Raw genomic sequence first — 53,355 nt, 5'->3', positions numbered from 1 at the left:
GTGAGTCTTATTTTTGTGCTGCGGCGCGCCACTCTTTGATGTAATCCAGACGCTTTTTCTGTTGCAGATATTCGAGCAGGGTTTCATCGACCGGGATGGGCTTGAGCGCATTGCCTAACAGTTTGGTCAGGCCGTCGATGTCGTTTTTACCTTCGATATCGTTGCGGATTGACGGAATGTCGGCCTGATTTGCCAGAATGGTTTGCCCTTTTTCAGACAGCACGTAGTCCAGCCACAGTTTGGCGGCGTTGTCATTTTTGGCCTGCTGGCTGATGAAGGAGACGCGCGAAAGCACCAGGGTGTAATCCTTCGGATAGGATATGCCGAGCGACGGATCCGTTTTAGCGCGGGCTTCGGCGTAGGAGCCGAGGATGTTAAAACCAATCAGGTTTTCGCCCGAGGATACCCTTTCCATCATGGTGCCGGTGGAAGACTGCACCGCTAAACCGCCTTTGGCGACGTCAGCCAGCGTTTTGAAATAGTTCGGATCGGCTTTGAAATCTTGGACGGAAAGCATGAAGCCGAGGCCGGATTTCTCGATATCGTAAGTGGTGACTTTTTTGTTGAATTTCTCCGTCTGGCTGGCGATCAGTTTTGCCAGCGCGGCGTGGGAATCCGGTACATCACCGGCCGGGATCAGGCGTTTGTTATAAATAAACACCACAGGTTCGTAGGTCGTGCCGTAGGCTTTGTCTTTCCACACCGCCCATTTCGGCAACTGGCCCTGTTCAGGCGATTTGTATTCCTGCGCGTAATCGGTCGCCAGTTTCAGCGCGGTGTCCATCGAAGAGCTCCAGACCACATCGCCGCTGGTGCCGCCCGCCGCCTGTTCACTGATATAACGGTTGTACAGCTCAGTGCTGTTCATGTCGTTATATTCTACTATGATGCCCGGATACGTGGCCTCGAACCCCTGAATCAGCGGGCCTGCGGCTTTGGTGTCGGTGGTCGAATACACCACCACTTTGCCTTCTTTGATCCCGGCATCGACGACTTTTTGGTAATCAGCAGGATAGCCCTGTGGAAGGGCAGACATTGCAGAGGAAGAGATCAGTACAGAAGCAGCAATCAGAGACAGACGTAATTTTTTAGACATTATTGTTAACCTCTAGTTACATTTGGGAAACTAAAAATCAACATAACGCATAACGTCAGACAGGCAATGCGGGATTGTTTTTATCTTCCCGATTTGTGAGTCGGGGCGTTTTTTAGGCAATTAACACCATTAAAACCACGGTACGACGGGGATTTTCAGCCCGGCGTTTTAACGCACACCGGGCTGCTCGCCACGGCAATACGGGCAGAAAGATGAAACGATTTTTGAAGAGGCATCGCGTCCCTAAGGTTTTCTTAATCTTGGATGTGGCATAAAGCGGGGCTGAAAGATGATGAGATGTTTTTACATAATTAAATACGAATCAATTTCAGTATAGTTTGCAGTTTGGTACTTTTACATTGCCATGTGTTGCTCATGTCATGACGTCGTTATCTTCTTCTTTTTTCTTTTTAAGGGATTTCTTATGAAGTTACGTTTTTCCTCATTCGGGCCAGTCGCTTTACTCGCTTCCTCACTGATGCTGGCTTTCACTGCCCGCGCCGCGGATGAAGGCATCGTCATCTATAACGCTCAGCACGAAAATCTGGTGCAATCCTGGGTCGACGGATTCACCAAAGACACGGGTATCAAAGTTACGCTGCGAAACGGCAGTGACAGCGAACTCGGCAACCAGTTGGTGCAGGAAGGCAGCGCCTCTCCGGCCGACGTTTTTCTGACTGAAAACTCACCGGCTATGGTGCTGGTGGATAACGCCAAACTTTTCGCCCCGCTCGATTCCGCCACTCAGCAACAGGTTGCTCCGGCTTACCGCCCTGAGCATGGCCGCTGGATTGGTATCGCCGCCCGCACAACGGTTTTTGTGTATAACCCGGAAAAAATCAGTGAAGCACAATTACCCAAATCACTGATGGATCTGGCGAAATCAGAATGGAAAGGCCGCTGGGCGGCATCACCTTCCGGTGCCGATTTCCAGGCTATCGTCAGCGCCTTGCTGGAGCTGAAAGGCGAAAAAGCTACCCTGGAATGGCTGAAAGCAATGAAAACCAATTTCACCGCCTACAAAGGCAACAGCACCGTAATGAAAGCCGTGAATGCCGGGCAAATCGACGGCGGGGTCATCTATCACTACTACCGCTTTGTCGATCAGGCCAAAACCGGTGAAAACAGCAAAAATACCCAACTGTATTACTTCAAACATAAAGATCCGGGCGCGTTTGTCAGCATCTCCGGCGGCGGCGTTCTGGCGTCCAGCAAACATCAGAAAGAAGCACAGGAATTTGTTAAGTGGATCACCGGCAAACAAGGGCAGGAAATTCTGCGCACCAACGATGCGTTTGAATACGCGGTGGGCGTGAATGCAGCGTCAAATCCGAAACTGGTTCCGCTCAAAGATCTGGACGCACCGAAAGTAGATGCCTCTAAGCTGAACAGCAAAAAAGTGGTCGATTTAATGACTGAAGCCGGTCTGCTGTAATAGCAGCGATTTTCACGAGCAGCGTGCCTTATCCATTATGTCGAATATGAGTATCGAAGGTGTCCGCGCCAGATGGCGTAACCGCCGTGACGGTTCGTCCCGCCGGGCCGGAACCGGTATTATCCTGGCGGCAGTGTTGTTGTCCCTGCTGTCTTTGCTTCCGCTGGGATTTGTTCTCGGCATTACCCTCGATACCGGCTGGCAAACGGTTAAGGCACTGGTTTTTCGCCCGCGCGTGGGCGAATTACTGACCAATACCGTGCTGCTCGTGGTCATCACGCTGCCGCTTTGCGCCGTCACCGGCATTGCGCTGGCGTGGCTGACCGAAAGAACCCGCCTGCCCGGCCGCAGGATCTGGTCTTTGCTGGCGACCGCCCCGCTGGCGGTGCCGGCATTTGTGCAAAGTTACGCATGGATTAGCCTGGTTCCGTCGATGCACGGGCTGGGTGCGGGCGTCTTTATCTCCCTGATTGCCTATTTCCCTTTTATCTATCTGCCCGCTGCCGCCGTTTTGCGACGCCTTGATCCCGGTCTGGAAGATGCGGCAGCGTCATCAGGTTCGCCGCCGGTCTCGGTCTTCTTCCGTGTGATCCTCCCGCAGCTCAAACTGGCCGTCTGGGGCGGATCACTGCTGATTGCCCTGCACCTGCTGGCGGAATACGGCCTTTACGCGATGATTCGCTTTGATACCTTTACGACCGCGATCTTCGATCAGTTTCAGTCCACGTTTAACGGCCCCGCCGCCAATATGCTGGCGGGCATACTGGCGCTGTGTTGCCTCGCCGTTTTGCTGCTGGAATCCGCCAGCCGGGGGAAAGCGCGCTATGCCCGTGTTGGCTCCGGCAGCGCCAGACGCCAGACTTTGCGCCCGATGAGCAACGGCCTGACCGCACTGAGTTTATGTTTACCCATCCTGCTGACCGCCCTGTCGCTGGGCGTTCCGTTTATCACGCTGGCGCGCTGGCTCTATCTCGGTGGCACCGATGTCTGGCTCAGCCCGCAACTGCTGCCCGCGCTGAAACAAACGCTGTTGTACGCGCTGGCCGGTGCGGCGATAACCACCGTTTGCGCGGTGCCGATGGCCTGGATTTCAGTGCGTTATCCGGGGCGGTTATACCGGTTTCTGGAAGGCTGCAATTACATCACCAGTTCCCTGCCCGGTATTGTTGTCGCGCTGGCGCTGGTCACCATTACCATCCGTGTCGCGCGCCCGCTTTATCAGACAGAAATCACCATTCTGTTCGCCTATCTGCTGATGTTTATGCCGCGTGCGCTGATCAACCTGCGGGCGGGGATCGCACAAGCACCGGTTGAACTGGAAAACGCTGCCCGAAGTCTGGGACGTTCCCCTTTTCAGGCATTGTGGAGTACGACGATGCGCCTGGCCGCACCCGGTGCTGCTGCCGGCGCCGCGCTGGTTTTCCTGGCGGTCACCAATGAACTGACGGCGACATTATTACTGGCACCCAACGGCACGCGCACGCTGGCGACCGCGTTCTGGGCGCTGACCAGTGAAATTGATTATGTTGCCGCGTCCCCCTATGCGCTGCTGATCGTTTTGCTGTCGCTGCCGCTGACCTGGATCCTTTATTCACAATCTCAACGTAAGGCCGGACTATGAGTACGCTCGAACTGCGTGGAATCAGTAAATCCTATCCGGCCGTGAAAGTGCTGGAGAATATCGACCTGCGCGTCAGTGCGGGCAGCCGGACGGCGATTGTCGGCCCTTCCGGATCGGGGAAAACCACGCTGCTGCGCATTATTGCCGGGTTCGAAAGCCCTGATCACGGAAAAATATTTTTGCAGGGAAACCTGCTGCACGGCACCGGATTGCACATTCCTGCGCATAAAAGAGGCATCGGATTTGTTCCTCAGGATGGCGCGCTGTTTCCGCATTTCACGGTTGCCGGCAATATTGCCTACGGGCTGACGGGCGGAAAGCGTGAGAAACAAACCCGCGTTGATGAGCTGATGGACATGGTGGCGCTGGACCGGCGTCTGGCCGCGCTCTGGCCGCACGAACTGTCTGGCGGTCAGCAACAACGTGTGGCACTGGCTCGGGCATTAGCGCAAAAACCGGTACTGATGTTACTCGATGAACCGTTTTCGGCACTCGATACTGCCCTGCGCGCATCGACCCGAAAAGCGGTGGCAGAATTGCTGGCGGAAACGCGCATCGCCTCGGTGCTGGTAACGCATGATCAAACCGAAGCGCTGTCTTTTGCCGATCAGGTTGCCGTCATGCGAAATGGCAAACTGGCACATGTCGGCGCGCCACAGGAATTATATCTGCGTCCGGCGGACGAACTGACCGCGACATTTTTAGGGGAAACGTTGCTGCTGGATGCGCATCTTGAACGTGGCCGTGCGCACTGTGCACTGGGAAATATTGCGGTGGATAATGCTTTCTACGCAGGCAATGCACGCATCATGCTGCGCCCGGAACAAATCCGCATTACGCCCGTTGAAAGTCTGCCAGCAGGCGCGGCGCAATGTCTGGCAAAAGTCGTCAGCGTTGATTTCGCGGGGTTTATCTCGACGCTGAGCCTTGAACTTGCCGGCAGCGAACAAGTGCTCGATATCAGGATGGTCAGCCAGAGGGATATTGCTGTGGGATCGGCAGTCGGGATCCAAATAGAAGGCAACGCGCACGTTTTTCAGCCGTAGTTTTCGGTCTCTTTCTTGTGTCACTGCGGGCAGTTTCGTGCCCGCGCAACAGCACGTTTTCGCAGATACTGCCGAATTACAGGCACAAAAAAAGCCGCTAATTGCTTAGCAGCTTTAATGTGTTGTTTATGGCGGAGGAGGAGAGATTCGAACTCTCGAATGGTTTCCCATCGCCGGTTTTCAAGACCGGTGCCTTCAGCCGCTCGGCCACCCCTCCGTAAACAACAAGCACTTAGCGACATCAGTCGTTCAGTACGGGGCGTAGTATACAAGACGGGAAAAAAGATGCAAATATTATTTTCAGTCTATTTTGTTGATTTTATGAGCATTTGCATCAGCTTCATAAACTTCAGATACAAAAAAAGCCGCTAATTTCTTAGCAGCTTTCTTGTGTTGTTTATGGCGGAGGAGGAGAGATTCGAACTCTCGAATGGTTTCCCATCGCCGGTTTTCAAGACCGGTGCCTTCAGCCGCTCGGCCACCCCTCCGCAACGAAGCGAACTATAAACATAGCCAATCGGGTTGTAAAGCCTGATTGCATTCAATTGCCTGAAAAACAGGCATTCGGTTCTCAAGCGCCGATTTATGCATCATTACGGCGATTTTGGCATCACACCCCCGCCCTGCGCTGTTTGGGCAGGTAAAGAAGGGTAAAACGTCTTTAATGACGCCACGCAACTATTTACACTTCAATCTGTTTGTATTTTCACCGACTTCAACTTTTTGTTTAAAGTGAGAATTTTATTATGGATCGTATCGTTGCCTCTTCGTCATCACGCGCAGGCTCGTTGTTAAGCACACACCGGGTGTTGCGCAATACTTATTTCCTGTTAGCCCTGACGCTCGGTGTTTCAGCGATTACTGCAACAGCGAGTACGGTTCTCCGCTTACCTGCACCGGGCTTCCTGCTGACTATCGTCGGCTTTTACGGCCTGATGTTCCTGACTTACCGCACGGCAAACAGCCCGGCGGGTATTTTGTCCGCCTTCGCGCTGACCGGTTTCATGGGCTATACGCTCGGACCGTTGCTGAGTTCCCTGCTTTCCGTGGGGGCCGGTGACATTATTATGCTGGCGCTTGGCGGTACGGCGCTGGTCTTCTTCTGCTGTTCAGCTTATGTGCTGACCACTCGAAAAGACATGTCGTTCCTGTCGGGCATGATGATGGCGGGCTTTGTTGTTTTGCTGGTCGCGGTGATCGCGAACCTGTTCCTGCAAATTCCGGCACTGTCACTGGCAATAAGCTGCCTGTTTATTCTGTTCTCGGCGGGTGCGATCCTGTGGGAGACCAGTAATATTATTCACGGCGGCGAAACCAACTATATTCGCGCCACGGTCAGCCTGTATGTGTCGCTCTACAACGTGTTTGTCAGCCTGCTGAGCATTCTCGGGATGTCATCACGTAACTGATACCGCGAATAAGACGTTCGGGCCCCGCCACCGCGCGGGGCTTTTTATTTTGTCAGACGGGGCTTTTTGCTAAACTGTCCGCTGCATTTTTTACAGGTCAGAGGTTGTATGCTGGAGTTTGACGGTCAGGTGATTGAAACCGACGCTCAGGGTTACCTGAAAAACAGTAATGACTGGCAGGAAGGCCTGGCGCCGCTGCTGGCAGAAGAAGAAGGTATTCAGCTTACCGATGCGCACTGGGAAGTGGTGCGCTTCGTGCGCGAGTTTTATCTCGAATTCAACACATCACCGGCTGTGCGCATGCTGGTGAAAGCGATGGCACAGAAATACGGTGAAGAGAAAGGCAACAGCCGCTATCTGTTCAGGCTGTTCCCGAAAGGCCCGGCCAAACAGGCGACCAAAATCGCAGGCCTGCCAAAACCGGTAAAATGCCTGTAATGCTTCAATATTTGATTTTGAAATCGGTGTAATGACCGGGCGCGGCGGGCTCACTCAGCACGCGATCAACCCGCGCATGTTTTGGGCCGCCCTGTTTCAGCCAGGCTAACAGCTGATCCACTTTCTCCTGTTCGCCACACGCCACCACTTCGACGCTGCCGTCATCAAGATTTTTTGCATAACCGGTCAGCCCTAAGCCGGTGGCCTGATGTAGTGTCGAAAAACGAAAACCGACACCCTGCACCCTGCCGTAGACATAGGCGGCTATACTGACTTTTGCCATAATATTTCTCTCCGTTAGCGGTATGGTTCGTTGCAATTTCACCTGCATGACCGGACAATGTCGCTCTTTTTTGTCTCCGAACCGACAGAACCTAATTTTATGACTGCACGTTTAATTCTGGCCAAAGGCCGCGAAAAATCACTTTTACGCCGCCACCCGTGGGTGTTTTCCGGCGCCGTTCAGCGCGTCGAAGGTAAAGCCAATTCCGGCGACACTATTGATATTGTAGACAGTCAGGGAAAATGGCTGGCGCGCGGTGCGTATTCGCCGTCATCCCAGATCCGCGCCCGTGTCTGGACTTTCAAGCAAGATGAAGAAATCGATATCGATTTCTTCGTCCGCCGTTTACAGCAGGCGCAAAGCTGGCGTGATTATATCGCCAGACGTGACGGTCTGGACGGCTACCGTCTGATTGCCGGTGAATCCGACTGTTTGCCGGGCATCACCATCGACCGTTTCCAGAATTTCCTGGTGCTGCAATTGCTGTCCGCCGGTGCGGAATACCAGCGCGCGCCGCTGATTGCTGCGTTGCAACACTGCTATCCGGAATGCGCCATCTGGGATCGTTCCGACGTTGCCGTGCGTAAAAAAGAAGGTCTGGAACTGGTTCAGGGCCATGTCGTGGGTGAAGAACCGCCTGCCCTGTTGCCGATTCAGGAACACGGCATGAGCCTGCTGGTGGATATTAAAGAAGGCCACAAAACCGGTTTCTATCTTGATCAGCGTGACAGTCGCTTAGCCGCGCGCCGCTATGCCGCTGGCCGCAATGTGCTGAACTGCTTCTCTTACACCGGTGCGTTCGCCGTGTCCGCGCTGATGGGCGGTTGCACCAAAGTCACCAACGTGGATACCTCTCAGGCCGCGCTGGACGTTGCGCGTCAGAACGTTGAACTTAACAAACTGGATCTGTCAAAAGCCGAATTCGTCCGTGAAGACGTCTTCCAGCTGCTGCGTAAATACCGCACGGAAGGCCAGCAGTTCGACATGATTGTGATGGATCCGCCGAAATTTGTTGAGAACAAAAACCAGCTGGCGAGCGCCTGCCGTGGCTACAAAGATATTAATATGCTGGCGATTCAACTGCTCCGTCCGGGCGGTATTTTGCTGAGCTTCTCCTGCTCCGGCCTGCTGCCAACCGATTTGTTCCAGAAAATCCTTGCTGACGCCGCACTGGATGCCGGTCGCGAAATTCAGTTCGTTGAGCAATTCCGTCAGGCGGCCGATCACCCGGTGACCGGCGCTTATCCTGAAGGTTTGTACCTGAAAGGCTTCGCTTGTCTGGTGATGAATTAATCCCATGATCACGACGTGCTGTTCCGGCAGCGCGTCACAGAATTTTTAGCAGATTAAGCGGTCAAAACTTGAAATAGCACATTTTATCTCCATATAGAGATGAATGGATAATTTTGGGAGATGACTATGATTGCCAGCAAATACGGTATCGGCCAGCAAGTTCGTCACAGACTGTTAGGCTATTTAGGCGTGGTAATTGACGTTGACGCTGAATATTCACTCGAAAAGCCCGGCGTTGATGATGTTGCCGCTGACGATTCGATGCGCGCCGCACCCTGGTATCATGTGGTGATGGAAGATGAAGAAGGCCAGCCGGTTCATACCTATCTGGCAGAAATTCAGATTGACCATGAAGCCGCGCGTTCACATCCGGAGCACACCTCCCTGGATGATCTGGCCGCGTCAATCCGCAGTCAGTTGCAGGCACCGCGACTGCGCAACTGATCCCGCGCACACTTAATGAAAAACCGGCTATTTTGGCTAATGCCGATCAGTTAAGGATCAGTTGAACGATCCAGTGGCTGTGTAAAAATCCAGAAACGTTCTTCGTTTCTGGATTTTTTTTATGCGCATTGCTCAGGCTCTTGAGCTCGTTTCCTGCTACGACTCTACCCGTAACCCTCTGACTTCTCTCGGTGATGTTCTGGATCCCGACCTTGTCTCCCGCTGTCTGGCCGAGTCAGGTTCCGTCACGCTGCGTAAACGCCGTCTCCCGTTGGAAATGATGGTCTGGTGCATCATTGGCATGGCGCTCGAACGCGAAGAACCCCTCCACCAAATCGTGAACCGGCTGGATATTATGCTCCCCGGCAACCGGCCCTTCGTTGCCCCAAGCGCCGTTATCCAGGCCCGCCAGCGCCTGGGAAGTGATGCCGTTCGCCGCGTGTTTACCCAAACGGCACAGGTGTGGCACAACTCCGTCACCCATCCACACTGGTGTGGTCTGACATTACTGGCGGTGGACGGTGTCGTCTGGCGAACCCAGGATACACCAGAAAATGATGTGGCTTTCCCGCGACAGACCTATGCCGGGCAACCGGGGCTTTATCCGCAGGTGAAAATGGTCTGCCAGATGGAACTGACCAGCCACCTGCTTACGGCTGCCGCCTTCGGTACGATGAAAGAAAGCGAATATACGCTGGCAGAAAAACTGATAGAACAAACAGGCGATAACACACTGACTTTACTCGATAAAGGTTATTATTCTCTGGGGCTGCTGAATGCCTGGCATCAGGCGGGAGAGAGCCGTCACTGGATGATCCCGTTGAAAAAAGGAGCGCAGTACGAAGAGGTGCGAAAACTCGGTAAAGGCGATCATCTGATAAGGATGAAAACCAGTCCTCAGGCCCGGAAAAAGTGGCCTGATCTGGGGGAGGAAATGACGGCTCGCCTTCTGACGTTTACCCGTAAAGGCAAAGTCTGCCATCTGCTGACCTCAATGACAGATGCCATGCGGTACCCGGGGGGGAAATGGCCGATCTCTACGGCCACCGTTGGGAAATCGAACTGGGTTATCGTGAAATTAAGCAGACGATGTTACTGAGTCGGTTAACGCTGAGAAGTAAAAAACCAGAACTTGTCGAGCAGGAGTTATGGGGGTATTACTAGCCTATAATCTTGTTCGTTATCAGATGATTAAGATGTCTAAAACCCTAAAGGGTTACTGGCCGAATCAGCTAAGCTTCTCAGACTCGTGCAGTCTGGTGATGAGGATGTTAATGACGCTTCAGGGCGCATCTCCGGGCCGGATCCCCGAACTGTTGCGTAATCTGGAGAGTATGGCGCAGATGGTGAAGCTGCCGATAAGAAGAGAAAGGGCCTTTCCGAGAGTGGTGAAGGAAAGACCCCGGAAGTATCCAAAAGCACAGGAAAAAAGCCAGTCAGTTGCTTAACTGACTGGCATTAGCTATTTTGGCCGGTTTTTTTCGTCTGAAAACTCAACCTGCTTCCGTTACTTTTCCATTCCCAGGCGCGGGATTTCAATTTTCGGACAACGATCCATCACCACTTTCAGTCCGGCATCTTTTGCCAGCACGGCGGCCTGTTCGTTGATCACGCCCAGTTGCAGCCACAGCACTTTTGCTTTAATTGCGATGGCTTCCTGCGCCACGCCGTAGGCGGCTTCTGCGTTACGGAAAACATCGACCATATCCACCGGTTCTGCGATTTCAGCCAGCGTTCCCACCGCTTTTTGCCCAAGCAACGCCTGCCCTGCCAGTTTCGGGCTGACCGGAATGACCTTATATCCCTGAGAAAGCAGATAGGCCATCACGCCATAACTCGGGCGGCCAGGATTGTCGCTAGCACCTACCAGAGCGATCGTTTTTACGTCCTCAAGAATTTTGCGAATATCATTGTCTTGCACGGGGTTATCTCCTTTTGACCTGTCTCCGCTAAGTGTAACGCAGCCTGACCGTTTCGACAGTGCCCGGCACAAAAAGGATCGGCGTGCAGAATGGCCTGATGTGAAATTAAAACATTTTGTAAAACTTTGACACACAATCGCCATTACTGAATAATGGAGGATGAACAATAGTGTGTCTGAGGAGAGATGAATGAAAGTCTGTCGTGCGCTGGTCGCATTTGCGAGCTTCAGCCTGATGGCGTCAGCTTCTGCGACCTCACTCAAACTGTCTGCTGATGTGGATGTGCTGGTTATTGACGGCAAACAGATGTCCGGTGCCATTCTCAAAGGCGCTGACAGCCTCGAGCTGGATGGCGGCCAACATCAGATTCTGTTTCAGGTCAGCAAAAATCTGCACCCCGCCGCCGCGCAAAACGCGCTGATTTATCACTCTCCGGCGCTTATCGTCACGTTCAATGCCAAAGGAAGCCGCGCCGTTTCCTTCGTACTGCCTCAGCTTAGCAATGAAAAAGACACCGCCCAGTTCAGCCAGCAAATGAATTATCAACTGGTGGATGATCAGGGAAATACGTTGGCGACCCAACGCGATGTTCTGAACTTGTTTAATCCGGGCAATACGGCGGGCGCTGAAAAGCTCATGATGACGTACAACTTATCCGGCGGACGTGCTGCTGTGCCTTCTTTCGCCAGAGGCAATACCGATAAGAAATCGGCGCTGGCGCGTGAAGTTCCTTCGCAAATATCCATCGCTTATCTTCACCCACTCTGGACCCGGTTGGCGGCAAATGCGGGCATTGAACAATTGTTGCTCTGGTTTAAACTGCCGGAAAAACAGGAACGCGCCTCGTAATTTAATCTGCATCACGCATTCTCTCTCTTAACGCCGAATTGTTGCCCCCGCGCTATGCAGTAAAACGGAGTTTCAGTATTCTGTGATCCACTCTTACTTTCGCGTTGAAGGGAATTTGATGGAATACACGACCCGCACGATCGCCAAACAAAAACATATTGCCCTGGTCGCGCATGACCACTGCAAAAACACCCTGATGAAATGGGTGGATAAAAACGTGGCTGAACTGTCACAGCACATTCTTTACGCCACCGGCACTACCGGGAATCTGGTTCAGCGCAGCACCGGGATTACGGTTAAAAGCATGCTGAGCGGCCCGATGGGTGGTGACCAGCAGGTTGGCGCGCTGATTGCCGAAGGGAAAATTGATCTGCTGATTTTCCTCTGGGATCCGCTCAATGCCGTTCCTCACGACCCGGATGTAAAAGCCCTGCTGCGTCTGGCAACCGTTTGGAATATTCCGGTGGCAACCAATGTGGCGACGGCGGATTTCCTGATTGCTTCCCCGTTATTCCAGTCAGAAGTGGATATTGTTATTCCTGATTATCAGCGTTATTTGTGGGCACGTCTGAAAGAGTGATGGACGAGGCTTTGCATTCGCAGAGTATGCATAAACAAATCGCCCGGCATTTACCGGGCGATTTGTGATCAGGGTTTTCGTTGCGCCGGAACGCCAATATCTTCGAGCTGTTCCACAAAAACCGAAGGACGCGCTTTATCCTGCATTAACCAGACCTGATGCTTCGCGCGGGTCATCGCCACATACAGTAACCGCCGTTCCTCGGCATCCATAAAGTTTTCCGGTTCAGGCAATAATACCTGCTCCAGCACAGATTCACGCGCCGGTGCCGGAAAGCCGTCGCTCCCTTCGTGCAGCCCGACAATAATGACATATTCCGCCTGCTGGCCTTTACTGGCATGAATCGTCATAAATTCAAGATTCAGCGTCGGCCAGCGGGTGGCGGCTTTTTCCAGAATATGTGGCCGTAAATGGTGATATCGCGACAGCATCAGAATTTTTTCATCGGCGGTGACATAACCACTGAGTTTATCCAGCAGTTTTTCCAGTTGATCGTCAGGCAAGATCACCACATTTTTCTTATTGCCCCTGGTCAGGCTGTTCAGCGGTTTCTTGAGCTGATAAGGGTTCTGCTGAACAAATTTATTAGCAACTTCACCGATGCGATCGTTGAACCGGTAGGTGGTGTCGAGCGCGCACTGTGCGCCTTCGCCAAAGTTCGCCGCAAAAGCGGTAGTCAGAGAAAGCTCTGCACCGCTGAAACGATAAATGGACTGCCAGTCATCGCCCACCGCAAACAGGCTGGTGCGTTTGTTCAGTTTGCGCAATGCAGACAGTAACAGCGCACGCTGCGGGGAAATGTCCTGAAATTCGTCGACCAGAATATGTTTCCACGGGCTGACGAAACGGCCTTTTTCCAGAATATTGACGGCCTGATGAATAAGCCCGGAGAAATCCACCGCACCCTCCTCCTTGAGCGCCGTTTTCCAGGCTTTCAGTAACGGAGCCATCAGACGGATGCGCTTTGAGAACAGATCTTTCACGTCTTCCGGCGCGCTTTCAATCATTTCGGCCTGACTGCCGCCGTGCATGCGCATCAGGCTCAGCCAGCGTTCAAGGCGGCTACCCAGACGTTCGGCCAGTGATTTATTTTTCCAGTAATCCCCTTCCGGCACATCCCATTCGAGCTCATCGGTCATCCACTGCCGCCACCCGCTGGCCTGCACTTTTTTGCCGGCGCATTGCTCCTGCCAGGTTTTGATCAGCAGATTACGACGGGCTTTGGCGTCCGTTTCGAGTTTGCTGATTTTTGGCGCTTTCTTGCTGCCTTCCTGAATAATCTGCAACGCCAGCGCATGAAATGTTTTGGCTTTGATTCCGTCGGTATGCAGGCGTTCTTTTATTCGCGTGTTCATTTCATCGGCTGCCTGACGGCCGAGTGCCAGCAGCAGAATTTGCTCCGGCACGGCTTCCTGACGACGCAACAGCCAGCCTGCGCGGGCTACCAGCACAGAGGTTTTACCACTGCCCGCGCCCGCCAGAACCAGAACGGCATCTTCGCCATTCACGATCGCACGACACTGACTTTCGTTGAGCGGAGAAACCTCGACGTTATCGAAAAAATCCTGATTTTCGGCAATCACCCGGTCAGTCCAGGTCAGATTGCGTTTATCGACGCTGCGTTTACCCTGCTCAAGCCAGCGCAAACAGGTGTGATAATCTTCGCGACAATTATCGAAACCATTGAGCCGCTCGACAGGAACAGGAATGGCGGAAAAAGCCTCAGTGATGTCTTTCTGGACATCAGCCAGTTCAACGCTTTTGAACCATTTATCCTGTTCTTCGATGCGCGTAATTTTTTCAATTTGACCGTGCAGCACGCCCGCACTGATGCCGCTCATCTCCTCACTCCAGGCCTGCCAGATTTTGAGAAGATGCTGATAAAAGCGCTGGGTTTCCTGCCATTCCGTGCCGTGCAGACGGACAACTTTGGCCTCGGGCAATTCAAATTCAAGCTCACCCCAGACAATGCCCCGCTTGCAGCGGATCTGGATAAGCTGATTAAACGGGATCAGGTAGTGGTGTTTGTCGCCGCTGACTTCTACGCCCGCATTGAGCAGACGCACCCGGTTATAGGGATGCTGCGCCAGATGTTTCCCGAAAGAGGTCGATTTCAATTCCATATCATCACACCGTTTTCTCTCTTTAATTCCTGACGGAAAAGTAATATTTGTTATTTGATTATAAAGCCGAAGTGTAATTCATTGTTATATATAATAAATAAAATACACCGCATTTTATATACCGTCTTAGGTACCGTTTCGGGAACAACTTAACCCGGCTTTGCGGTGGCGCGACAGGAATCAACAGCAGCTTTAAGCTCTTTCTCGTAACCAATGCGCTGATGGCGTTCAGCGCGTAGAGCCCGCATCTGTTTGTCGATGGAAGAACCGATCGGCAACCGGTCAACAGCGAAGGCTGGCGCGTCGATTGCACCAGGATCACATGGTACCTGCACCGGGACTTTCACTTCAACATAAACAGGTTCTGGAACAGCAGCGCGTCCAGCGCAACCGGCCAAGCCAATCACCATGATAATCATCAGCCATTTCATTTTGCACGCTCCCGCGCCAGCTCGGCGTCGAACGCTGAAGAAGCAGCAGCGCAAACGTCAGGACTGTCCACCCGCTCAGCTAGCACATCATTGGCTTTTCCGTAGTCATCTTTGGCTGATGCGCGGGCGGCCGCCACGGCATCCTTCGCTGCCTTATCCCTGTCCGCCCCAGCCTGCTGGAGCGCGGTGATTGCTGTATTCTGAGAATGAATTGTAGCATCTGCCTGGCGCTTGAGATTGCCGCAAGTTGTCAGCTTGCTGTTCAGGTTATCGATGGTAGGTTGGTAATGTCGCCCGGCCAGCCATGCACCAAGGCCAACAACAGCACTCAGCGCCAGCAGGACGAGGATGATATAGACAATGCCTTTTACGGGGTTAGACATAATGCCTTCTCCTTATTACGCCGGGTGACCAGACCGGGCAACACCTTGCCGTCGGCGTGTACCCAGCGCGGTAGTTGATTACACCCATCGGTGATCCGGCCCTGCCTGAACATCCAGAACATCGTGGACTTCTGCATCGCCGGACAACCCATGTTAAACGTCACGCTAACGGCAGCATCAAACGCCCCCTGCTTCAGCTTATCGCCGTCCGCATAACGGTTAACGCACTTCTCCGCATCAAGGATGTTCCTTTCCCAGTCAGCGGCGATCTGCGCATCATTCTTGCGGATACCTGGCTTAACACCGTGAGTGTTTCCCACACCATCAGTCCAGACATCTGCCGGGCATTTGTACGGGTCACGCTGGCAGGACTCCGCATTGCCGATCAGTTCCAGCCCTTGTTCGCTGGTTCTTACCTGCCCGCTGGCGATCACCATTGCGATGATTGCAGCGACAGAACAGACGGCACCGGCTTTACCGGCCTTCCTGATGGCGCTCATGCGTCATTGCTCGCACGTTTCAGTGCTTCGTGGACTATCTCAATTGCGGCGGGAGGTTTCGCGGGGTCATAATTTCTGAGGAATTCGGCATACAAATCTGTACGCCTTTGCATATCTGCAATGGACGCCAGCTTTTCAGCCCGGTTAACACGAAAGGTTCTGATAGTGAAGATTGCGCCGACAACGGTACCGATGATGAAGGTGTAATCCTGAAGTGAGAGAAGTGCGGTACCAGCGGTAACAGTAGCCCAGAGATAGGTTATCCAGCTACCGATGGTATTTAATGCGTTTTGTATCCAGTTTTGAACTTGGTTCATGATGCAACCCCTTTGAAGTAGGTTGCCCCATGATACACAATAATTCACATACGGATAAAAATTACCATCAGTTTAAAATATACCATTCGTTTGAAGACTGATCAGATAACGCAGGCGACCAGCCTTGTAACTGCCCATTTTCGCTATGCAGTGTCATGTCACTTTCTGAACCTGTTGATAATTCAACGTATGCGCCATCACCAAGCCTGGAGGCAGATATTTTAGCGCCTGATTTTATTGCGATTAACGCTTCATCCCATGTCATATGATGCCCTTAGTAGTCACGAACTGCTGCTGAAGTACCAATCCCTGCCGTGTAAACCAGGTCACCTCGCTTAGTAGAGGTAGGCGTGATTAACTCAAACTCTTGGCGCACATCATACCAAGTCGATGCATAACTCAAATTATCTGTGATGGAATTAGGCCAGACGACTCCGAGGTTGTTTTTACCTTTCACCGTACCCTTAGGATACAGCGTTGCTGAACCAAGTATTTCTGTTGTCCAGCTTGAATTAAAGAACTGGTAATCTCTCACATCAAATCTAAGCGATATCCCAACATTAGCACCAACATTTGCAAGGCCAAGATCGTGATCAACGCCTGTTGATAATGTTCCACCACCAATAACATCAATGTTTGTCGTCTTGCTTGTGCTCACATTAAGGATCCATGTGGCATATGATGGAGATGGTAGCGTTATCTCAGACGAGAACCAGTTATCCTTACATAAGGATTTTGCAGACGAACCTGCACCAATCCCGGTTAAACCACCATGAAATCCACCAACGCCTAACATGGCATAAACACCATAAGTGTTATAATTATTAGACGGAACAACATCAAATGAAAACTGGTTTCCTGACACCTCTATATAACCGTTATTATTCGCTATAAATAAAACCATAACGTTAACCAGAGAGTTACCTTTAAATATTAAATTGTGTGCTGCTCCGTTCTGGTTAATGAGAGATACGAAACCTATTGATTTAAACCTACAACCTTCGATTAATATATCTCTGGCGTTATTGTTCTGGCCTGAGTTATTGAATCTAGCATGGCGTCCCAAGGCGTTATCTACAACAGTGTCGCAGTTAATAAATGAAACTTGTGAATTATAAAAGAAAGTTGCCAGACAGCCATTAGGGAAGTTCTTGGCATAACAACCATATGCTCTGCTGTTAGTGCACCCTTCGAAATCAATCCCTACATCGCTATGTGAAGGATCGATAGCGGTTACAGAACAGTTCTCAATTGTAATGTTGTGGCCCATTGAACCCCAAACACCAGCCCATACGACGCTTGCAACAACATTTTTGAAGGTAATCCCTGTGCACTTGCGCTCATTACCCATGGCTCCATCTATAGAGAAATTAGAGTCTCCACCCCAGAACATGCCTGCATAATAATAGCCATAGGCATTTACATCAGAAACAACCCCACCATCAGTGAACCTAATGCAAATGAATGCCCCAGTAGATGAACGGGTCACAACCTGACCTGTAATAAAGCGAACGTTTATATTTTTAGATCTTGTTGATGAGGTGCTGCTTCCATATACACCAGTACCATCTTGCACATTAAGAAGTCGCGGACCTATAACGCGCATGTATTCAATCATTACATTGCTTGTTGCACTCTGGACAGCCACCAGCACAATAGTGTCATTTGCATAGTTATGGGTGCCGCCGGAAATGACAATATTATTGACGCCAGTGCACTTAAAACACCATGCTTCCTGTGAACTTCCGCTCGATCCTGAGTTATTTACCCAATTAATAACTGCGGCTGAGTCGAACAATAGCTGAGTATTGCTCGGCAAATTAATAGTATTACAGATGAAAGAGTAATTACCTGCTGGGATTCTAACAGTTTTACCGGTGGCTATTGCTCTCGTCAAAGCTGTTGTATCAGTACCAAAGTCCAATAAACTAACTGAGTCCCTCATCTTATCCTGGAACGTACGATACACCGCACCAGAGCCAGCCTGAATAAACCAGCCAAAACCACCAATCACTCCTGAAATAGCCCGATCTACATAGCTTTTCATGTAGCGGTTGTTTACTGCGTCTTGTTCGCTTGCAGGGTCTGCAAGATTGGCTATGCGGTATTGTTTGGCGTCATAGAAATTTGACTTGATCGTCGGGCGACGTAGTGCCAAGCCAATCCAACTGGTAACCTGCTGAACGAGCATGGTCAGGTAATCGAATGCATCTTCGTGAACCTCGGCAAAGAAGGTGCCCTGATTGCGCAGGTCAGTATCCTGTATCGCCGCCAGGTCACGCTCAATAACCAAAGAATAACCACTCGGAAGTGCCTGAGGCAGGACAACAGACCCACCATTGTATGAGCCAGCACCGGTCACAGTGTAGTCAGTGCCAAGGGTAAGAACAGTCTCAACTTCCAGAAGGTCAATCCGTGTAACAGTTAAGTTTGCTGAATTCAATATGCGAAATGTGTAAGGAAAAACGGTGGTAACGCCGTTCCCAGTGTAGGCGGCTTGGTTAACCTCAGTTGAAACAGTCATGGCGCGGCTCCGCGTTGGTGGTTATCCGCTCATCTTACCGCCTATTTATTCTTATATGAATTTTAATTACCCACTGAAATGGTTTTAGTTACCTAATTGGTGATTTATAAATTTACCTACATTTACCCCCCTTACGTAAAAAAGGAATTATGATATATGTATAAACATACAGTAGTTTATTTGGAGGTGAAAAATTATGCGAGCTGGGGAAGAAAACGAATATCACTATCCGTGCACGGATGACTATTCAGAACAGGTACATACGCCCAATGGCGTGGCCGCGCTTAAGACAGGATCCAACATTGAGAGACTGCTGGTACAGCTATATGAGGAAGGCTACGACATCTCAGGTGCAATGACCGAGTTGAAAGCCCTGCTGAACTATGTCACCAGTAATCAGGAAACGTTGCGTGATATTGAGACGCACCTCACCTATTTGCTTCAAAAGGCGCGCAGCGAGTTCTGATCGTTACCGGGCCCGCGCCGTTGTGCAGGCGGCGTTCTTATCCTACGACGGTAAACATTTCGCATTTAGATTGTGCAAAAGTTACCAATTTGGTAAGTTTACACGCCGCAAATAATGCGCCATAGTGTTTATGCACCAGCAAAATCTGGTGCCGGGATTGGCGTTCCGAAACTATAAAGGCGCACATACACGCGCATCAGCGTGTTTTTTTATTTGTGCGGCACAGCCTCATCTCAATGGTGGGCTGGGCAGGGCAACCTTCGGGTTGGCCGGGTTCCTTTGTAGCCGGTACGCCAACCTTGTTCAGCTCACCACCAGGCAGTTGGCGTTGCCAGTGGTGATTTCCAAACTACGAAGGAAACTCATCATGAACACATCTCTATCAACCGTTATTCCTGAAGTTACTATCCACGGCAATCGCGCCGTCACTACCTCATTAGCTGTTTCTGATTTCTTCCAGAAGCGACATGACAACGTCCTGCGTTCCTTGGCAAACCTGGAATGCTCACCGAAGTTTAACGCCCTCAATTTTGAGGCGGTTGAATACATCGATGCAAAATGCGAAAAACGACCAGCCTACGAAATGACCAAAGACGGCTTTGTATTTTTGGCTATGGGCTTCACTGGCAAAAAAGCGGCAGCGTTCAAAGAGTCCTACATCGAAGAGTTCAATCGCATGGAAAACGAGCTTGTAACTCAGCGTTATGGAAGCAGTACTCTCGGCGATCTGGTGGGTACCGGAACAGCCAACCTTTCTGCACTGGTCGACAAGCTGCAGCGCATTATCCATGAAGGTGAATTCATCCCGGCAGGGAAGAAAGAGATCCAGTCTCAAGCCAAACGCTATTGCTACCCTATCAAGTCTGGGTTTATGGAACACTTCCATACTCCAACCGGCGCGGCATCCTTGGCGCAAAAATCGCAGTTAATGGATTTGCTTCAGGAGCTTCACCGCGATGGCCATGATGTCAGCAGACCCCTATCTGAGTTAACTTGCCTGTCCAACTACGTAGTGGGATTAAAACAAGACGTCAATGATATCGTCACCCATGCAGCGTACATCCAGCAGGCGATCGCTAAGATTCAGTAAGCGACAAAGGCGTCGGGATCCCGACGCCTGATTTACCCACATCCAGCACATCATGAATCACCATAAATAATTCTGGACGCATTGCATATTCATCAAATTTGAGTAATCTTACCGATATGGTAACAACGGTTATGTCAATAAGGAGGGTCATCATGCTGCGTTCAACCAAGAAGTATCTGCGCATTGCGGGGAGTGTTCTCGACATTATGCCATCCACCGACTACTCAAGAATTGTTGGTCGTAAATCTGACGCTGAAAACATTGCTTCTGACTTCATCGCAGTTGGTAATGACATTAGAGTGAGTATTGATGGTTATGGAAAGGCATCCGGAAGAAGAGATTCGAAACTCTCACCTGCAAGAAGCTGAAGAGGCAGAAGCAGAAGCAGAGGCAGAAGCGACTGAGTTAGTCAGTAAAATTGAGTCAGAGCTGGTAGAAAACCCCATACTTGTAGAGCGTCTTCTCGATCGCCCCAAAGTAATGGCTATAGTCAGTAGAACGGCTTTCCGTGGTCCGCTCCCTCCGCCAGCCATGCTAAGGGAATATAACGATATTATTCCAAACGGCGCTGAACGCATCATGGCTATGAGCGAGAAGGAGCAAGGGCACCGGCATACTGTAACAAAAACGGCTGTAGGTGGGTCAGTTCAAAAAGATAAACGTGGTCAGTGGATGGCTTACTCCATCACATTGATCATACTTGCCATAGCCACATATTTTGCTGGGAAGGGTCAGACTGTTTTTGCGGGAACGCTGATAACGATTGATCTAATAGGTCTTGCTTCTGTATTCGCAATAGGCAGAATCACAAAAACCAACTCAGATGAAGAAGCCCCATAAGGGGCTTTTTTGTGTCTGTCGATAACCAACTGAATCCAATTATTCACTGGTAAAATTTAACTTAAGAGAATACTTTTGTTGAGCCACATTTGTGGCCATAACTACACGCAGGTATTACATGAAAAAGATATTCGCAATGCTTCTGGTAACCCTTTCTTTGGGCGCATCCGCTCAGGCTTTCGCTGGTAGCTGTCAGCATGATGGTGACACCGCATCAGATGGTTCGCGATGTGGTGGAAGGTCTGAGGACTCTCGCCCAGGCGGAAAAGGCGTCCGCTGATAGGTAAGCCCCAAGGATGGGGCTATTTAGCATCGCAAGGATATGCAATTCTCCAAGCCTTTCTTAGTAATAGTGGGGTTGGTATAGATCTATCTTCCGGGTGATCTATTATATATTTCGCAGCGATAACACTAAGATTTCCAACGCTTTTTGTTGGGGGACAGTACATTTCCTCTTCTCCTTCATATGCGAACCTTACTGCATCATCATCTATGATTGCAGAAACATAATTCATAAAAAATAAGTTGTTTAGGCTATCGGTTGGGCTAACTGCGTCGCCTTTTTTATCATGCTCGATTACTGATCTAGCAAGGACTAAAGGCTGATTCCCTTGATACATTATGGTTACCAATTTATTTTGAGCGCAGGATCCATTAAGTGAAACTGGTAGCAAAAACATAGCAAAAATAATAGTTAACTTATTCATTATTCACCAATCTATTTAAGTTGTTCTTCTACGCGGTTGAGCAGCGGAGAAATGTAAAATAGGTTTTGATATGGTAGCAACTTCCTGACGGCATGTGTCTGTTTGTCGTCAAATTCTCCATTCAACACGCCATTGGCGATCGTCGCACCATCGCCAGCCATATCAAACGTCGGCCCCATTAAAGCACCGATCGCATTACGGCTCTGGAAGCGCGATACCGGCGGCGCACCGAACATGGCACCCAAACCGAAACGCCCACCGCTCATGTTCTCGACGGTGTTCACCGGCTCAGACAACCAGCCCAACATCCCAGATCTGTCGAGCCCCTCTTTGACCAGGTTGTTCGGACGATAATCTACCTCACGCCCAGACAGGTTTTGCTTCATCGTGTAAACCATAGCCCCCAGCGCGATTGAGCCGAGCGCTCCCAGATAGAACGAAGCATCACCCTGCTGTATTCCTGACGCCAGTACACGGTTATGAGAGGCGAAAATAAAGGTCTTGAACTGCATGATTATTTTCCCGGCTTCAGTGCTCATCATTAGCGGCGTATCCCCCGCCCCGGCGTGACGATAGTCGAGTCAACATCCTTTAACACGGCAGCCTGAAATGCTTCACGCACAACGCGATCATCCCATAGATGGCTATGACCGGTAAGGAGGCCGTCCATGTCTTCGCCATGCTTTGAATATTGCTCAGCGATACGCCCAAGCATGGTCTGATCGATGCCGAGCTGAGCCAGTTTCCGGATCTCCTTCTGTGGCAATTCCTTACCTGCTGAAAGCAACTGAGCATTATCAAGTATGCGAGACTGCACAATCAGGCCAGACCACGACTTAAGGGTCGAGTTCCACTGGTTCATAAGCGACCAGTTACCAAACTTCTGTGTACCCCAGTTAAGCCCCCTCTCCAGTGCAGAGCGACGACTGTACGGATCGGTAAGGTCTGCAATTGCCTTTGTTCGGGTAGACAGCACGTAATCCAATCCTACGGCCATTTCTCGGAGGTCTTTCGTGGCCGCTTTTATGGCAGACATGTTGCGGAGCATCACGCCAAGCGGTTGCAACGATTTAGCCAGGCCGTGTTGCATCATTGGGCGTGCAAGGTCAGGCAGTGCAGATATTGTCATGCCGCCGAGTAGGCGAAGGAAATTCACATTACGAGCCACGCGCCCTGCTCGCACAAAGAAGCTCCTCGGATCCCTCGGCGCACCGTAGGTCCCTATCAGGCGATCGCGCATCCCTTCGATATCACGCAGGTCTGCACTGCGTTGTTTCTCCAGCTTAGCGCGTTCTTTAGGCGTTTTGGCATCACGGATAAGCTGAGTGTACTCCTCAGAAACCTGCCTGATTTGCTCACCCATATCTTTGCTACCGAACCGGGCGGTAAGCTCAATCTCTGGCCCTATCTGTCGCAGGTAACTTTCCATGACATGATTGATGTCCGACTCTAAAAAGTCCTCGATACGCTCATCAGGAATGAGAAGGCTACGGCTCTTGGTAAATCCAGCACGTCCAATGATCTTTTCAGGAATGACATCAGCAGGAACAAATCCAGACGGCGCACCGATAATTTTATTTACGATCTCGTCGGCAGCATCCTCCGCTTCTTCGCGGCTTAGTGGCTCTGAGTTTTTGATATTCCTGTCGCGACTTGCGTTGAGCCTATCTGTTGATTTCACCTTTTTGTTCAGCGCGCGCAGCTCAGACTGGTACTTCTTGGTGTTCTCCAGAATATCGCTGTGGCGGGCGAAGGCATCACGCTCGGCTTTTGCAGCAGTCACCGCTGCTGCATCATCGCTTTCTTTGATGATTTTATCCCGGGCAGCAATTTCAGTTTTTAATTCAGCCTCTCTGCCTGCCCATGCTTTAGAGGCGGTGATGTCATCGGCCAATGCCTTTGCCTTGGGCGCAGCATCTGCGGCATCATTCAGCCCAGCGTTTATTTTCTCCAGACGTGCAGTAGCCTTTTCAGCCACGCCATAGCTGATGCCTCGCAGCCATGTCGCTATACGCCCACGAAACTCTGTGCGGTCAGAGAGGATTTTGTCAAACTTGTATACGCGAGGGAGATAACTTTGAGCGGTTGAAACACTGACGTCTTCAGGCAAAATACCCAACTCCTGCATGCGAACTTTTGTCGCTTCAAAAATTGGCCTGATGGATGCTGCTGCTTGGGCAACCTCTGGAGTTTCACTATGATCACCACGCCGCATAGCCGCACCAACAGCCTCGTTAAAATCTACGAAGTTCATGCGTTTACCACCGGTGGTGCGGATGTTCTTGCTGTATGTCTGATATGCGTCTTTCGTATTTTCCATCTGCTTATACAGCATGGTGTCGTACTGTTTTATCTTTGTCTCAGCCGCGGTAAATGTCGCAAGACCCTCGTCATTTTTGGCAAAGAAATAGTTGTTCTCGGCCAACTGCTGATTGATGGCGCGTGATGATCTCGCTGGTGACTGAGCCAGGCGACCACCGGGATTGATGCTTAGGGTCTTATTGAACAGCCCCAGTCCTGCAAGCTGCTCCTGATCGAGAGTGGTGTTAAATACCTGTGCCGCACCAATACTCTGCGGCGCGTCGGTGCCGCGTAAGTTGGCAGATACCGAGGCATTCACCGCTTCGCGAGCGCCAGCGCCAGCAAGCACCTGAGCACCAGCACCGAGGATCCCGCCCACCATTGCATCAACAACCACATTCATGGCGCTCTGCCCAAGGGTGCGAGTCTCCTGCGTTTCGTTTAACGACAACTCGGAGGCCACCCCAGCACCAGCATTGGCAGCCGCAAAGCGAGCGGCTGTGCTGATTGCAGATCCGCCACGCTCAACAGCACCCAGAGGGACAAAAACTGAGGCTACGTTAATCGGGTCGACAAGTCCCATAGCCATGCTTGAGATGATGCCAGCACCGCCAGCCTCAGATAAAAACGCCCGGTCCTGCATTTGTGTATCGATCCGATGTTTTATCGCCAGAGTTTCTTCAGGAGAACCGGCATCTATAAACGAATCAGCATAGTCTTCATAGCCTGTAAGATCGGCGGCGTTGTTATCAAATGGGTTATACCCGTCGACTTTATCAAACTGGCTAAACGGCGCGCTGGCAATAAAGCTGCCCAGAGAGTTATCTAGGCGAAATGCCGCGTCGCGGGAACGCTGCACCTGCTGATCCTGAGTAAATGGGTTAAGAGCAGAAAGCAATGACGGTGTTTGCTGATAAAAGCTATTGTCTTCTGGCTGCGGGATCTGGCTGACATCAGCAGACAAAAGTTCATCAGTTTTTTGCTCGTAAGTCGGCATCATTTGCCCCCGGCTGTAATGTTTGATGGCAACTGGTTCATACCGGAACCGAATGGTTTAGTAAAATCTGGTGGCTGATAACCTGTGTCATTGGTGAACCCAGACGATGTCGATGTTTCATTTTGCTGACGCTGCTCTTTGGCTGCCTCTACACGCTGCTGCTGGAAGCCCATTGTTGCTTTGTACATTGGCGATGTTTTTTGGTCTGGCTTGAATCGAACAGGCATGCCAGTTTCACCATAATATGGCCTGACATCATCATAGCCCTCGGCGTTTTTCTGGCGCACCATCACGCTGTAGCTTTGGTCGCGTGGCGTTATTGCATCTGGTACCAGAACCAAGCGGGTGTCGTCACGCTGACCACCAAAGGATTTATCGAGCAACTCACGCTTTTCAGTTTCCCATTGCCCCTGAATCCAATTGCCTGAACCATTATTAACGCCATAAACAGCCTCCGGTGCGTACTTCATGATCTCCGGGGTGCCATTTACTGATGACACGCCCCACGTATTTCGGATCATAGCGTTTGTCATGGCTTCCGCCTGACCGGCATCCCCGCCAGTTTGCGCAAAGTTGGCATCATAAATAGTCTGGTAGTCACGCTGATATTGAAGGTTCGAGCGTGACGGGTCACTTGATGATGGAGTTAAAGACGTCGCCGATGTCAGCGCGCTGATATTACTTTGTGCCGCAGATTCCCGCCCTTTCAGATAATCTTTATCACGCTGCTTCGTGCTGATCATTTGCTTAGTGCGCTCGTCCTGCTGGTACACCTGGCTGTAGGACATATCAACCGCTTTATCTGCCGGAACGCCAGCGCGGTCATAGGCATAAACCTTCTGGTAGAAAGCCATTGCGCCTTTATCAAGATTGGTAACGGCAGCAGGGTTGTTGTCAAAAATCTGTCCGTACATCCTTGCCATCGGCACAACAACAGATGGGTCTTTCGATGTTGCCCCAGCAGTGAGCATTGTTTTGATCTGTGTGGGCAGAATTCCTGACTTTGTTGTGATGTTCGCAACTTGATTAAGGCTATCATCACTTTTCAAATTAAAGTCAGGAGCAACGTTCTGATCAAAGTAGTGATCAGCGGCGGCCTGATTGTTTTTGTCGTTAGGATCCAATGGGAAATTATTTTGAAGAGATGATGTAAAACGGTTTACACCCTGACCTTTTTCCCACTCTGCATCAAGCTGCTTGAATTTAGACTGCATTTTGTCCCAGCGCTGCTGGTTAGCTGCAAAGTTAGGTTCATTCGGGTCGTTCGGTCGCAGGCGCTCGAGTACATCCTGACGGCCAGACGGTGACATGTCTTTGGCTGCGCCAATAACAGCGCCATACTTCACCTGGTCCTGCATATCCTGCCATTGTTTCGCGCCCTTTAGCGGGCCATAGGCTTGAAGGAAATCATTCTGTGTAGGCATCTGGCTTGGTCTGAAACCCTCATCAAGTGCCGAATACGCATCTTTCACAGATGAGCCAATTTGCTGGGCGTAAAGTGCACGCTGCTCATTCTGCATGGCCTGCGCCTGCCGAAGGAAGGCACCTTGTGCTGATGGGCTGGCAGCATCAAACGCAGCATTGCCAGTACGACGCTTCGATGAATTCAGTGCGGACAAGCCCAGAGCCGCGCTGACACCGGTATTGATCTGGTCTTCTGTATAAGGCTGGTTACCATTTTCATGGCTGACAATTCCAGCGCAGAGCGCCGCCAAAGTACGCGGGTTGGTCATATCCAACTGATCATTTGCACCAACGCCAAGGGTTTTACACAACGCACTGATATAGCTATTTGTGTCATTCCCGTCTGATGCTGGCGCCCAACGGTTTACAACATCTGTGACGGTGTCTACCCCTGACGTTGGTATGAGAGAAGATTTTTACCCAACGCACGGATCCCGTGCTCTGGCGTTTCGAACTTAGCGAATCGCCCATCACTACCTATCTGCCCTTCCCATGGGTTTGCGTCGCTTGCTTCAATGTTTCCCGGGTTATTGTTTCTCAGCCCGCGCGCTGGCGAAGAATTGCCATGTGAGGTGAAGCGGGTGACGCCGCCAAGATCAGAAGGTTCGCCATTTTTCTGAATGAACTGGTCGTATCGACCAGCAGTGAGCTGAGCCGTTAAAGCGGCCTTCGATGACTTATCGCGGAAATTAACCCAGTTGGCTTCAATTTCTTCAGGGCTTTGCCCATGAGTTTGACCGTAAGCCATGATCTGGTCTCTGGCCGTCAGGTTGGCATCGATGAATCCCTGATTATCATCAAAGCTGTTTTCTGCCTGCTGCTGGAGGTTTGTAATAAGTCCCTGAAATTGCCACTGTTCAAACTGCTGTCGCTGCCCTATCTCATAGGTTTTGGCGCGGCTTGATACTTGTTGTCCTGCCTGCTGAAACTGGCCCCAGAACTGTTCTTTCACAGCACCATCTGGAATAGCGGAATAGGTTTTTTGAGCAAGTTCAGCGAGCTGGTTAGCAACCTGCTGACTCTGCCCCAGCGCATTGGCACCCTGCTTTGTTACCAAGCCAGTCTGTGGGTTATTGATCAGGTCATCAGCCTGTTTGTTAAAATCCAGAAGAGCATTCTGGGCAAAGGCCAAATCGGTTTTATGCTTCTGTTCCTGAATGACGCCAGACAAGTTATTCCCAAACTCTGCAATACCGTCCAACATCCCCGGACGCTGCTGAATGTTGGCGACATTAACGGGGCCCGGACGGTCAACACTCTGACGTTCATACTGCGGAACCGGTACTAATGGCATGATTTCACCTTAGCTGAAAGAGAATGGGGAGGTAGCTGAATATGGTTGCTTAGACAGGTTAGAGAACATGCTGCTTGATGAAGCCGTACTTGAACTAGTGGAGGCTGCTGAGCTAAACCCACCCATTGTCTTATATGCAGAGAAGCCACTGAGTGTACTGTTTAAGATTGTGGTGCCAGCTTTTGCATATCCTGCATTCTGATCAATCTTGCCCTGTGCTCGGCTGGCGCTGGCCTGAAAGTCCAGACCGGCAGCCTGACGCTGAGCGTTGTTGATGGTAGTCAGCGAGTCCAACTCGGTGCCTGATGCCGTATCACCGAACGTGTTCAGCGCTGAACCTGATGTCATGTCAGTGCCGTTGGCACCGAACGCGGCAGCCTGCCGGCCAGCCAACTGCCGACCCTGATTTTTCTGCTGAAGCGCCTGCGCATTGCCAGCGTTAACCGCATCGCGGCCAGACTGTTCAAGGTTGTCAGCATTCGCATCAGCTACTTTTTTTGCATCATTACCCTGTTTAATTGAACTGGCCGCCGATGCCGCTGCCGTGATGGCAGTAATAGCCAGAACTGCTGTTGTTGGCTCACACATTATTCAGCCCTCAGATGGAAATGGTGGAAAGGTAATTGCAGCGCGCCGTAGGGATGCGCGTCATTAAGCGTGAAGCCAAGCCAATGCAGCCATGATTTTGCGGCGGTATTACGGGCATCAACGAAGTTTTCGAGACGGGGATACAGCGCCAGCATTTGAGCCAGTACCGGGCGGCAATGACGAAGGAAAGTTACCTGCACTTTCTCCAGTCTGTCGGTGCCGACCAGCCAGGGAACCCCGAAGCCGGTAAGCATTGACGCAGGGCAGACGCCAAAGATCCCGACAACTTCCCCGTCAATGAGTCCAGCCCAGCAGATGGATGAAGCGCGCATGGAACGGCGTAAGACCTCATCAGGATTGATCAGAGCGGCAGCATAGAATTCATCGATATCCGCCTGACGGATGTAAGGCAGAATCTCTGCGGCGTGCTGTTCTGTGGCCTGTACGATTTCAACTTTGCGCATATCAACCACCAACCGTTATTTTTGGGATGATCGACAGGATAGAAAGCGGAAGCGGATCAGACTGGCTGACTATTACGCGGCCTGACTTATCCCACTCGGAGTCGAGATCAACGGTAACCAGTCCGGTTTTGTTGCTGACCGGGTCGTCGTAAAACTCAAACTCACGCTGCGGGTATTCGTACATCTTCCCGCCGGGCGTTCCGGCGAAAATTCCACGACTGTCCTGCACCATGATGTCGGCTTTGTTGATGATTTTTTTCTTATCGAGAATGGTTTCCTGACCGGCGAAATTGATATCCAGCGTTTCAATCACTGCGGCGATAGGCAGGCCGACATGCACAACCGCGCCTGGCGTTTCCAGAGAAATGGCTCCACTGGTAACAACCTTTTGAGGTTCGACATTTCCGTCGGAAAGAATGCTTACGGTCTGGCCTTCGAGATGAGACAGACCGGTAAAATTGGCTTTCGCCATATTCCATGATGTCGTGGCCACACCCTGAAATTGCGCGGGCACGTTTCGGTTTGCGCGCACGGTCACCACATTCCCGCTGTCTATAGAGACAATCAGCAGCTTCAGGATCTTGTCAGTGTCGTCTTCGGTGTACGGCAGCAAAATTTCATCATCGACATTACCCGCCACAAAGTAACTCGCGCCGTTGATCGTCAGCGTGTAGTCAGTGCGATAATCCCAATCGCCGGTACCGCCGGTCAGGATCACCGTGCGTGAAGCATCGGTGTTGCGGCCGTCATAGCTCAGCCCGCTATCGACAATGAACGAGTCGCTGATGTCGGCAAAAATACGGGAGTCAAGGCGCTCGATGTAGCGCTTGGTCTGCCCGTTGATGACGCGGCGAACCACGGCATATAGGGCATCTTCATTGCCTTCACTGATACTGCATACTGATTCGTAATAACCGTTTGTTGCCGGGTGCGGGTGCCAGGCTACGACCTGCTGATCGCGGAGATAAGTCAGACCCATGAGCAGCCCATCATCACGGATGCACCAGACGATGCTGAACGGCGTGATGGCGAAAGCCCAGTCAACAATCTGGTGACCGATAAACAAATGGTTTGCCAGAATAGTCAGGTCAGAACCCTGAAAGCCGTCAACGTCAAACGAGTACGCCAGATCCCGCACAGCGCCGCCCTTCTGCTGTACGAACAGCGCAACATTGCTGATGGCGATCGGTGGCACATCGCTGGCGCCGTTCTGCCCCTGAGAGCTGAAATTGAATGTCGATGGGGTGAGCGTATTGGTCTGGTCACCGTTGACTTTGTACTCACCACCAGATGTCAGGACAACTAAAGATCCGACGTCAATCAGGTGCAGGATTTTATTCAACTGCCTTCCGGCGTAGGTGTACGTGATTGCATCATCGTCAACCTGCGGAACAGTTTTACCGAAATCCTTATAATCGCCGCTTTTGCTTGTCCATACTGTTTGAGGGGAGGAAGTCGACCCTGCAAAAATCAAACGTTGCTGATAATAGGTTACGGTTCCCGGATATCCGATTTCGCTGTTCCATGCAAAATGCGCCCACTTGTACGTGGCATTTACAGAACCGATCATGTCCTGAGGCAATTCCTGTTCGCCGTCTGTTCTGGTTACAACTGTCCCCGTTGCGGTTAGACCATCACCTGAAACACTGGCGATTTTTACTATCCCAAAGCCACTGTGGATATAAGCCCATTGAATCCCGTTCTCGCTGTCTTCAGTGTCACCGGCATAACCATCCCACTCAGCACCTTGCGTGTGCGTTGGCGCAACGGTGCCAGTACGGTTGGTTGAGCCAGCAGCGATGCTTCGATAGTAATTAGTGCTGTACCGGATCATCGACCCAACAGTTACTTTCTTGTCAGTCTCCCACCTGGTGATGGTGTCGATATTCTTCTGTTCGGCATAGAAAAGCTTCCCAACATGATATGACTGGAAAATAGCGGAATTTGCTGTAAGCGTTACGGTGCCGGTTGCCGCGCTTGCATAAACAGTAATGCCTTCATCGATGTTCACATCTCCGAACGGGCCGCTTGTTGTTGATACATCTGCTGTTCTCCAGTCCTCATTTCCATACCGGCGTATTTCCATCGGCGGATAATTGACATGACAGATCGTCATAACATCGGCTGACTGTGTGAACTTAAGCATAAACAGATCAGATTCAGCGTAAGGGGTTACCACTTCGACAGGCTGACCAGCGCTGGCCCCTGATGTGTAGAGAACCGGAGCGCCATTAACCCAGACGCGCATATAACCGACGCCGAATTCCAGAGCAAAGGTCTGGCTAACGGAGAACTGGAAAGGGATTAACCGGCACTTCTGGGACGAGCTTTTTGCTTCACCAAGGAAGCGGAACCCGGCGCGATTATCGACGCCACCAAACTGGCGAACCATGAAGTTGCGGCAGCGACGTAGCGAACTGGCGTAGCGCTCAAGGTCAACGCGTCCGTAAAGGTTTGGGGAGATTTCACCACCGGCAAAAGATGCCTGCATTGCGCTCACGGCCATTATGACAACCTCGCTATGGTGAACTCCGACTCAGGCACAAGCGGCTCCTGCGATTCATTATTCGAATGCGCCACGCCAGCCAGTACCATTGCGTTGTACATCTGCAACGCCTTATTACCGAGATCTCCAGAGGCCGCCAGTGGCATTGCAAATTCAGCGGCCAGCTTCCAGCTCAGGGCGTCGGCGAACTGCGCATCAAACATGTTCGGATCAGTGATCTTGCCAACGTAACGCAGTTGGGCTTCAGGCTGGTTTGTGTAGATTATTTTCCCAGTACCCGCGGCGTCTGAACCCACCTCGTACGTCACTCGCATGCCGGGCGCCGGATAACGGATACCTGGCGTCATTATTTCTGTAATACGCATGCAGTCTGTCGGATAACGATATGCAAACTGCCAGTCGGTAGAAGGTGTATCCAGATCAGCAAGAACGACACGCTTAGATGCAAAGTTCCAATCGAAGTCGCTCAGCACAGTGTCGCGCGAGGACTCATAAAATACGTTGGCAACATCGGCCTGCTTGCTCTGCTCGCTCAGGCTGTTGATGGTGCGTGAGCTGCCGATGCGCATCAGCGCGATATTGCAGATCTGGATAACCGAGGCCATTACGCATCGCTCCCGTATAACGTGTCAGCGGCGGTCTTCTGTGGCTCTGCTGTATCATCCATCAGACCGATATCGGTGATCTGCATTTCGACGCTGCTGTATGAGTCTTCGCCATCTTCGCGCATGCTGGTAGACAACACTTTTGCCTTGCCGCACAGCAGCATTTCAGCCCCGACCTTAGGCAGTGCGATGCCCAATTTCTTCAGGGTTTCATCGTTGAGGGCGATGCGAAGACCCCACGGATAGTCGTCGCGCTCTACCGTCTTCCCCTCTTCATTTTGAAAGCTGTCAGTTCCCTGCTTAAGATTGACCATCTGCGGTTGTTTCATGTCGATGCTCCGGAAAGTAAAGGGGCTTTCGCCCCTTCGGGAAGTGACTGTTAAACGCCTAACTCAGCGCGCTTTTCAGCGATTTTGGTTTTCATGGTGTCAGCCTTCATGGCCGGATGCGGAGCCGTGTTAAACAGGGCTTCGTACTCTTCGCGCAGAGCGGCCAGATCGACATCAGCCTGATTAGAACCGTCATCTTCCGGCTTCGGAACTGATGGCTTTTCATCTTCCGGCTTCGGAACTGATGGCTTTTCATCTTCCGGCTTCGGCTCAACATAGTTCTTGTCGGCCTTCTTCTTCGCTTCTTTCGCCGCATCGTTGATCGGCTCCAGTGCGCTGCCCGGTTTGCCTTCGTAATCCACTTCATCACCCTCAAACAAGAGCTGTTTGTTGATGTATGAAGGAGCCAGGATTCTGTAGCGTGCAACTTCTGACATGTTGCCCCCTGTTATTTAACGGTGAAGCCAGACGCGTAGAACGTATTCGCATCGACATCGAGGTTAATGCCGGACGTAAACGCACCGGCAGTTAATGGACCGGTGGCAACCACGTAGTTCACGCGCAAGTACTTCAGCACACCCTGCGGAACCTTGGTGGACAGAATGCGCTTACCGGCCACCAGTGATGCCAGAGCAATAACGCCACTGTCATACAGCGTTACCCAGGTGGCGTTATCGGTACTGGTTTGCAGCTGAACGTTGACGGTCGCAGCACCGGCGGCGGTGGCCGTGGTGTTTACGTTAGTCCAGAACTCCAGAGGCTCGCCCACACCAATATCGCGGCGTGTGCCTTTCAGCGGGCTCAGGTCGATCACATCGGTTGAAGCAGCTGTAGCGGTAACCGCCTGCGCTTCGGAGAACATCAACAGTTTGTCGAGGATCATCTTTCTTTCTCCAATGAGTGGGCTACATCAGCAGCCCATCAGTTAGGGGCGGCGGTTAAACAACGCGGGCTTCAGTTTCCAGAAGTGCGTCAGTTTCACGGATCGGGATATTACGGAACGTAGTCCAGAACTCGCCTTCAGTTTCTTTCACGGACAGCGCCAGAGATGCTTTGCTTAGTGATTGAATGTCGAGGTATTCATTCAGTGTACGGTTCATGTAGAACACCGGCTTACCCATGCCACGGTTCGGGATACGGTGCAGCGCTTTGATCATCAGCTTGACGATATCAACCGGAGTGGTTGCATCCAGATCGCTGATATCAATGTTTGCGATGCGCACGACATAACGCCAGTCACGCAGCGCCAGACCGTTATCCCACTTATAGTGAGAGCGATAGCCTTCGTACTTACCACCGGTTGCATCAATCAGTGTCTGCTGTCCCTTGTCTTCGTGGCTCAGACCGGCCTTCTGCCCTCTCGGGAAAATGCCGTGAACGGTATTCTCGCCCCATACCACCAGCCAGATAGATGCGTTATCAGTGCCAGTACCGCCTGCATCGATAATGTTCTGCGCATTCCCAGCTGACAGGCTGGAATAACGAGAAGACAGCCCCATGAACTGCTGAGGGTTAACGCTGGTATCGCCATAGAACACTGTGGTCGCCATCGCCTGATTCATGGCTTCAATGAATGCCCGATCTTCTGAGAGACGGAATTCAGAAGTATTACCGTTCAGGTCTGCCAAAGACTTATCGACTTCTGAATAGGCTTCCAACATGCCACACGCATCAGTAACAGCTACGGTTGTTGATTTGCTTGGTTGTACGCCATAGTTCAGCAAACGCCAGGTGGCGTTTGGCAACCCGGAACGCACAGTTGTGCGGTGACCAGTTGGCAGGTTCCCTTCTACATACGGCATGTCCTGTAGGATCGGGTTCGTCTGCGAGAGCAGCTCAGTAATTTTGTCGATCTTGCCTTGTGGGTCTACACGTTTACCCCAGTCGGCCAGCGTAAGCGCTGTGGTGCTTTTAACAGCCATATGTCAATTCCTCAGTTTTTTCCGTACAGAACATCGGCCGCACTACGCTGGCCACCAGTGTTTGGCATGATCATTGAGTCTTCACTCATGGCCTTGCCGACTTTTACGAAACAACGCACCAGATCGGGATGATTACCCAGACCAGTGTTTTCCAAATATTCACGCAGGCCAGCAGGGGCAAAGGTGTCCAGAGCCTTCTGAGCAAGCCCGATGTTGGCATCAAAGGCATCACCGCCGATCTCTTTATCGGTCTTGACTTCGTTCGCCCAGGCTTCGGTTTGCTTCGCCCAGCTCTCCTGCTGGCGCGCTTCAATCTTCGGCAGGATCTCTTTGCCGTAGATGTCCACCAGCTTCTGAGCCTGTTCATTGTTCAGGCCAAGCTCGCGGGCTACCGGGTCAAGCACGGCAGCCATTTCAGCATCGAATTCTTGACCTTCCACCGGCGACTTGAATTCGTACTTTTCAGGAACCTTGTCGGCTTTGTCTTTTGCTTCTTTATCCGCCGCAGCTTTGTCAGCTAATTCCTTTTCCTGCGCCAGTTGCTCTGGAGTTTTGTCGCCTGCTGCTGGCTTATCAGCATCACCAGCAGGTTTATCCGTGGTTACAGGCTTATCAGCCGCTGAGGTTTGGTCAGCAGGCTTATCAGCAGAAGCCTCGACGGCCGATGCGGCTGGCGCCTCAGTACCGGCAGCGCCGCCCGCCTCAGCACCGGCATCAGCAGACTGAAGGCGGCGAAGTACCAAACGTTCGAATAAATTCATCAATCTTTCTCCGTAATCAGATCGGGATGGTTTGTGCTTTCAGCTGCGTCAGCACCGCATTCAGCGTTGTGCGAAGCACCAGAGCATCAGCCAGCAAGGCGTTGTATTTGGTGACCAGGTCGTTGTGGTCAACGAGCAGGCCAGCAACGTCAGTTGCTGTGGAAGCGGTGTCTGCGGTTGCCGTCGCTGCGGCCGCTGCTGCGATAGTCGCGCCGAGTTTTACGCCGCCAGCAGTTGTTGACGTTGGTGCAGGAACAGAAGCGCCGGACTCATCGACTACTTCCACGATTTGATTACCGCCATCAAAGCGGGCGATACGTTGGGTCTGAATTCTAGGCATTGCCGTCTTCCTCTTTCGCTTCTTTCGCCATCACAAGCCACATATCAGGGCAGACGCGCATCACGTTGCTGAATACGCGAAGACCGGCGTTACGTTGGCCTTCATTAAAATTCGTTGCGTTGTTGTCTCCGGTGAAGCTGGAGGCGAATACCTTTGTTTCTTCCAGCAAAGCCCAGATGAAGCGACGGCCTGACACTGTGTTCATGATGTTTTCAATGTCCTGATCATCACGCTTTGCCAGTTCTGAAGCCTTTTTCTGCTCTTCTTCTAACCGCTGCTCGTTCTCTTCTTGGTCGTAGGCTTGGCTCATGGCTGCATCGCTCCGGTTACTGCGGTCAGCGCACTTGGCTGATCGGTCTGGGTTTCGCTGAGGGTTTTAGCCCCCTGCACCGCAGCCATGCTTTGTGCCATTGCCTTCTCTTGTTGCTGCTGTTTCGCTCGGTCTTCACGAACCTGTGCAACCTGGTCGCTGGTGGCGATGATGGTGGCCGGAACGCCGACCATGTTTCCGTAGTCGTCGATTGCCTGATCGATGTTGAGTTTGTCCAGCGCGGCAGGGTTGGCCCGAGCCAGACCGCCGACGAAGCCGACGAACCGTTCGATTGAGCCAATGCCCACTGCCTTCTGTGCCTGCGCCATTACCGAGATGTACTCGACGCGCAACGACTGGCCTGCCAGCTCTTTCGGAGCCGGTGGCAGCATGTTTTTACGCGCCATGATGTTGAAGATGCGATCGATAGACGGGTCGAGGAATTCATCATTCAGGCGTTCCAGCACCGGCCCCAGCATCAGCAACTTCTCTTCTTTCATCTCAACCACGGCTTCCACCGGCATGCTGCGGGTGTTGACTTTTTGCAGCATCATGAAGAGGTCAACAAAATAACTGGAGTTGATGAGGGATCGCGTGTCCTGAATATCGGCCACCAGCTCATTGATGCGCGGGTTGATGGTGTAAGCAGGCTGGAATGAGGTATTGCTGCTGACCTGGTCAACGTAAGTGATTTCACCCGGCAGCAGGCTGGCGCGCTGGCTGCGTAAACTGGACGGGCCCACCATCGGCGGATTAACCAGTTTGTCGATGGCCTGCGCTTTGCGGCGCTGCTCGAGCTGGAGAGCTTTCACACTACCCAGCGCAATCATGCCCGGACATGACGAACCGTAAACGTCCTCGCCGTTGATATCCCAGCGCGGTGCCATGATCGGCATGTCGTCGAAACCCTTCTCGCTCAGCAGTTTGTTGTCTGCACCACCCGCCTCGTAATAGACAGATGCAAACTTCTTGTTCTTCGAATCCATCTTGCCGGTATCGCGGTTCATGTTTGGCTCAACGACGTGAACAACGTCGAACCACTGCTCGTACTGCTGGCTGGTCCATGCCGATTTAACGCTGTCACTGACGTTGTCCAAGCCGAAGCGCTGAACGATTTGACGGCACGTCATAGAGAATTTGCGGTAAACGGTATCGACCTGAAGGCGATCGCTGTTCGACAGGTAATAACTGCCGATCGGGAATGGGTGCGTGCGGATGACATCTTCGTCATCTTCCAGCAGGGACATCGCTGTAGTGCCGAACGTGCCGAGCTGGCCGTAGACGATCGGCAGTGACTGATACCAGTTCGATTTGTTCATCACGTCGTTCATGCGGTTCTGAACAGTTTCGAGCCAGAACTTAACCGGTCCGTATTCCATCATGTCCGGGTCAGGCGTGCCGAGTGAAAACCACGGGCGCGTCGGACTGGTGATGCCGGAGAGCATCCCGCTGGACAATGTGCGGTTCGCCATCGTCGCCGTCGGGTCAACGATCTTGGTATTGCGGGTAGATTTGTTACGGTCAGTGGTGAGGAATCTGCTGCTGCGCGGCAGAATGAAATCTGACAGGTCACGCCAGTGGGTATCAAACGATGATCGCTCTGTTTCCAGAGAGGCCAGTTGTTTGTTGTAAAACTGTTTGCGCGATTCTTCAGCCATCGATTAAGCCCCCAGCAGGGTTTTGCCTGAGGCGGCGGCTGGCGTACTGGTATCACCCTGCGCAGACGTCAGGATCGTGGACTTCTGACCAGCGGCGGCACGGCGGCGGCGCTTCTCTTCGTCAGTGGCGTTCACAACTGCTTCGTCTTGGGCTTGCGGTGCAGATTGCACTGCTGGAGTAGAGGTTTTTGGAGAGCTACCGATGCACATGATTTTTTCATCCGCAGAAAATAATTACCATTTAACCATATTAGAATATTTATTGACAATTATTAGATGTGTAGTTACCTTTATGGTAACTATTGAGTCGTCATGATTGGTAGTTGGTATGAAACCACAGTGAAAAGAACGGTCGTAAAAACGACGCCGGAGCGTAACCGGCCCTTAACAGGTAAGAGCATTGGTTGGAACGCACATAGAAGCTTCGTTGTCCGCACCAGTAGCCGGGGAAAAATCCAGCATAAACCGTGCGGCGGCCAGATCGGTGCCAGGTTACGCAGTGCTCTTTCCGTTGAGTCGGACATCTCAACACCCGTTCCATTACCAAATGACTACTTACATAAGTGCGCAGGCAGTGCCTGTTTCCTGCAAAGGTTTAAAATCTGGAGCAGTCCGGTACTGGAACCGGATCACCGAACTCAGCGTTGCTGGACGTAAACCAGCGTATTACCGCATGAGCATTGAAGTAGCCAATAAGCACCGTATGGGATGGCGCCGGTGCCCACAGTGCTCAGCCGGTAATACCTGTGACCGTGATACATCCCATTGCTGTGTGTAGTCTTTCGCCTCCTTCGCCGGGGGCATTTTTTTAACCTCGAGGTATATCCATGAATGAGCAAGCGAACAAAGTCATTGCTGAGCTTTTGCAGAAAGCTGTGGAAGGCGTAGACGCAGCAGTCAACTTTAGCCAGGCACAGATTCCTGATGTTATTCACCAACTTTTGGTTTGGAAATTCACCATCTCATTGATCGTGCAGGTCATATGCATGCTGGTGATAACAGTCATTGTTATCTTAATCAGTCGCGGTTTGAGAAATCGGGGAGAACCAGAGCAGGCAAGTAACTACTCCAGCCGTAAAGCTTATAAGAACCACGGAATGTTCTGGGATGAAGACGGGGATTTAGCTTTTGGTGGTGGCATATCTCTCTTGCTTGCAGGTCTGGCGATTCTGATCGCAACCGGTATATTTCTTTCTGGCTTTGACTGGTTGCAGATATGGATTGCACCGAAGCTTTACCTTATCGAGTATGCAGCGAACTTAATATCAAAGTAGCAATAAGAAGTCACATCAGCCGCTGCGTGCGGGCTTTTTATTTGTGCGGTGCGGAGATAGCCGCTATCCTAAGTCTGTAGCACAAAGGCGTGCGGTTGGGTCTACCTCCATACATATCGGAAAGTCTTCGACCACTTCCCGGACTGAGCCCCGATAATTCGGGGCTTTTTATTGGCAACTCCTGCATAATTTGCAGTAGTTCGATTGTCTGCCAATGCGCTACTTATAGGGGTCATAATCTGTCGCCACCTGATTAGCCGCCAGTCCTCCCGGCAGGTTCTGCCTTTTGGTGACTGGGAATGCAAACGTCAGCACCAGAGCATCGGCCTTGCCCGGTGACCGCCCTATCCGCTTCTTGATTTCCTCTTTCGCTTCCAGCACGATTTTTCCGTCAACACGCACTTTGTACTCAGCAGTGCTTAGGTCGTCGGCTGTCTCCTGATCGTCCAGAGAACCGCCAATTTTAAGCCACGATTTGCAGCTGTTGTACATCTCACCGCGCTTGTTCAGCATCTGGGGGTCGGTTGAGCCGCCGCCGAACGGTACCAGCTGCCACGTTCTGCCCCATCCATCACCGATGGATTTGATGCCGTTGCCATAACCGAAGTCGATAAACACCTGGTCTGCTTTGTACTGGTCTTCGAAGTCGGCGATGCGCTTCGCGGATATCAGCTCGTCAGTGGTTTTCGGGTAGGTGCCAAGGCATTTGCTGTGCAGCCCCTGTCGCATGTAAATCACGAAGTCATCAGCGCCGGAGTATGCAGGGTCAACGCCGATAATGATCGGGGCGTGCGACACCTCGGCGGCCGTCCACTGGCGCTTCATTGCGGCATCGGTCAGGCCGGTTGGTATGAACTGAGCCTCTGACACATCAGGGAAGATGCCACGCACACGCACCTTCACGAAGTCGCTGTCTTCGCCGTAGTCGTCCACCCACTTTTGCAACTGCTCTTTGTTGGTGCCTTCCACCGTGCGGCTGTCAATCTGCGCGCAGTGCCAGCGGTGTTTGTACTTACGGAAGCATTCGCGGAAACGTCCGCTGTTACGGGTCGGGTTCCCGAATGCCACCCAGATGATTTCTGTGTCCTCATCCGTCAGTGCCCCTTCGGCAACCTCCCACACCAGATCGGCAATGTTGGATGCTTCATCGAATACGACAATGATGCGCTTGCGCTCGTTGTGCAGCCCGGCGAATGCCTCGGTATTATGCTCACTCCACGGAATGGCATCAGCGCGCCAGCGCTTATCGTGGCCGCTGTCGTTGCTGTACATGGCGGTGGCGGTCGTCGTGAACCACGACTTGGTGATTGCGAGGTTCGACCATTTGATGATTTCCGGCCACGTCTTGGTGCGCAACTGGTTCTCGGTGTTGGCGGTCACTACCACCTTGCAATCCTCGCAGGTAGACATGCCCCAGTTCATCAGCATGGAGATGAATGCGCTGTTATGTGTGACGATATAATCTCGAGCCAGGAAAATACCCCCAGCCACTTCAAAGCAAATACCAGCCCCTTCTGCTGCCGGATCAATGCTTTCAATCCACTTTGTCGTGTAGCGTTTTTCTGCAACAACCAGTTGATGTTGCTTTCTGTTTATCCTGAATAACTGAGTTTCACCGTCCCATGTGATATGAGTTGACCAACTTCCAGCAAATTCGTTTGGCTTAAATTTTTCATTCCTTGCGCGCAAACCAAGTGATCTAGCGATCTCAATAACATCACAAGTGAGTTGCCTTGATGCGGAGGCAAAAGCTGCTCCACCACATGATTTTTCAACCCAACCATCTGTGTCGAGTAAACCCTGAAGAACATTCAGTCTCTGATCTGACTCAACATACCTACGATCTACACTGGCGTTATATGTGGTACAACCATTAAGGCCAGAATTAGTCAAATCCACCTTGAGGCCTATAGCTGTTCTGGTTTTTCCATTCACGCGCGTTGGGTAAGCTATGTTTTCCCAAACCTCAGAATCAATATTGGTTATCCTGCCACTGGCCTTGTCGCCATCGCCAAGCCATACCCCATATGTATATGGATCAATTGGTAATGATTTATGAGGATAAATAACCCGCGGAGACGCAGGGATTTCCCACTGCCGCGCCATCGTTATGCCATTTCGGCGCTTCACGCCACGCTCAAGAATGTCTATCGTCTCGAGAACATCCCAAGATTGAGATCCTGTTCTGCGTGAATTCCGTCCCCTGACCTTCCACAGGTGACCTGATGATACTTCCACAGCAGTGCCGTCAGAGAATGTCACTCGATAAAACGGGCATGATTCATAGAACTTGGTGCCAATGACTTTGACGACTTCGCCATTTTCACCGAATAGCAGATCGCCAGGTTTAACATCCGAAACGCACCTCATTCCTAAAGGAGTTGGCACTATATCGTTAGGCCTCAGAGCTTTCCCGATGCCGTGCCCGGATGCCCTGGCTATCATCAGCGGCTGGTGCCGTGTCGCCGGATTCTGAAGATGGTCGCGTATCTCTCGGAACGCATCAGCCTGCCATTTCCTCGGACCAGCGGCATGCGCCAGCTCTGTTCCATGCTCGCCCCACGGAAACGCGTAATGCGCATAGCCCAGCGGGTCATGCGTGAAACTGGCAATGTCTTCGATCAGTTGTTCTTCCGGCGATAGCGCGACGGCATCGGTCATTTTTCTTCACTCTGTTCTTTGACGCGGCGGCGGGCTTTCGCCATGCGGTCAGCGATGGTCACGGTACCGCTCACCTCGATGCGTTCTTTGAACGCCATAACGTCAACGTGCTTCCCGATCAGCTCGAGGTTCTTAACTTTGTCCGGCCATTTGATTTTTTGCAGCGTGGATTCAATATCATCCTCTTCATTCTTCCCGGCCATGCGGATCCGGTTGATGTCCAGCCCGCTGAGAGTTGTGCGCCAAATCTTCGGCCACTGGCTGATTGGCTTGAGCCCGCCGTCATCGTCGAGGATGTCCAGTACGTCCATCTGGTCTATTTCCACCAGCCGCAGCAGCACGTAGTCAGCACTGACGCGCAGGCGCTTATTACGCGCTTCCATCAGCGCTTCGATACGAGCAATAACCTTCGGCAGATTCATCAGGCCAGCAGCCTTTTGCGTGGCAGTCTTGACCGAGTAACCAGCATTGATTGCTGCCTGTCGCTGGTTGCGGGGATCCCTCAGCATCTCCTGACAGAACAATTCCATTTGCGCATTAAGTTTACCTTTTTCAGCCATAATAATTACCTCCACGGTAATCATAACACGCAAAAGAAAACCGCCAAGCGGCGGTTATTCTGGTTGACAGAGCACTGGTTGGATGTAAAAACGGTTGACGCAAATGATCGTGACATGTCACACCGTAAGTTTTGTCTCATGCCAGCCCATAGTTTGCCAGCATGCACCTTCACCGATGAACGCACAGCCCTGCTTATCACCTGGTAGCGCGTCGCCGCACTTCCCGCATTTGCGCCCGGCTTGCTCGGTGAGCTGCGCCTGCAACTCTGCGTTGTCTTTGCGGATCAGCATGGTGATGTACTCGTCCATATCGTACGGTTCTCGCTGCGGGCGGCGGAGTGCACAGTTTTCACGGAGCATCTCCACCTCCTGCCGGTCGAGCGCCACCTCGACCTTTTGCAAACCGGCGTCAGACTGGCGGGCACGCTGCGCGGCTTTGCGCTCTGCTGCGGACTTAGCCATTGATCACCTCCGCCTTGATTTTGTAGTAAGCCTGTTCAAACCCGCTCCAGTATTTCCAGTACTGGAACCGCTGCTGTAGCCAGTTCGGGGCCATATCACGCACCATCCTTCACGATGCCGCCAGAGGCCTCGATTGCTGCGTTCCATCCGGCTGCATATGCACCATAGGCACCTTTTAATCCTAGCCTTTCAACTTGCGCAGAAATCTCCGCTACTTCTGGTGCATCGGATTGGGTAATCTTATTTAGCAACACGACCGGCTTTTGCGGGGCGGTGAATAGCTCCGTTCCTGCCGGTAGGTGTTGTATTTTTTCAAGGTAGTAATCGATAACCTTGCGACCTACGTCCGGCCAGTTCTTCGATATCACTATCTGAGCCACCGGCACCTGACCGCCTTTCAGCGCTTCACGTAGGATGATTAGTTCGTCGGCCATTGCCTTACCTTCGCCACGCCCCAGAAAGCCATCGTCCGCCGCAGATATTTCTTTCAAACGCTCAATGCTCAGCTTGTTCATGGTTTTACCTTAGTCCTTTGACATATGGAAAAGGATGAGGAATCCGACACAGGCACATATGACTACGCCAACACCTACCCCTATCATTAGCAGCCAAACCAGAATCGTTCCGATTAAAGCGATCATCACTCCCCCTTAACCGCTGTGACGCGCAGCATTGGGCATGGCAATCCGGTCGGATGCGATTTTCCGCACAGGATACAAACGCCCTGCACATACTCAATGACCTCTTGCGGCAGCCCTTCAAGCGAAGGAATTACGGCCTTAACTTCTGTTAACTCGTTATTTTTCATAATATTTATCCCATTCAAAATGTTAACGATGATTACGGTTTTTAATTTCCTGCACTTCTTTGCAGCCCACGCAGAGCTGCACACCTGGTAGCGCGGCGCGGCGTTCTTCCGGTATTTCGTTGTCGCACTCGGCGCAGAATCTGGCTGATGGTCGGGTTGAGTGCTGGGTGACGGCTTTCAGCCGCATGTCCAGAATCTGCTGTTCTGTTTCGCTGACGTGGTCTAAGTGATCCATCAGGATTTCACTCCCAATCCGTGGCGGGCGATGAGCAGCGCATCGGCAATGGCCTGCCCTTTGGCTTTTGCATCGAGAGCGCGCAGTGATGGGTAAAGCTGAATTGCCCGGCTGCGCGCCGCGTCTTTGTCGCTGCCGATGAGGCCAGCTGATTTCTTCCATGCTTGCGGGGTAACGAGGGAATACGGCAGGAACATACCCTGTAGGATCCCTTCGACGTTGCCCGCCGCATGGCCGAACGTGAACATTGAGCTGACGCCCTGCCCCGGCATTGCGCCGACCTGTTCCAGATATGCGTGAGCGATGAGGCCGCGGTACTGAAGCAGGAAGGTAGCGACCTGCGCACCGTTGACCCGGGATTTCGTACCGACTTTCACGGTTGGCATGCTCAGGTGACTGATGTAAGCGCCGTGTTCGTTGATGATTGCGATGGCGCCAGAGCAGCCGGGATCGATACCTGCGAATAACTTGGTCATCAGTTGCCCCTTATCGCTTTTTCGAACATCTTCACGACCAGCTTGGCGGCCTGTGAGCGACGACGAACGCTGCGGGTTTTGCCACCACCAGACACTTCAAAGGTGTCCAGCGTGCGGTTATGCTCAATGCGATATCCGGTTGCTCTACCACCCAGCGTTAGCAGTTGTGCGCCGCCGACTGACGCCACCAATTCGTATTTAATTTCCATCAAATCGCTCCAATTACCTTTAAGGTAAACATTACCATTTTGGTAACTATATTCAACATAAAAAACGCGTTTGCTTTCACAAAACGCACCATCGCTAAAACTCTCTGTAACGCACCACAATCGTTTACGGATTTAAATCCATCTCGTTATGTGGCTTTACTGCTTTAAATTGATTCTCTGGGGTGCTGGTTGAAGAATTTCAGCACTCAGGACTTTTTCTTATCCAGTAAATCCATCCATGCAGGACGGGGACGCGTTTTATTTTCGATTCTGGTCGCCGGTGTCGGTACCTGTTCGCCAGCTGCCAACTTCGCTGCCCATTCCCGGATCTCGGTACGCAGCGCTTTATCGACCTCAACGCCTGACAGGTTGTAACGCACCATGCGCTGGCGCACCGATGTGCAGATCCAGTACAGAACCCAGTTCGAGTTAGTCCACGGGAACAGCTCGGCGCTGTCGTAGTAACCGCGATCCCGGCAGTAGCGTTTGAATTCTTTCGCCACGTCTTCGAATGGGATCCCCAGCTCGGTGCTGCTGGTGCCGTGAACCAGCGCCAGAAAGTCAGTCAGGTCTGGTGCGAAGTTGTTGCCTTCGTCCAGGCTGCGCCGCATGCATGCCGCCATGCCAGCTTTGATCTGGTCACTGGTGAGTTTTCCAATCGCCTGAATCCAGAGTGATGACGGGGCCGCCCCGTTCCTGCTCGTCCATTTGTCCGTATACAGAACAACCATTTTCTCCCAGAAGATAATCGCCTTCGTCGTCGATTCCTTCTTGCTGACGGAGCCTTGCGGTTGCGGCAGAGACGGCTTCTGCTGCGCGGCCTTTGTAATCGCTTCCTTGACCAGATCTTCCACTTTTTTCATGTTGATCACCTTTGGTTGGTTTTGATGCTCTTGAACGGCTTACGCAGATACTCTGCGCGAGTTTCTGTTCCCACTGTGCTTGGTGGAATACCTTTCCCTCGGCAATCCAATAATCTACAAACTGCATCAACTCAGCGGCTGTATAACCGTTGCCAATCGGCTTACCCCACAGGGCTGATTTTTGTATGAAGTCAGATTCCGGCATCCAGTCACTGAACATTTGAAACTTTCCCAACTGCGATGATCCTCCTGCTGGAGGTATGCGGTTATCCAAAATTGCGTTGTGGTTAGGGCCAGGCATCTCCGTTTTTTCATTTTCGCAGAGAGAGGGGTTTACCTTTCCATTCCCTGATCCCTGATCCATTCCTAATGGGAGTCCTCCGGTATAACTACCGTAGTTGTACGGTAGTAGTTCTAACTCCTTGATTTTACTTGGCCTTGGCTTGTTTACTACCTGATGTCTGGCGAAATTACTTATAAGGCCAAAATGCTTGCTGTCGGAGGTGGAAAACAACGTCAAATAACCTTGGTTGGAAAGCTCCCGTAGCATTACCGGAATCGTCACGGATGGTTCCCTTATTGGGAAAACAGCTGCTTTAATCAGTTTCGGATTGGCGTTAAAGAATCCTTCATCATCCGCGTAATTCAACAACCCAATTGCCAGCAAACATGCTGCTTCCGAAACCTCGGCCATATCTTCATCTGTCCAGAATTCTGGCTTTATCGTGCGGATTCTGGCCATTAGTCGATTCCTCCATAAATTTTCCGCTCAACAGTTAAGCGGAAATCAGTCCATGACCGACAACATTTAGCTATACCCTCTAATTCATTGACATCATTACCAGCTTCAACCCATGCAGATATAAGGTCCATAACGAGGTTTTCATTTACACAAACCCTATTCCTGAGAATTCCACGAATATAGTGAGAGCGTTTAACAGCATCAGGCTTAGAAAGCATGTTGATTACGCGGGGAATATAGTCAAAGAATGCTGTTGCAGTTTTTCCGTCAATAACACCAACATCAGATAGAGTTTTTTCAAATGCAATATCTATAGCTTTATAAATCAGTTGAAGTGGGTGTTTTTTTGCCATCAATAAGCAGCCCCTTACACCGGATTCATTGAGCTTCAAAGGCGATATGTAACTATTGATTATCTCGCAAATAGAATCTGCCAAAGTGTTATCTATGCTGTCCATTTCATTCCGCCAAGAGATAAGCATGGCAAGTTGCTCCCTTCTCTCGTTTAACTGTTGTAATTGCTCAACTTGTACTTTAACAATAGATGTATCGCTTAATAGGCCATCAGACTTACCAAGGTTGCAATCTATGTATGAGGTGATCATATTTAAAACGTCATTACCCCCGCCTTTGCTAACAGGGAAAATGTGATCAGCATGCAAAACAATTTCTGGCGCAGACTTACCGCAGTATTGGCATTTAAATCCGTCACGCTTGAAAACTTCAAACCTAACTTTTTTTGAAATTGGCTTTCTGCTCATAACATCACCTGGGATTGTGCCGCTTTCAAGATATTGGTCACTTCCTGACGATGGCGGTCAGCACTCTCTATGGCGCATTGCACACAGGTTCCGCTCAGGACATAACGCTCACTGAGATGACCTTTTTTGCACTTATGGCCGGTGTAGTATTTATTGATGCCAGCAGTAGCCGCATCAACACGGGTAATGATTTTCAATTTCAGCCCCTCAGTTTTGCTATTGATATCGACTATTTTGCACAATCAGAAAGATTGATCAACCACATTTGAATTTTAATTACCATCCTGCAAAGCGCCCTTGATTTTCAGGCATAAAAAAACCTCCCGAAGGAGGTTTGCTTAACCCGGTGAAGGCTGAATATGAATCATTCGTAAAAAAGACCAATGAATTTTTCTTTGGAAACGTCCGCCCCAGCCGCAACGCAAGCCTGATGCAGGTTGCTCATCAACTCAGTGCGCGGCACCTTATTTTTATTAATGAGATGGGATTTTATGTATCCCGGCGTTGTACCCGCATCAGTAGCAACTTGCAGACGATTTTCGGGAGTCAGGCTTAGCCAGAACTTTTTGAAGTCGAAATCGTTCATTTTATCCTCGTTTAAATCGCTATATCGGGTTAATGATTACCCAAAAGGTGCCATCCTGCAAGCACCGTTACCAAAAAGGTGCTTTTACCTTTTTGGTAACTTTGTTTTAAATAGCAGCATCAAGTTATTGGAAACGAAAATCGGGTCATGAAAAATATCCACGACGTAAGAAGAGAAAACCTTAGAACCATCATCCAGAAAGATTTTGATGGGCGTCAGATCCGATTAGCGGAAGCATTGGGCTGTCAGCCCAATCTGATTTCTCGCTGGATGGCAGAGCCCTCCCAAGCAAGCGCCAAGAATATCGGGATGTCTTCAGCTAATAAGATAGAGATCGCCGCCAGAAAACCTAAAGGATGGATGGATGCAGATCACGGCATGGCGATGGCGGCAGAAGCTGAGCCACTGGACGCCAACACGGAGATCGGCATTATTGCTGCGCAAAACCTTGCTGCTTGGATGCAGGCCAATAAAGAGCTGAAGTCCCAGGCTGCTGTTGCAGAAAAGGCAGAGGTCGGCCAGTCTACGGTTAACCGCCTGCTGAACCACGAAGCCAGCATCTCTATTAACAACCTGGCTGCCATCGCCGCAGTGTTCAATCGCCGCGCATATGAACTGCTGATCCCGCCGCACGACGAATCCGTGATCCAGTATGACCGCAGCCGGTACGCCGCCCTGCCCGCAGAAGAGAAAGCCAAGATCAAATCATTCATCGACTTCGTGATGAGCGAAAACTCCAAGTAACCTCCTCGTTGCTCAGCGCCGGGCTTCATCATGGCGCCACGTCCCCCGTACTCCCGCACCACAAATAATTACCTTTTTGGTGACTTTATTTCTTGCTAACGATTGACATACCCCATATATGCATTTAAATTACCGTCATTGGTTACCGAAATGGTAACCCGCTCTTTAAAAATCAGGATGACATACACCCCCGCAAACGCGGCATTTATAAGGGAAATTGTATGTGAACTTCAATGTAGTCTCACCGCTGCCCATGCGTGCGTGGGCTTCGGTAAGGCAGCAAAACCCACCATCACATAACTAACTGAGACTACCGATATGAACGCAACTGAATTAACGAAAATTCTTGATGAACACAAAGTCTGGGTAATTTCGCTTCGTGAAAGAGGATCACGTGCCAACCTGCGCAGTGCCAACCTGTGCGATGCCGACCTGCGCAGTGCCAACCTGTGCGGTGCCGACCTGTGCGGTGCCGACCTGCGCAGTGCCAACCTGTGCGGTGCCGACCTGTGCGATGCCGACCTGCGCAGTGCCGACCTGCGCAGTGCCAACCTGTGCGGTGCCGACCTGTGCGATGCCGACCTGCGCAGTGCCAACCTGTGCGATGCCAACCTGTGCGGTGCCAACCTGTGCGGTGCCAACCTGCGCAGTGCCGACCTGCGCAGTGCCAACCTGCCAGAGCACACCTACGTAATTACAGGCCATATTTATGCAATAACGATTACGAACGGAGAATACATTCGCGCCGGGTGCCAGAATCACACCGCTGAGGATTGGAGAAAATTCAGCAAGCGAGAAATTGCTGATATGGATGGCCGAAAGGCACTGAAATTCTACCCGAGGTTGCTGGATATTATCGATTTCTATTTTAGTGTTGGCGCTCGACCAGAATGGTTAAAAAAGCCTGAATCAGAAGAATAGTCGTCGTGAACACCATGGAAGCCGCAGCCATGAAACTGATAAACACGTTAACTGGTGAGATCTTCTTAGTCCGTCGCCGTGGTTGCGACTACCGGGTTGAAATATCAGATAACCCACGAAGCACCATGACAATGGACGAGCGCCAGTTCCTTGCATTCACGTTCAAACCGGAAATTCAGGAAATTAAAGAGCCAGAAACACCGGCTCACTCTTTTTTACGCCTTGAATAGTTACCAAAACAGTAACTAATTAGGAGCATCAAATGCGTTTCACGATCCAAAACGGTAAACATCTTTTCACCATCAACGGCCAGACCCGCGCTTTTGAGAGTTTCCGCAGCAGCGTGGAATGGGCGTACATCACTAAAACGGCGATGAAAATTGCCAGCGAAATTTAAGGACACAGCAATGAAAGAAAGCATCGGAAAAATGGTAGCACTTGGCATGCTGGTAAGTGCCACTTCTGAAATCACGGCGAAATTCACCAACACATCAACGCTGATTATCGGCGCCAGCAAAACCCCTGCGTTAGCAGACGAAGAGTTTAAGCAGTTGGGGCGTGATTATGACGCCATAAATATGGCGGTTTGCGGCGTTCCGGCGGCTGATCAGTTAGAAGATGACGTCTTCCTCGGTATGGTTAACAGCCTTTACACAAACTACTCCGAAGTCGAACGCAGCACCGGAGCGCGGCGCGACTACATGAAACGCTGGCTCTCAGCAACCACTGCTGAAGTGGTTGCCGAAGAGCCTCAGCCCATCGTAGTCACCGAAACGTCAGCGCCACAAACCCTCGCAGATGGTGAGTTGGAAGACGAACCGCCGGTAAGCAGCACGCCATACTTTGAGCCAGGTCGATATGAGGGGATCTCAAACGATGATTACCACTCATCAAACGGCGTCAGCAGTACGCAGGTAAAAGATGCTCGCATCAGCCTGATGTACTTCAACGGTCGCCACGTCACCAAGACCATCAAAAAAGAAAGCACTGAAGCACTGACGTTTGGCTCTCTGGTGCATGCAATGGTGTTGGAGCCGGAAAAGTTGGATGAGGAATTCAGCATAGAGCCGGTTATTCCAGAAGGTGCTTTCACAAATACCGAGTCGATAAAGGCTTTCATCGACCAGTACAACGCACCACTTCCGCAGCCAATCGGTCTTGGCACTGCGCTGGAAGACACAAAAGCCTTCTACGAATCGTTACCAGCCGAATGGCAGACGATCCCGGCAGAAGGAAAAGTCACTGCCACAGCGATGAAGGATTGCATCAAGCAGTACAACGCATCACTTCCGCCTCTGTTGAAAGCCAGCGGGAAGAAAGAAGATTTAGCAGCAGCCATAAAATCCGTGAAACCAGATGCAGTTTTCGCAGATGAGCTGATCGCTGATTGGCAGCAGTCATGCACCGGTAAAACACCGATATTGCGTAAGCAGTTCGAACTGGCCACCAGCATTCAACAGGCTGTGTTTAACCACCCATCCGCAGGCGGTTTGGTGAATAACCCGAATCGCGCCGTCGAAGTCAGCTACTTCGGCATGGATGAAGACACCGGCCTTGATATCCGCGTTCGCCCGGACATGGAAATTGACTTCAACGGTATACGCGTCTGTTTTGACCTGAAGACGGTCAGCCTCGGACGCATCAAACAGGACGCTCTCCGCGCCAAATTGCACCGAACCATCATCGATATGGATTACCACGTCAGCGCCGCGATGTACTGCGACGTGGCTGACATGTCTCAGTTCTTCTGGATCTTCGTGAACAAAGACGAGGGCTACCACTGGATCGCCATCGTCGAAGCGTCAGAGGACGAGCTGGAACTCGGACGCCTCGAATACAAAGCAGCGCTGCGCGATATCCAGAACGCTTATGACACCGGCGTCTGGCCTGCCCCGATCACCAGCGAACTGGTTGATGAACTTAATGACTTCGAATTGCGCCGCCTTGAAGCGCTGCGCCTCGCTTAACTGGAGATAGAAAACAATGACTCAACAATTAACCGTGGCTGAAATGAACGCGCAGCCAGCAACAATGAGCGCCAGCAATGCAATTTTCAATGTACAGGCACTTACCCAACTAACCTCGTTTGCAAACCTCATGGCAGATTCCACAGTCACGGTTCCCGCCCATTTCGTAGGAAAACCAGCTGACTGTATGGCCGTAGTTATGCAGGCCATGCAGTGGGGTATGAACCCATATGCGGTAGCGCAAAAAACGTATCTCGTAGGGGGCGTTCTCGGGTATGAGGCGCAGCTCGTCAATGCTGTCGTCACCAGCTCCAACGTCATTCAAGGGCGCTTCCACTACGAATACGGTGGCGATTGGTCAAAATGCACGAAGACCAAAGAAACCACTATCAAAAAGAGCGGTAAGAATGGCTCATACGAAGTAACGCAGCGTGTGAAAGCTTGGTCCGATGACGATGAGGATGGCCTTTATATCCGCGTAGGTGCAGTGATTCGCGGCGAAGGCGAAATTACCTGGGGGGAGCCGGTTTACTTATCTGGTGTCGCAGTACGTAACTCTCCGCTTTGGGCGACTAATCCAAAACAGCAAATCGCTTATCTTGCCGTTAAATACTGGTCACGCCTGTACTGTCCTGAGGTGATTCTGGGCGTGTACACCCCTGATGAAATTGAAGTGCGCGGGGAAAAAGAAATCAATCCTCAGACTCAGCAGCGCGCCAGCATCAATCAGATGTCCGAGGCGGATGTCAGCCAGCCAGTGGTTGCTGAGCAGTCTCAGGCGGCAGCGCCAGCGGCTGACACCGGAAAACTGGAAGCTGAGTTTATGGCACAGATTGAAGCCGCCGACTCCTGCGAGAAAGCAAAGGCAATACGCGTCGATCTCGATGAGCAGAAAGCGGTTCTGGGTAACTCGCTGTTTACCGCCCTGAAGGGTAAAGCAGTCGCGAAATACCACCAGTTGGATTCACACCACGCAATCGAAGCAGCTCTGAACAGCCTGGATGTTACAGACCCGGATGCCAAGCAGCATTTCGCCCGCGCTGAACAGCTACTTAACAGCCGCAAACAGAAGCTCGGCGCTGAGCTGTTTGAAGCCTTCACCATCACCCTGAACGACCTCCGTCCTGAATTCCAATAACCACCATGCGGGGCAGTCGCCCCGCCCCTCTTGAGGATCAACCTATGAAAGCAGCAGTACGCAAAACCAAACTCTTGAGCATGGTGCCTCTGTCTGAGTACGCCATCGACAAGTTAGAAAAAGCCGGTGACTTTCCGAAGCGCTTCCCGCTGACCAGCCGCGTTGTGGCGTGGGATCAGGAAGAAGTCGAAGCGTGGCTGGATGCACGCAAGCAGAACCCTGAGATGATCGAGCGTGACCCGTCACTGGCGGCGAAGAACGCCAGCAACCCTAACCACCTGAAAGCTCAGCTACGCGCAGAACAGCGCGCCGGGATGTGACCATGAAAGCGTTATCTATCCGGCAGCCATGGGCATGGTTGATTGCCAATGGCTACAAAGACATTGAGAACCGCAGCTGGCGCACTAAATACCGTGGACCGGTGCTCATTCACGCCAGCGCAGCAAAACCTAGTCTTCCGGATTTTTCTGCGGCGCTGGGGATTATGGGCGGATTGGGTTTACTGGCTGAAATGCCACCGCGAGACAGTTTTGCTCGCGGTGGCATTGTGGGCATCACCACGATAACCGGTTGCGTAGATACGTCACCATCTCCTTGGTTTTTTGGTCCGCAAGGATTCATCCTGGCAGAAGGTCGGCCGCTTCCGTTCCTTCCTATGAAGGGCAAGCTTTCATTCTTTGAAACCGGTGTCGAGATATCACCTGACACCTATCGAGACCTGATAGCCAGCAACATAAGACGTGGTGTGGGAGGTCTCTCATGACCATCGGTTACATCAATCTTTCAGCACAAGCAGTGGCCGCAGAACAGCGCGGCGACTTTGCCGAGGCTGCGAAACTCTGGGCGGCAGCCAATGCGCTGGCGAATGGCAAAAACGTTTACTGGTCAGACGAACGCGCCGACTTCTGCCGCAAGGCTGATAAGCGCGCCCATATCAGCACCGGGGAGGCATTCACTCATGAGTGAGCCATCTGAAAAACCAAAGGCCGAACAGCCTTTACTCGATTACAACCGTGCGGCCGGTAAAAGCCGCAACCTGGCTAAGTTGGCAGAGCTGAAAGCGAAGTTGGGGATGAATGGGAAAACGACATGATCAAGCGCCATTTTTTACGTCGAATCTGGGTTTACATACTCTTATTAATCGCCTGCTTCTGGTCGGGTATAGGCCTATTACTTTACACAGCGTGGTGAATATGAATTATCAGCTCATCTATGCAGATCCACCGTGGCGATACGACAACGTTATCAGCAACGGTGCCGCCGGTAATCACTACGGCACCATGACGCTGACTGACCTGATGCGTCTGCCGGTCTGGTCAATTGCCGCTGAGAACGCTGTGCTGGCGATGTGGTACACGGGAACCCATAACGCTGAGGCTGTAAAGTTGGCTGAAGCGTGGGGCTTCAAAGTCAAAACGATGAAGGGTTTCACCTGGGTGAAGCTGACCCAGCTGGCGGAGCAGCACATCAACAAAGCGCTGACCGCCGGTGAGGTTCATGACTTCTACGACTTCATGGATCTGCTGAACACGCAAACACGCATGAATGGCGGTAACTACACCCGCGCCAACAGTGAGGACCTGCTCATCGCCGTGCGCGGCACCGGTCTGGA

At 51.5% G+C, this 53,355-nt stretch carries 63 protein-coding genes, 2 tRNA genes and 5 pseudogenes (1 of these 70 running past the window's edge); 27 read left to right on the top strand and 43 right to left on the bottom strand.

The window, feature by feature from the left end; genetic code table 11:
* Positions 1-7: 7 nt before the first annotated feature.
* Positions 8-1,096 (bottom strand): ABC transporter substrate-binding protein, encoded by a 1,089-nt coding sequence (locus ACM5QY_RS12800; protein ID WP_416121031.1) that lies wholly within the window; start codon positions 1,094-1,096, stop codon positions 8-10.
* Positions 1,097-1,520: 424 nt separating this feature from the next.
* Here ACM5QY_RS12800 and ACM5QY_RS12795 point away from each other — a divergent pair, with 424 nt between their 5' ends.
* Genes ACM5QY_RS12795 through ACM5QY_RS12785 form a run of 3 tightly spaced genes read left to right on the top strand, consistent with a single transcriptional unit; the run spans position 1,521 to position 5,198 of the window.
* Positions 1,521-2,531, top strand: a complete 1,011-nt coding sequence (locus tag ACM5QY_RS12795) for an iron ABC transporter substrate-binding protein (protein WP_416121029.1) — start codon at positions 1,521-1,523, stop codon at positions 2,529-2,531.
* A gap of 37 nt (positions 2,532-2,568) precedes the next feature.
* The gene (locus ACM5QY_RS12790) at positions 2,569-4,152 is read left to right on the top strand and encodes an ABC transporter permease (protein ID WP_416121027.1); all 1,584 of its coding nucleotides are present in this window, start codon (positions 2,569-2,571) and stop codon (positions 4,150-4,152) included.
* The gene (locus tag ACM5QY_RS12785; protein WP_416121025.1) at positions 4,149-5,198 is read left to right on the top strand and encodes an ABC transporter ATP-binding protein; all 1,050 of its coding nucleotides are present in this window, start codon (positions 4,149-4,151) and stop codon (positions 5,196-5,198) included. Before ACM5QY_RS12790 ends, ACM5QY_RS12785 begins: the two co-directional genes overlap by 4 nt.
* A 129-nt stretch (positions 5,199-5,327) precedes the next feature.
* On the opposite strand, the gene ACM5QY_RS12780 is transcribed toward ACM5QY_RS12785, so the two are convergent.
* Both ACM5QY_RS12780 and ACM5QY_RS12775 read right to left on the bottom strand, forming a co-directional pair.
* A tRNA-Ser gene (locus tag ACM5QY_RS12780) sits at positions 5,328-5,415 on the bottom strand.
* Between the two features lie 183 nt (positions 5,416-5,598).
* A tRNA-Ser gene (locus ACM5QY_RS12775) sits at positions 5,599-5,686 on the bottom strand.
* A gap of 258 nt (positions 5,687-5,944) precedes the next feature.
* Here ACM5QY_RS12775 and yccA point away from each other — a divergent pair.
* Both yccA and tusE read left to right on the top strand, forming a co-directional pair.
* Entirely contained in the window at positions 5,945-6,607 is a 663-nt protein-coding gene (gene yccA, locus ACM5QY_RS12770; protein WP_416121023.1) for an FtsH protease modulator YccA, read from the top strand.
* Between the two features lie 108 nt (positions 6,608-6,715).
* Positions 6,716-7,045, top strand: coding sequence for a sulfurtransferase TusE (gene tusE, locus ACM5QY_RS12765; protein ID WP_416121021.1), 330 nt, complete (start codon positions 6,716-6,718; stop codon positions 7,043-7,045).
* A gap of 4 nt (positions 7,046-7,049) precedes the next feature.
* Here tusE and yccX read toward each other — a convergent pair whose 3' ends face one another.
* A complete protein-coding gene (yccX, locus tag ACM5QY_RS12760) occupies positions 7,050-7,328 on the bottom strand; it encodes an acylphosphatase (RefSeq protein WP_416121019.1) in 279 nt (92 codons plus the stop codon).
* 99 nt (positions 7,329-7,427) lie between these two features.
* On the opposite strand from yccX, the gene rlmI reads away from it, so the two are divergent.
* The 3 genes and pseudogenes from rlmI to ACM5QY_RS12745 all read left to right on the top strand — a co-directional run bounded on the left by rlmI (position 7,428) and on the right by ACM5QY_RS12745 (position 10,513).
* Positions 7,428-8,621, top strand: a complete 1,194-nt coding sequence (rlmI, locus tag ACM5QY_RS12755; RefSeq protein ID WP_416121017.1) for a 23S rRNA (cytosine(1962)-C(5))-methyltransferase RlmI — start codon at positions 7,428-7,430, stop codon at positions 8,619-8,621.
* Positions 8,622-8,747: 126 nt separating this feature from the next.
* The gene (gene hspQ, locus ACM5QY_RS12750) at positions 8,748-9,065 is read left to right on the top strand and encodes a heat shock protein HspQ (protein ID WP_416121015.1); all 318 of its coding nucleotides are present in this window, start codon (positions 8,748-8,750) and stop codon (positions 9,063-9,065) included.
* Positions 9,066-9,186: 121 nt separating this feature from the next.
* Positions 9,187-10,513 (top strand): annotated as a pseudogene (locus ACM5QY_RS12745) (IS4 family transposase).
* Positions 10,514-10,572: 59 nt separating this feature from the next.
* Here ACM5QY_RS12745 and ACM5QY_RS12740 read toward each other — a convergent pair.
* Entirely contained in the window at positions 10,573-10,986 is a 414-nt protein-coding gene (locus tag ACM5QY_RS12740; RefSeq protein WP_416121013.1) for a CoA-binding protein, read from the bottom strand.
* A gap of 190 nt (positions 10,987-11,176) precedes the next feature.
* Here ACM5QY_RS12740 and ACM5QY_RS12735 point away from each other — a divergent pair, with 190 nt between their 5' ends.
* Together ACM5QY_RS12735 and mgsA are read left to right on the top strand one after the other, a co-directional pair.
* Positions 11,177-11,836, top strand: coding sequence for a YccT family protein (locus ACM5QY_RS12735; protein ID WP_416121011.1), 660 nt, complete (start codon positions 11,177-11,179; stop codon positions 11,834-11,836).
* Positions 11,837-11,954: 118 nt separating this feature from the next.
* On the top strand, positions 11,955-12,416 hold the full coding sequence (gene mgsA / locus ACM5QY_RS12730) for a methylglyoxal synthase (protein WP_416121010.1): 462 nt from the start codon (positions 11,955-11,957) through the stop codon (positions 12,414-12,416).
* Positions 12,417-12,484: 68 nt separating this feature from the next.
* On the opposite strand, the gene helD is transcribed toward mgsA, so the two are convergent.
* From helD to ACM5QY_RS12695, 7 genes are all read right to left on the bottom strand, one after another.
* Positions 12,485-14,539, bottom strand: coding sequence for a DNA helicase IV (gene helD / locus ACM5QY_RS12725; RefSeq protein WP_416121008.1), 2,055 nt, complete (start codon positions 14,537-14,539; stop codon positions 12,485-12,487).
* Between the two features lie 149 nt (positions 14,540-14,688).
* Positions 14,689-14,970 carry a hypothetical protein gene (locus ACM5QY_RS12720; protein ID WP_416121006.1) on the bottom strand — a complete coding sequence of 94 codons (282 nt, stop codon included), beginning with the start codon at positions 14,968-14,970 and terminating at the stop codon, positions 14,689-14,691.
* Positions 14,967-15,353: a hypothetical protein gene (locus tag ACM5QY_RS12715; protein WP_416121004.1), complete on the bottom strand. Its 387-nt coding sequence runs from the start codon at positions 15,351-15,353 to the stop codon at positions 14,967-14,969. The genes ACM5QY_RS12720 and ACM5QY_RS12715 overlap by 4 nt, the downstream gene beginning before the upstream one ends.
* Positions 15,338-15,853, bottom strand: a complete 516-nt coding sequence (locus ACM5QY_RS12710) for a lysozyme (RefSeq protein WP_416121002.1) — start codon at positions 15,851-15,853, stop codon at positions 15,338-15,340. Before ACM5QY_RS12710 ends, ACM5QY_RS12715 begins: the two co-directional genes overlap by 16 nt.
* Positions 15,850-16,170: a hypothetical protein gene (locus ACM5QY_RS12705; protein WP_416121000.1), complete on the bottom strand. Its 321-nt coding sequence runs from the start codon at positions 16,168-16,170 to the stop codon at positions 15,850-15,852. Before ACM5QY_RS12705 ends, ACM5QY_RS12710 begins: the two co-directional genes overlap by 4 nt.
* Before the next feature lie 67 nt (positions 16,171-16,237).
* A complete protein-coding gene (locus ACM5QY_RS12700; protein ID WP_416120998.1) occupies positions 16,238-16,435 on the bottom strand; it encodes a Thoeris anti-defense Tad2 family protein in 198 nt (65 codons plus the stop codon).
* Positions 16,436-16,444: 9 nt separating this feature from the next.
* Entirely contained in the window at positions 16,445-18,694 is a 2,250-nt protein-coding gene (locus ACM5QY_RS12695; protein WP_416120996.1) for a phage tail fiber domain-containing protein, read from the bottom strand.
* Between the two features lie 196 nt (positions 18,695-18,890).
* Between ACM5QY_RS12695 and ACM5QY_RS12690 the strand changes: the two genes are divergently transcribed.
* The 5 genes from ACM5QY_RS12690 to ACM5QY_RS12670 all read left to right on the top strand — a co-directional run bounded on the left by ACM5QY_RS12690 (position 18,891) and on the right by ACM5QY_RS12670 (position 21,370).
* Positions 18,891-19,160 carry a hypothetical protein gene (locus tag ACM5QY_RS12690; RefSeq protein WP_416120994.1) on the top strand — a complete coding sequence of 90 codons (270 nt, stop codon included), beginning with the start codon at positions 18,891-18,893 and terminating at the stop codon, positions 19,158-19,160.
* Between the two features lie 130 nt (positions 19,161-19,290).
* The gene (locus ACM5QY_RS12685; RefSeq protein ID WP_416120992.1) at positions 19,291-20,250 is read left to right on the top strand and encodes a Rha family transcriptional regulator; all 960 of its coding nucleotides are present in this window, start codon (positions 19,291-19,293) and stop codon (positions 20,248-20,250) included.
* A gap of 152 nt (positions 20,251-20,402) precedes the next feature.
* Positions 20,403-20,618, top strand: a complete 216-nt coding sequence (locus ACM5QY_RS12680) for a hypothetical protein (RefSeq protein WP_416120990.1) — start codon at positions 20,403-20,405, stop codon at positions 20,616-20,618.
* The gene (locus tag ACM5QY_RS12675; RefSeq protein ID WP_416120988.1) at positions 20,566-21,090 is read left to right on the top strand and encodes a DUF2335 domain-containing protein; all 525 of its coding nucleotides are present in this window, start codon (positions 20,566-20,568) and stop codon (positions 21,088-21,090) included. The genes ACM5QY_RS12680 and ACM5QY_RS12675 overlap by 53 nt, the downstream gene beginning before the upstream one ends.
* A 118-nt stretch (positions 21,091-21,208) precedes the next feature.
* On the top strand, positions 21,209-21,370 hold the full coding sequence (locus ACM5QY_RS12670; protein ID WP_416120986.1) for a transmembrane anchored protein: 162 nt from the start codon (positions 21,209-21,211) through the stop codon (positions 21,368-21,370).
* 22 nt (positions 21,371-21,392) lie between these two features.
* Here the strand turns inward: ACM5QY_RS12670 and ACM5QY_RS12665 are convergent, their stop codons facing one another.
* The 17 genes and pseudogenes from ACM5QY_RS12665 to ACM5QY_RS12585 all read right to left on the bottom strand — a co-directional run bounded on the left by ACM5QY_RS12665 (position 21,393) and on the right by ACM5QY_RS12585 (position 37,546).
* Entirely contained in the window at positions 21,393-21,797 is a 405-nt protein-coding gene (locus ACM5QY_RS12665; protein WP_416120984.1) for a Rap1a/Tai family immunity protein, read from the bottom strand.
* 11 nt (positions 21,798-21,808) lie between these two features.
* Positions 21,809-25,095, bottom strand: a pseudogene (locus tag ACM5QY_RS12660) (hypothetical protein).
* Positions 25,095-26,828, bottom strand: a complete 1,734-nt coding sequence (locus ACM5QY_RS12655; protein ID WP_416120982.1) for a hypothetical protein — start codon at positions 26,826-26,828, stop codon at positions 25,095-25,097. The pseudogene ACM5QY_RS12660 and the gene ACM5QY_RS12655 overlap by 1 nt, the downstream one beginning before the upstream one ends.
* Positions 26,829-26,944: 116 nt before the next feature.
* Positions 26,945-27,853 (bottom strand): hypothetical protein, encoded by a 909-nt coding sequence (locus ACM5QY_RS12650; protein WP_416120980.1) that lies wholly within the window; start codon positions 27,851-27,853, stop codon positions 26,945-26,947.
* A 9-nt stretch (positions 27,854-27,862) separates the two neighbouring features.
* Positions 27,863-28,441 (bottom strand): hypothetical protein, encoded by a 579-nt coding sequence (locus tag ACM5QY_RS12645; RefSeq protein WP_416120978.1) that lies wholly within the window; start codon positions 28,439-28,441, stop codon positions 27,863-27,865.
* Positions 28,441-28,905 carry a hypothetical protein gene (locus ACM5QY_RS12640; protein ID WP_416120976.1) on the bottom strand — a complete coding sequence of 155 codons (465 nt, stop codon included), beginning with the start codon at positions 28,903-28,905 and terminating at the stop codon, positions 28,441-28,443. Before ACM5QY_RS12640 ends, ACM5QY_RS12645 begins: the two co-directional genes overlap by 1 nt.
* A 1-nt stretch (position 28,906) precedes the next feature.
* Positions 28,907-31,411, bottom strand: coding sequence for a phage tail protein (locus ACM5QY_RS12635; protein WP_416120974.1), 2,505 nt, complete (start codon positions 31,409-31,411; stop codon positions 28,907-28,909).
* Positions 31,411-32,016, bottom strand: coding sequence for a phage connector family protein (locus ACM5QY_RS12630; RefSeq protein WP_416120972.1), 606 nt, complete (start codon positions 32,014-32,016; stop codon positions 31,411-31,413). The genes ACM5QY_RS12635 and ACM5QY_RS12630 overlap by 1 nt, the downstream gene beginning before the upstream one ends.
* Complete coding sequence (gene gp10 / locus ACM5QY_RS12625; protein WP_416120970.1) at positions 32,016-32,345, bottom strand: capsid staple protein; 330 nt, start codon at positions 32,343-32,345, stop codon at positions 32,016-32,018. Before gp10 ends, ACM5QY_RS12630 begins: the two co-directional genes overlap by 1 nt.
* A gap of 50 nt (positions 32,346-32,395) precedes the next feature.
* Positions 32,396-32,782 carry a hypothetical protein gene (locus ACM5QY_RS12620; protein WP_416120968.1) on the bottom strand — a complete coding sequence of 129 codons (387 nt, stop codon included), beginning with the start codon at positions 32,780-32,782 and terminating at the stop codon, positions 32,396-32,398.
* 11 nt (positions 32,783-32,793) lie between these two features.
* Positions 32,794-33,228, bottom strand: coding sequence for a Bbp16 family capsid cement protein (locus ACM5QY_RS12615; protein ID WP_416120966.1), 435 nt, complete (start codon positions 33,226-33,228; stop codon positions 32,794-32,796).
* Between the two features lie 55 nt (positions 33,229-33,283).
* The gene (locus ACM5QY_RS12610; RefSeq protein ID WP_416120964.1) at positions 33,284-34,267 is read right to left on the bottom strand and encodes a major capsid protein; all 984 of its coding nucleotides are present in this window, start codon (positions 34,265-34,267) and stop codon (positions 33,284-33,286) included.
* An 11-nt stretch (positions 34,268-34,278) separates the two neighbouring features.
* The gene (locus tag ACM5QY_RS12605; protein ID WP_416120962.1) at positions 34,279-35,028 is read right to left on the bottom strand and encodes a peptidase; all 750 of its coding nucleotides are present in this window, start codon (positions 35,026-35,028) and stop codon (positions 34,279-34,281) included.
* Between the two features lie 16 nt (positions 35,029-35,044).
* Positions 35,045-35,368 carry a phenylalanyl-tRNA synthetase subunit beta gene (locus tag ACM5QY_RS12600; RefSeq protein WP_416120960.1) on the bottom strand — a complete coding sequence of 108 codons (324 nt, stop codon included), beginning with the start codon at positions 35,366-35,368 and terminating at the stop codon, positions 35,045-35,047.
* The gene (locus ACM5QY_RS12595; RefSeq protein WP_416120958.1) at positions 35,361-35,678 is read right to left on the bottom strand and encodes a Bbp19 family protein; all 318 of its coding nucleotides are present in this window, start codon (positions 35,676-35,678) and stop codon (positions 35,361-35,363) included. Before ACM5QY_RS12595 ends, ACM5QY_RS12600 begins: the two co-directional genes overlap by 8 nt.
* Positions 35,675-37,336, bottom strand: coding sequence for a portal protein (locus tag ACM5QY_RS12590; protein WP_416120956.1), 1,662 nt, complete (start codon positions 37,334-37,336; stop codon positions 35,675-35,677). The genes ACM5QY_RS12595 and ACM5QY_RS12590 overlap by 4 nt, the downstream gene beginning before the upstream one ends.
* A gap of 3 nt (positions 37,337-37,339) precedes the next feature.
* The gene (locus ACM5QY_RS12585; RefSeq protein WP_416120954.1) at positions 37,340-37,546 is read right to left on the bottom strand and encodes a hypothetical protein; all 207 of its coding nucleotides are present in this window, start codon (positions 37,544-37,546) and stop codon (positions 37,340-37,342) included.
* 617 nt (positions 37,547-38,163) lie between these two features.
* On the opposite strand from ACM5QY_RS12585, the gene ACM5QY_RS12580 reads away from it, so the two are divergent.
* On the top strand, positions 38,164-38,610 hold the full coding sequence (locus tag ACM5QY_RS12580; RefSeq protein WP_416120952.1) for a hypothetical protein: 447 nt from the start codon (positions 38,164-38,166) through the stop codon (positions 38,608-38,610).
* 219 nt (positions 38,611-38,829) lie between these two features.
* On the opposite strand, the pseudogene ACM5QY_RS12575 reads toward ACM5QY_RS12580, so the two are convergent.
* The 14 genes and pseudogenes from ACM5QY_RS12575 to ACM5QY_RS12510 form a co-directional block, all read right to left on the bottom strand.
* A pseudogene (locus tag ACM5QY_RS12575) lies at positions 38,830-40,053 on the bottom strand (terminase); the annotation flags it as partial.
* Between the two features lie 198 nt (positions 40,054-40,251).
* Positions 40,252-40,716, bottom strand: a pseudogene (locus tag ACM5QY_RS12570) (LAGLIDADG family homing endonuclease); the annotation flags it as partial.
* Between the two features lie 300 nt (positions 40,717-41,016).
* Positions 41,017-41,271 (bottom strand): annotated as a pseudogene (locus ACM5QY_RS12565) (terminase); the annotation flags it as partial.
* The gene (locus ACM5QY_RS12560) at positions 41,268-41,831 is read right to left on the bottom strand and encodes a terminase small subunit (protein ID WP_416120950.1); all 564 of its coding nucleotides are present in this window, start codon (positions 41,829-41,831) and stop codon (positions 41,268-41,270) included. The pseudogene ACM5QY_RS12565 and the gene ACM5QY_RS12560, both read right to left, overlap by 4 nt.
* 117 nt (positions 41,832-41,948) lie before the next feature.
* Entirely contained in the window at positions 41,949-42,293 is a 345-nt protein-coding gene (locus tag ACM5QY_RS12555; protein ID WP_416120948.1) for a hypothetical protein, read from the bottom strand.
* A gap of 95 nt (positions 42,294-42,388) precedes the next feature.
* On the bottom strand, positions 42,389-42,808 hold the full coding sequence (locus ACM5QY_RS12550; protein WP_416120946.1) for a hypothetical protein: 420 nt from the start codon (positions 42,806-42,808) through the stop codon (positions 42,389-42,391).
* A 315-nt stretch (positions 42,809-43,123) separates the two neighbouring features.
* Positions 43,124-43,336: a TraR/DksA C4-type zinc finger protein gene (locus ACM5QY_RS12545; RefSeq protein WP_416120944.1), complete on the bottom strand. Its 213-nt coding sequence runs from the start codon at positions 43,334-43,336 to the stop codon at positions 43,124-43,126.
* Entirely contained in the window at positions 43,336-43,812 is a 477-nt protein-coding gene (locus tag ACM5QY_RS12540) for a RuvC family protein (RefSeq protein WP_416120942.1), read from the bottom strand. The genes ACM5QY_RS12545 and ACM5QY_RS12540 overlap by 1 nt, the downstream gene beginning before the upstream one ends.
* Entirely contained in the window at positions 43,812-44,021 is a 210-nt protein-coding gene (locus ACM5QY_RS12535; protein ID WP_416120940.1) for a hypothetical protein, read from the bottom strand. Before ACM5QY_RS12535 ends, ACM5QY_RS12540 begins: the two co-directional genes overlap by 1 nt.
* Positions 44,022-44,227: 206 nt before the next feature.
* The gene (locus tag ACM5QY_RS12530; protein WP_416120938.1) at positions 44,228-44,632 is read right to left on the bottom strand and encodes a replication protein P; all 405 of its coding nucleotides are present in this window, start codon (positions 44,630-44,632) and stop codon (positions 44,228-44,230) included.
* A gap of 28 nt (positions 44,633-44,660) precedes the next feature.
* The gene (locus tag ACM5QY_RS12525) at positions 44,661-45,626 is read right to left on the bottom strand and encodes a DnaT-like ssDNA-binding domain-containing protein (protein ID WP_416120936.1); all 966 of its coding nucleotides are present in this window, start codon (positions 45,624-45,626) and stop codon (positions 44,661-44,663) included.
* Positions 45,626-46,387 carry an HNH endonuclease gene (locus ACM5QY_RS12520; RefSeq protein WP_416120934.1) on the bottom strand — a complete coding sequence of 254 codons (762 nt, stop codon included), beginning with the start codon at positions 46,385-46,387 and terminating at the stop codon, positions 45,626-45,628. Before ACM5QY_RS12520 ends, ACM5QY_RS12525 begins: the two co-directional genes overlap by 1 nt.
* Positions 46,384-46,584, bottom strand: a complete 201-nt coding sequence (locus tag ACM5QY_RS12515; RefSeq protein ID WP_416120932.1) for a hypothetical protein — start codon at positions 46,582-46,584, stop codon at positions 46,384-46,386. Before ACM5QY_RS12515 ends, ACM5QY_RS12520 begins: the two co-directional genes overlap by 4 nt.
* A gap of 167 nt (positions 46,585-46,751) precedes the next feature.
* Positions 46,752-46,973, bottom strand: a complete 222-nt coding sequence (locus tag ACM5QY_RS12510) for a hypothetical protein (protein WP_416120930.1) — start codon at positions 46,971-46,973, stop codon at positions 46,752-46,754.
* A gap of 147 nt (positions 46,974-47,120) precedes the next feature.
* On the opposite strand from ACM5QY_RS12510, the gene ACM5QY_RS12505 reads away from it, so the two are divergent.
* The 11 genes from ACM5QY_RS12505 to ACM5QY_RS12455 form a co-directional block, all read left to right on the top strand.
* Complete coding sequence (locus tag ACM5QY_RS12505) at positions 47,121-47,717, top strand: helix-turn-helix domain-containing protein (RefSeq protein ID WP_416120929.1); 597 nt, start codon at positions 47,121-47,123, stop codon at positions 47,715-47,717.
* A 318-nt stretch (positions 47,718-48,035) separates the two neighbouring features.
* Positions 48,036-48,638, top strand: a complete 603-nt coding sequence (locus ACM5QY_RS12500; protein WP_416120928.1) for a pentapeptide repeat-containing protein — start codon at positions 48,036-48,038, stop codon at positions 48,636-48,638.
* A gap of 5 nt (positions 48,639-48,643) precedes the next feature.
* Complete coding sequence (locus tag ACM5QY_RS12495; RefSeq protein ID WP_416120926.1) at positions 48,644-48,868, top strand: hypothetical protein; 225 nt, start codon at positions 48,644-48,646, stop codon at positions 48,866-48,868.
* A gap of 32 nt (positions 48,869-48,900) precedes the next feature.
* A complete protein-coding gene (locus ACM5QY_RS12490) occupies positions 48,901-49,035 on the top strand; it encodes a hypothetical protein (protein ID WP_416120924.1) in 135 nt (44 codons plus the stop codon).
* A 10-nt stretch (positions 49,036-49,045) separates the two neighbouring features.
* The gene (locus tag ACM5QY_RS12485; protein ID WP_416120922.1) at positions 49,046-50,605 is read left to right on the top strand and encodes a PD-(D/E)XK nuclease-like domain-containing protein; all 1,560 of its coding nucleotides are present in this window, start codon (positions 49,046-49,048) and stop codon (positions 50,603-50,605) included.
* A 16-nt stretch (positions 50,606-50,621) separates the two neighbouring features.
* Positions 50,622-51,743, top strand: a complete 1,122-nt coding sequence (locus ACM5QY_RS12480; protein ID WP_416120920.1) for a RecT family recombinase — start codon at positions 50,622-50,624, stop codon at positions 51,741-51,743.
* A 44-nt stretch (positions 51,744-51,787) separates the two neighbouring features.
* Entirely contained in the window at positions 51,788-52,063 is a 276-nt protein-coding gene (locus tag ACM5QY_RS12475) for a helix-turn-helix transcriptional regulator (RefSeq protein ID WP_416120918.1), read from the top strand.
* Between the two features lie 2 nt (positions 52,064-52,065).
* Complete coding sequence (locus tag ACM5QY_RS12470) at positions 52,066-52,506, top strand: ASCH domain-containing protein (protein WP_416120916.1); 441 nt, start codon at positions 52,066-52,068, stop codon at positions 52,504-52,506.
* Complete coding sequence (locus ACM5QY_RS12465; RefSeq protein ID WP_416120915.1) at positions 52,503-52,709, top strand: ANR family transcriptional regulator; 207 nt, start codon at positions 52,503-52,505, stop codon at positions 52,707-52,709. The genes ACM5QY_RS12470 and ACM5QY_RS12465 overlap by 4 nt, the downstream gene beginning before the upstream one ends.
* Complete coding sequence (locus ACM5QY_RS12460; protein ID WP_416120913.1) at positions 52,702-52,836, top strand: hypothetical protein; 135 nt, start codon at positions 52,702-52,704, stop codon at positions 52,834-52,836. The genes ACM5QY_RS12465 and ACM5QY_RS12460 overlap by 8 nt, the downstream gene beginning before the upstream one ends.
* 100 nt (positions 52,837-52,936) lie before the next feature.
* Positions 52,937-53,355, top strand: the 5' portion of a protein-coding gene (locus tag ACM5QY_RS12455; RefSeq protein WP_416120911.1) for an MT-A70 family methyltransferase. It continues 265 nt past the right edge of the window; the window shows 419 of its 684 coding nt (coding positions 1-419); the start codon lies at positions 52,937-52,939; the stop codon falls past the right edge of the window.

The organism is Rahnella sp. PCH160 (assembly GCF_047784855.1).
Taxonomy (GTDB): Bacteria; Pseudomonadota; Gammaproteobacteria; order Enterobacterales; family Enterobacteriaceae; genus Rahnella.
The sequence above is the reverse complement of the archived record's forward strand: the minus strand, read 5'-3'. Positions and strand labels throughout refer to the sequence as shown.

What these genes read in the sequence shown, in the direction of transcription:
- ACM5QY_RS12490 (WP_416120924.1), top strand. Translation starts at nt 48,901, where the DNA reads ATGCGTTTCACGATCCAAAACGGTAAACATCTTTTCACCATCAACGGC.
- ACM5QY_RS12715 (WP_416121004.1), bottom strand. Translation starts at nt 15,353, where the DNA reads ATGTCTAACCCCGTAAAAGGCATTGTCTATATCATCCTCGTCCTGCTG.
- ACM5QY_RS12645 (WP_416120978.1), bottom strand. Translation starts at nt 28,441, where the DNA reads ATGTGTGAGCCAACAACAGCAGTTCTGGCTATTACTGCCATCACGGCA.
- ACM5QY_RS12465 (WP_416120915.1), top strand. Translation starts at nt 52,503, where the DNA reads ATGACCATCGGTTACATCAATCTTTCAGCACAAGCAGTGGCCGCAGAA.
- yccA (WP_416121023.1), top strand. Translation starts at nt 5,945, where the DNA reads ATGGATCGTATCGTTGCCTCTTCGTCATCACGCGCAGGCTCGTTGTTA.
- ACM5QY_RS12610 (WP_416120964.1), bottom strand. Translation starts at nt 34,267, where the DNA reads ATGGCTGTTAAAAGCACCACAGCGCTTACGCTGGCCGACTGGGGTAAA.
- ACM5QY_RS12600 (WP_416120960.1), bottom strand. Translation starts at nt 35,368, where the DNA reads ATGCCTAGAATTCAGACCCAACGTATCGCCCGCTTTGATGGCGGTAAT.
- ACM5QY_RS12535 (WP_416120940.1), bottom strand. Translation starts at nt 44,021, where the DNA reads ATGGAAATTAAATACGAATTGGTGGCGTCAGTCGGCGGCGCACAACTG.
- mgsA (WP_416121010.1), top strand. Translation starts at nt 11,955, where the DNA reads ATGGAATACACGACCCGCACGATCGCCAAACAAAAACATATTGCCCTG.
- helD (WP_416121008.1), bottom strand. Translation starts at nt 14,539, where the DNA reads ATGGAATTGAAATCGACCTCTTTCGGGAAACATCTGGCGCAGCATCCC.
- ACM5QY_RS12470 (WP_416120916.1), top strand. Translation starts at nt 52,066, where the DNA reads ATGAAAGCGTTATCTATCCGGCAGCCATGGGCATGGTTGATTGCCAAT.
- ACM5QY_RS12720 (WP_416121006.1), bottom strand. Translation starts at nt 14,970, where the DNA reads ATGAAATGGCTGATGATTATCATGGTGATTGGCTTGGCCGGTTGCGCT.
- ACM5QY_RS12735 (WP_416121011.1), top strand. Translation starts at nt 11,177, where the DNA reads ATGAAAGTCTGTCGTGCGCTGGTCGCATTTGCGAGCTTCAGCCTGATG.
- ACM5QY_RS12530 (WP_416120938.1), bottom strand. Translation starts at nt 44,632, where the DNA reads ATGCGGCGCAGCCTGGACGAAGGCAACAACTTCGCACCAGACCTGACT.
- ACM5QY_RS12800 (WP_416121031.1), bottom strand. Translation starts at nt 1,096, where the DNA reads ATGTCTAAAAAATTACGTCTGTCTCTGATTGCTGCTTCTGTACTGATC.
- ACM5QY_RS12790 (WP_416121027.1), top strand. Translation starts at nt 2,569, where the DNA reads ATGTCGAATATGAGTATCGAAGGTGTCCGCGCCAGATGGCGTAACCGC.
- ACM5QY_RS12590 (WP_416120956.1), bottom strand. Translation starts at nt 37,336, where the DNA reads ATGGCTGAAGAATCGCGCAAACAGTTTTACAACAAACAACTGGCCTCT.
- ACM5QY_RS12480 (WP_416120920.1), top strand. Translation starts at nt 50,622, where the DNA reads ATGACTCAACAATTAACCGTGGCTGAAATGAACGCGCAGCCAGCAACA.
- ACM5QY_RS12690 (WP_416120994.1), top strand. Translation starts at nt 18,891, where the DNA reads ATGCGAGCTGGGGAAGAAAACGAATATCACTATCCGTGCACGGATGAC.
- ACM5QY_RS12650 (WP_416120980.1), bottom strand. Translation starts at nt 27,853, where the DNA reads ATGCCATTAGTACCGGTTCCGCAGTATGAACGTCAGAGTGTTGACCGT.
- ACM5QY_RS12545 (WP_416120944.1), bottom strand. Translation starts at nt 43,336, where the DNA reads ATGGATCACTTAGACCACGTCAGCGAAACAGAACAGCAGATTCTGGAC.
- ACM5QY_RS12700 (WP_416120998.1), bottom strand. Translation starts at nt 16,435, where the DNA reads ATGACATGGGATGAAGCGTTAATCGCAATAAAATCAGGCGCTAAAATA.
- ACM5QY_RS12505 (WP_416120929.1), top strand. Translation starts at nt 47,121, where the DNA reads ATGAAAAATATCCACGACGTAAGAAGAGAAAACCTTAGAACCATCATC.
- ACM5QY_RS12675 (WP_416120988.1), top strand. Translation starts at nt 20,566, where the DNA reads ATGGAAAGGCATCCGGAAGAAGAGATTCGAAACTCTCACCTGCAAGAA.
- ACM5QY_RS12795 (WP_416121029.1), top strand. Translation starts at nt 1,521, where the DNA reads ATGAAGTTACGTTTTTCCTCATTCGGGCCAGTCGCTTTACTCGCTTCC.
- ACM5QY_RS12635 (WP_416120974.1), bottom strand. Translation starts at nt 31,411, where the DNA reads ATGGCCGTGAGCGCAATGCAGGCATCTTTTGCCGGTGGTGAAATCTCC.
- ACM5QY_RS12605 (WP_416120962.1), bottom strand. Translation starts at nt 35,028, where the DNA reads ATGAATTTATTCGAACGTTTGGTACTTCGCCGCCTTCAGTCTGCTGAT.
- ACM5QY_RS12475 (WP_416120918.1), top strand. Translation starts at nt 51,788, where the DNA reads ATGAAAGCAGCAGTACGCAAAACCAAACTCTTGAGCATGGTGCCTCTG.
- ACM5QY_RS12670 (WP_416120986.1), top strand. Translation starts at nt 21,209, where the DNA reads ATGAAAAAGATATTCGCAATGCTTCTGGTAACCCTTTCTTTGGGCGCA.
- ACM5QY_RS12500 (WP_416120928.1), top strand. Translation starts at nt 48,036, where the DNA reads ATGAACGCAACTGAATTAACGAAAATTCTTGATGAACACAAAGTCTGG.
- ACM5QY_RS12685 (WP_416120992.1), top strand. Translation starts at nt 19,291, where the DNA reads ATGCACCAGCAAAATCTGGTGCCGGGATTGGCGTTCCGAAACTATAAA.
- ACM5QY_RS12695 (WP_416120996.1), bottom strand. Translation starts at nt 18,694, where the DNA reads ATGACTGTTTCAACTGAGGTTAACCAAGCCGCCTACACTGGGAACGGC.
- rlmI (WP_416121017.1), top strand. Translation starts at nt 7,428, where the DNA reads ATGACTGCACGTTTAATTCTGGCCAAAGGCCGCGAAAAATCACTTTTA.
- ACM5QY_RS12615 (WP_416120966.1), bottom strand. Translation starts at nt 33,228, where the DNA reads ATGATCCTCGACAAACTGTTGATGTTCTCCGAAGCGCAGGCGGTTACC.
- gp10 (WP_416120970.1), bottom strand. Translation starts at nt 32,345, where the DNA reads ATGAAACAACCGCAGATGGTCAATCTTAAGCAGGGAACTGACAGCTTT.
- yccX (WP_416121019.1), bottom strand. Translation starts at nt 7,328, where the DNA reads ATGGCAAAAGTCAGTATAGCCGCCTATGTCTACGGCAGGGTGCAGGGT.
- ACM5QY_RS12525 (WP_416120936.1), bottom strand. Translation starts at nt 45,626, where the DNA reads ATGGCCAGAATCCGCACGATAAAGCCAGAATTCTGGACAGATGAAGAT.
- ACM5QY_RS12460 (WP_416120913.1), top strand. Translation starts at nt 52,702, where the DNA reads ATGAGTGAGCCATCTGAAAAACCAAAGGCCGAACAGCCTTTACTCGAT.
- ACM5QY_RS12540 (WP_416120942.1), bottom strand. Translation starts at nt 43,812, where the DNA reads ATGACCAAGTTATTCGCAGGTATCGATCCCGGCTGCTCTGGCGCCATC.
- ACM5QY_RS12630 (WP_416120972.1), bottom strand. Translation starts at nt 32,016, where the DNA reads ATGGCCTCGGTTATCCAGATCTGCAATATCGCGCTGATGCGCATCGGC.
- ACM5QY_RS12520 (WP_416120934.1), bottom strand. Translation starts at nt 46,387, where the DNA reads ATGAGCAGAAAGCCAATTTCAAAAAAAGTTAGGTTTGAAGTTTTCAAG.
- ACM5QY_RS12550 (WP_416120946.1), bottom strand. Translation starts at nt 42,808, where the DNA reads ATGAACAAGCTGAGCATTGAGCGTTTGAAAGAAATATCTGCGGCGGAC.
- ACM5QY_RS12785 (WP_416121025.1), top strand. Translation starts at nt 4,149, where the DNA reads ATGAGTACGCTCGAACTGCGTGGAATCAGTAAATCCTATCCGGCCGTG.
- ACM5QY_RS12510 (WP_416120930.1), bottom strand. Translation starts at nt 46,973, where the DNA reads ATGAACGATTTCGACTTCAAAAAGTTCTGGCTAAGCCTGACTCCCGAA.
- ACM5QY_RS12485 (WP_416120922.1), top strand. Translation starts at nt 49,046, where the DNA reads ATGAAAGAAAGCATCGGAAAAATGGTAGCACTTGGCATGCTGGTAAGT.
- ACM5QY_RS12585 (WP_416120954.1), bottom strand. Translation starts at nt 37,546, where the DNA reads ATGTGCATCGGTAGCTCTCCAAAAACCTCTACTCCAGCAGTGCAATCT.
- ACM5QY_RS12640 (WP_416120976.1), bottom strand. Translation starts at nt 28,905, where the DNA reads ATGCGCAAAGTTGAAATCGTACAGGCCACAGAACAGCACGCCGCAGAG.
- ACM5QY_RS12710 (WP_416121002.1), bottom strand. Translation starts at nt 15,853, where the DNA reads ATGAGCGCCATCAGGAAGGCCGGTAAAGCCGGTGCCGTCTGTTCTGTC.
- ACM5QY_RS12595 (WP_416120958.1), bottom strand. Translation starts at nt 35,678, where the DNA reads ATGAGCCAAGCCTACGACCAAGAAGAGAACGAGCAGCGGTTAGAAGAA.
- ACM5QY_RS12580 (WP_416120952.1), top strand. Translation starts at nt 38,164, where the DNA reads ATGAATGAGCAAGCGAACAAAGTCATTGCTGAGCTTTTGCAGAAAGCT.
- ACM5QY_RS12665 (WP_416120984.1), bottom strand. Translation starts at nt 21,797, where the DNA reads ATGAATAAGTTAACTATTATTTTTGCTATGTTTTTGCTACCAGTTTCA.
- ACM5QY_RS12620 (WP_416120968.1), bottom strand. Translation starts at nt 32,782, where the DNA reads ATGTCAGAAGTTGCACGCTACAGAATCCTGGCTCCTTCATACATCAAC.
- tusE (WP_416121021.1), top strand. Translation starts at nt 6,716, where the DNA reads ATGCTGGAGTTTGACGGTCAGGTGATTGAAACCGACGCTCAGGGTTAC.
- ACM5QY_RS12705 (WP_416121000.1), bottom strand. Translation starts at nt 16,170, where the DNA reads ATGAACCAAGTTCAAAACTGGATACAAAACGCATTAAATACCATCGGT.
- ACM5QY_RS12555 (WP_416120948.1), bottom strand. Translation starts at nt 42,293, where the DNA reads ATGGCTAAGTCCGCAGCAGAGCGCAAAGCCGCGCAGCGTGCCCGCCAG.
- ACM5QY_RS12655 (WP_416120982.1), bottom strand. Translation starts at nt 26,828, where the DNA reads ATGACCAACCCGCGTACTTTGGCGGCGCTCTGCGCTGGAATTGTCAGC.
- ACM5QY_RS12680 (WP_416120990.1), top strand. Translation starts at nt 20,403, where the DNA reads ATGCTGCGTTCAACCAAGAAGTATCTGCGCATTGCGGGGAGTGTTCTC.
- hspQ (WP_416121015.1), top strand. Translation starts at nt 8,748, where the DNA reads ATGATTGCCAGCAAATACGGTATCGGCCAGCAAGTTCGTCACAGACTG.
- ACM5QY_RS12560 (WP_416120950.1), bottom strand. Translation starts at nt 41,831, where the DNA reads ATGGCTGAAAAAGGTAAACTTAATGCGCAAATGGAATTGTTCTGTCAG.